Source organism: Faecalibacterium sp. DFI.5.82 (genome assembly GCF_029076575.1).
Lineage (GTDB): Bacteria > Bacillota > Clostridia > Oscillospirales > Ruminococcaceae > Faecalibacterium > Faecalibacterium duncaniae.
The window spans coordinates 1-54995 of the sequence record NZ_JARFIS010000013.1; the positions used below are offsets into that span (position 1 = coordinate 1).

A 54995-nucleotide genomic window follows, 5' to 3' on the forward strand; every position below is an offset into this window, starting at 1 on the left:
CCTTGACGGTGCGGACATGGGACTTGATGCTTCCTCGGCCTAGCCGGGTACTCCGTAACCAATCCTGACAGGCAGTTGCCGTGTCATTTTTCGAAAACTGTTTTACGGATACCCAGCAGTCGGGAACCACCCCTTTTTTGGTATCATACGGAACTGCGGTGAAAGTTCAGCGCAGATTCGCCTTCTGGATCAGGCTGCGGATATGGTGGACCAGCATCTCGATGGCGGGGCCGTTTTCACCGCCATTGGGGATGATGATATCGGCGTTGCGCTTACTGGGCTCCACAAAGGCTTCGTGCATGGGCTTGACAGTGGCGCGGTACTGGGCAATGACACTGTCCAGAGAGCGGCCCCGCTCCTTGACATCCCGCAGGATGCGGCGGAGGATCCGCTCGTCAGCGTCGGTGTCCACGTAGATCTTGTAATCGAACAGGCTGCACAGCTCCGGCTCAGCCAGGGGCAGAATGCCCTCTACGATGAGGACGGGGGCAGGCTCGATGTGCTGCACCTCGCTGCTGCGGTTGTGGTTGGCGTAATCGTACACGGGGCAGTCGATGGCGCGGCCCGCTTTCAGCTCCTTCAGGTGCTGGATGAGCAGGTCGTTGTCGAACGCGTCCGGGTGGTCATAATTCAGCTTGCAGCGCTCTGCAAAGGGCAGTTCATCGTGGCGCTTGTAGTAGCTGTCGTGGGAGATCAGACGCACCTCGTCCTCCCCGAACCGCTCCTTGAGCCGGTAAGCCAGCGTGGTCTTGCCGCTGCCCGAGCCGCCTGCGATGCCGATAATCAGATTGTTCATGTCCCAAAATCCTCCCGCCTGCCGATTCCGGTAGAAAAACCGGTCAGAATAAGCTATAATAGGTATATTGTTGGGGAACACCCCTGTTTCTCACTGCTTATGATATCACAAAACCACTGTTTTTGACAGAGTAAGAGGAAAATTGATGAAAAAGATCGTTCCGGCCCCGTATATCGACCAGACTGCCCGCTGGGTGAACGGCTGCGAGAGCATCAGCAGCGTGATGCTGCTGCAGGCTGTGGGCATCCCCATTGACCCGGATGTGTTCATTGAGCGCGACCTGCCCCACGCCCCCTACTGGGAACAGGAGGGCAGGCTCTACGGGCCTGACCCGATGTTCGTCTACCCCGGCGACCCCCACGACCACACCGGGTACGGCTGCTATGCCCCCTGCATCGTGCAGGCCTTGCAGAGCGCGCTGGAGCATGAAGGGGCGGCGGACCGGTTCGAGGTGCTGGACGTGAGCGGCGAGACCGCAGCGCAGCTGTGCCGGTTCATCGACGAGGAAATGCCGGTGGTGTTCTGGGCAACGCTGGATTTTACCCCGGTGCCCGAGGAGCGGGATCACTGGCTGCTGGCTGATGGCACCGACTTTGCCTGGAAGTGCCACGAGCACTGCCTGCTGCTGGTGGGCTACGATGAGGAAAACTACTGGTTCAATGACCCGTGGCATGACCACGGGGTCTGCGCCCAGCCCAAGGAGCTGGTGGAGCGCTGCCACGCGGCACAGGACTCCTATGCGGTGACCCTGCGGCGGAAATAAGAAAGGCGGAACATGAAAACAGAGAAACTGAAACAGAACGTCAAGGGCTATGTCCAGCAGTTTGAGGACGGCGGCCTGCGGCTGCTGAGAAAGGGGCAGAAGGGTGTGATCCACGCCATCTTCAGCCGCTTTGGCCTGGTGCTGATCCTCCTGCTGCTGCAGGTGGGGCTGCTGTTCAGCATCTTCCGGTGGTTCGGCAACCTGTGGCCCCATTACTTTGGCGGCAGCGTGGTCGTTACATCGGCCATGGTCATCTACCTGCTCAACAGCAAGATGGACAACAGCGCCAAGATCACCTGGATGGTGGTGGTTGCCATTGCGCCGGTGGTGGGCATTCCGATGTTCTTCTATGTCAAGAGCAATTTCGGGCACAACATCCTGCGCAAGCGGCTGCTGGAGCTGGAGGATCAGCTGCGCGGCTGGCTGCCGCAGAGCCAAAAGGCAATGGAACAGCTGAAAGCGCTTGAACCCGGCGCAGCCTCGCTGGCAAAGTACCTGTACGGGCGGGGCGGCGGCTTTCCGGTGTACCAGAACACCGCCATGACCTATTTTCCCGGCGGCGAGGCAAAGTTTGAGGAACTGCTGCGCCAGCTGGAAACGGCAGAAGAATATATCTTTGTGGAGTATTTCATCATCGATGAGGGCCTGATGTGGGGCAAGATCCTGGAAGTGCTGGCCCGCAAGGCGCTGCAGGGCGTGGATGTCCGGGTGATGTACGACGGCACCTGTGAGTTCTCCACCCTGCCCCGCAACTACCCCCGGCTGCTGGAGAAGCTGAACATCCAGTGCAAGGTGTTCAGCCCGGTGCAGCCGTTCGTCTCCACTCACTATAATTATCGCGACCACCGGAAAATTCTTGTCATTGACGGGCGGGTCGGTTTTACCGGCGGCGTGAATCTTGCCGATGAGTACATCAACCACATCCAGAAGCATGGCCGCTGGAAGGATGCCGCCGTGATGCTGGAGGGCGAGGCAGTCCGTTCGCTGACGGCTCAGTTTCTGCAGATGTGGGGCATCCTGAAGGAGCCGGAATATGAGCAGTTCCTGACCCGGCCCATTCCGGTGCCGGAAAATGCAAAGGGCGTGGCGGCTCCCTACGGGGACTGTCCGCTGGACGGCGAGCGGGTGGGCGAGATGGTCTATATCGACCTGCTCAACCGGGCCAGGGATTACATCCACATTATGACCCCCTACCTTATTCTGGACGGCGAACTGGAGACCGCCCTGAAATTTGCCGCTGAACGGGGCGTGGATGTCCACCTCATCCTGCCCGGAAAGCCGGACAAGCAGTTCCCCTACGCACTGGCAAAGAGCCACTATTCGGCCCTGCTGGATTCGGGCGTGAAGATCAGCGAGTGGAGCCCTGGTTTTGTCCATGCAAAGGTGTTCGTGGTGGATGGCAGGGAAGCGGTGGTGGGCACCATCAATCTGGACTACCGCAGCCTGTACCATCACTTTGAGGATGCCGTCTGGATGGTGGATGCCCCCTGCATCTGGGACATTGAGCAGGATTTCCAGCACACGCTGGAACAGTGCCGCACGGTGGAAAATACCTCGGCCAGCATCTGGCAGAAGCATTATCTGCTCCGTGCCACCGGAATGCTGCTCAAGGTCATTGCACCGCTGCTGTAACAGCTGAATTACAGAGCAACAGCCCCCTCAGGCTTATGGGCCGAGGGGGCTGTTGCTCTGTATGATCCTTATCTGGGGTAGCACAGCGCCAGCTTGGAATAAAAATCTTCCAGTGCAAAACGAACATCCAGATCGTGATAGACACGGATGGTTTTGCGGTCAGAAGCTTCAGCATAGGTCAGGCTGGGCAGGAGCACAGGGGCCGGACGGAGTGTCCAGTGCCCCCGGAATCCATTCTCCAGCAGGACGGCGGCGGTAGTGTTGTCGCCCAAAGTCCAATTGCCCCCGGTGCGCAGAGGAAAGCGGGGATCGTATTCGGAGGGGTACTCGTCCATCAGCTGCTGAAATAGATAGGCTCCCACTTCGCCGCAGGGCCGTACCCGAAGCGCCAATTCGGAAAGGGATACCTCGAATCTGGCGTAGACATCCTGTGGGATCTGCCAGACCGTGACAGCGCTGTCCAACAGGACACGGCAGGCGATGGGGTCTTGCTGAACATTGAATTCCGGTCGTCCGGCGGGATAGGGGCCGCCGCCGTTCCAGAGCACCGTCATGCGGGACGCGATCTCCGGGGCACGGTTCAGGGCGGCGGCAATGTTTGTCATAGCGCCCTGGGCCGCAATGTACAGGGGAGCCGGGTCATCCCGCAGAGCCTCCTGGATCAAAAACTCGACGGCTTCACAGTCGGGAGCATCCTCCGGGGAGGCGAGAGGGGCAGTACAACCATGAAAAACAGGAACATCGTCGATGTGTGCGGCGTTCAGCAGGCGGCATACTTCCTGATAGCTGCGTTCCAGGCTGTGGGGCGGCAGACCCCTTTGGGTGGTTTTGACCTCGAAATGGGTGGCACAGATACCACGCACATCAAATTGCGGAGTGAGCAGATGGTGCAGGATGGCAAAGTCATCATCGCCCTCGTTTTTTGCATCAGTGTCAATGATGACCCGCACCCGGCAGGCCTCCGGCGGTGCAAATCCAAGCCGCGCAAGAAGTTCAAAGCGTTCCATGTGATGTTCCCTCAGTTCAGCTTTGCCAGAGCTTCGTTCAGTGCGGCCAGCTTTTCTTCATCGAACATTTTGTTGCTGTAGAATTGCAGATCATTCACCGAAATGCCCCGGGAGCCGGGCTCCTGCTGCACATATTGGGCCAGCTCCGGCAGCAGCTGCTGGATCAGGGCAGCGGACTGAGGAGTGTCCAGCAGGGTGCCGATCTTCATATCAAGACAGAATTCCTTGACTTCCTCCGGGGCGGGCACCAGCACGTCGTGGTTGAAAATGTGGTTCAGGAAGCCGAGTGCCATGCCCTGCCACACTGCGGATTCCGGGTTTTCCGGGTTTTGGGGATTGGCGATGTGGCGGCTGCCGGTGGAGAAGCCGTGGTCGCCGTAAGCAAAGATATGCATCTCATAGGGGATCTTCCGCTCTGCCAGCAGGGTGGCAAACTGCAGGGACTGCGTGGCGGGCACCAGATGGTCGCCCTGGGTGGCAAAAAGGAAGGTAGGGGGAGTCTGGTCATCCACCTGCTGCAGCAGGTCCGGCAGCTCCATGCCCAACGCCTTGCCCGGGACGCTGAACACAGCGTAGCCCAGCAGCATGGCCGCGGGACGGACCCGGCCCATGGTGCCCACCGAGGCGGCAAGATGCCCGCCGGCAGAGAAGCCTACCACGGCGATCTGCTCCGGGTCGATGTGCAGGTCACCTGCGTTCTGATGCAGGTAGTCCATGGCCTCCTGCGCCTCGGCAAGGGCATTGGTATAGACCTCCTCCACCGGACAGTTCTGGGAGACACTGTACCGCAGCACAAAGGCATTGTAGCCTGCGTTCAGGAAGGCCAGCGCTACAGGATCGGCTTCCCGGTCTGAGCAGAAAGCATAGGCTCCGCCCGGAAAGATCAGGATCGCAGGGCAGCGGTCCAGAGCAGGCATTTCGGTGCAGGGATCCTGCAGGTAGCAGGTCAGCTGGGCATTGTGGGCCCCCATGGGGATCTGAGTGATTTTCATAGGTTGCTCCTTTTTCCTGTAATAAAACGGGCCTTCGTACAGATAACCCCAAAAGGCAGGGGGGTCCCTGTGCGAAAGCCCAAAACCGACTTTGTTATTCTGATATCAATATAGCAGATAGCAGAAACACTGTCAAGAAGATTTACTGGTATTCCTTTTCCATCGAGAAGCCCCGGCCGCTGACTTCGGTCACGCGGCTGACGATGAGGAAACAGGCGGGGTCGATGGAATGAACCAGTTTTTCCAGCCGGGGCAGCTCCCGGTTGGAGATGACGCTGAGCAGCACCTCGCTGGGCTCGCCGGTGTAGCCGCCCTCGCCGTGGAGCACGGTCACGCCGCGGTCGATCTCAGCCAGAATGGCGGTGCGGATCTCATCCGACCGGGTGCTGATGATCTTGACCTCGGTGCGGCTGTCGCCCAGCATCAGCATCTTGTCCATGACGATGGTGTGGGTGATGACCAGCACGATGCCATAGAGCACCTGCTCCGGCTGGCTGAACGCCGCCTGCACCAGCAGGATGGCGATATCAAAGAGCATCATGGTGATGGACACCGGCCAGCGGAACCATTTCTGCAGCACCAGCGGGGGGATATCCATGCCGCCGGTGGAAGCGCCCGCCCGGATGACCATGCCCAGCGCAACGCCGATGCCCAGACCCGAGAAGATGGTGCAGAGGAAGATGTCCTCAGTCAGCACCCGGCCGTCCAGCAACCGCTCAAACAGCCCCAGAAAGGCGGGGCTCAGCACGCTGCTGGCAAGGGTGTTCAGTGCGAACTTCTTGCCCAGCACCGCCCAGCCCCACACCAGCATGGTCATGTTGAAGAGAAAGAGGAAACCGGAGACGGAGAGCCCCGTCAGCCGCCCGAAGGCCAGCGCGATGCCGGTGGCACCGCCCGTGATGAGCCCGGCGGGCTCCAGAAACAGGGCCACCGCCAGCGAATACAGCGCGTTGCCCAGGATGATAGCCAGACTGTTCAGCAAAAGCTGCTGCCAGCGACGAGTAGATTTCATAGCAGTACCTCCCATACTATCCTTATAATACAGGAAAACTTCAAGAAAATCCACCCGATGCGGTTGCTTCCCATCAGAACAGCGGGATTGATGTGGCTGCCAAGGGCTCCCCCCTTTGGGGGAGCTGGCGCAAAGCGCCTGAGAGGGTGAGGCCGTTACTCCTCGTCCAGCAGCCGCAGACCCGCCGTATCGGTCACGGGCAGGGAGAACACGATGGCTCCCGCCTTGGGGCCTGCCCCCTGCATGATGGCCTGCATGATCTGGTTTTTCAGGGTGGTGCGGGACACGATGAGCACCAGTTCCTTCTCGTTGACCAGCTCCACCCCCATAAAGTGGGCGGCACCCTCCATGCCGGTGCCCTTTGCGTGGATGACGGTGCCGCCGCCAGCTCCGGCGGCGCGGGCCGCGTCCATGATGGAGCCGGTGTGGCCCTGATTGGCAATGACGAGCAGCAGCTCATAGCGGGTATCCTTCAAGGTGCTTTCCTCCTTCAGTGCAAAGGTCTGGTGTTCGGTCAGGAATTGCAGCGCCCGCTTGCCGCCGATGCTGCTGACCGGGATGATGAACGCGATGCCGGTGCCCGGCACATCGATGCGCATTTTGCGGCGCAGGTCTTTTTGCAGGCCGGGCCAGGTCTCGGCGGTGATCATGGCAAAGAGCACGGCCTTTTCGGTCTGCTCCAGCCCCAGGGTGGAAAGGGTCTCCCGCACCGCCGTGCCTGCACCCACCGTGCGCAGGCTGACCGTGATGCCGTGCTCCTCGTAAAGGGCCAGAAAGGCATCGGTGGAGTGGCGGTCGGTGATGGTGATGAGCCAGTATAAAGTATTCACAGCAGGACCTCCTTACAGCTCGATGATGGCATCATCCGGCAGGTCGGCAAAGGCCAGCGCGGCGGCGGGCACAGGCTGTGCCTGCCGGGCCCGGCGCTGCTTGAGCTGGGCCATCAGACCCATGAGCTGCACCGTGATGAGGGGGGTCATGGCGACCATGGCCACCACGCCGAAGGCATCGGTGACGATATTGCCGCCCACAGCCACACAGGCACCCTGCGCCAGCGGCAGCAGGAAGGTGGCCGTCATGGGGCCGGAAGCAACGCCGCCCGCGTCAAAGGCGATGGCGGTGTAGAGCTTGGGCACCACGAAGGAGATGCCGATGGCAAAGGCATAGCCCGGGATGAGGAACCATAGGATGGAGATGCCGGTGAGCACCCGCACCATGGCAAGACCCACCGAGAGGGAAACGCCTGCCGAGAGGGCTGCGCCCATGGTGCTGGCGGAGATGGCACCGTCGGTCACTTCCTCGACCTGCTTGTTCAGCACATAGACGGCGGGCTCGGCCTTGACGATGAAGTAGCCGATGAGCATCCCGATGGGCACCAGCAGCCAGCGGAAGCTCTGGCCTGCCAGCACCTGACCCAGATAATTACCGGCGGGCATAAAGCCAATGTTTGCGCCTGCGAGGAATAGCACAAGACCGATATAAGTATAGGCCAGGCCCACGCCGATGCGGCCCAGCGTCCGCCGGTCGAGTTTGAGGGCCGCCAGCTGGAACACGCCGAACATGGCGATGATGGGCAGCAGGGAGGTGGCAATCTCCTTGATGTGGGTGGGCAGGCCCTCGTGGAAGAGCTGCCACAGCTCCACGGAATCGCTGACGTTGGGCAGGATGGGCGGAACGTAGGTGCTGTCGCTGGCCTGGAACGCAATGCCCAGAATGAGCACCGCCAGAATGGGGCCGATGGAGCAGAGCGCCACCAGACCAAAGCTGTCGTCCGCGGCATGGCGGTCGGAACGGATGGCGGCCACGCCGACACCCAGCGCCATGATGAAGGGAACGGTGATGGGGCCGGTGGTCACGCCGCCGGAATCAAAGGCCACGGAAAGAAATTCCTTTGGCACAAAGGCGGCCAGCACAAAGATGAGCCCGTAGAACACCACCAGCAGCTTGGGCAGGGCAATGCCCAGCAGCATACGCAGGAAGGCGACCACGAGGAACAGCCCCACGCCTGCCGCTACCGAGAGGATGAGGGTCATGTTGGGGATGGAGGGCACCTGATTGGCCAATACCTGTAAGTCGGGCTCCGAGATGGTGATGAGGAAGCCCAGCAGAAAGCCGACACCGATGATGAGCGGCACGCTCCGGCTTTTGGTGAGCATTGCGCCCACCCGCTCGCCCATGGGGCTCATGCTCATCTCCGCGCCCAGCGTAAAGAACATGATGCCCACAATGATCATAGCCGCGCCCAGCAGGAAGCAGAGCAGGATGCTGGGGGAGACGGGAGCGATGGAGAAGCAGAGCACCAGCACGATGGCCACGATGGGCAGCACCGCCTGAAGCGCTTCCAATAATTTTTCCCGCAGTTTGGGGATGGATGCCTTGAGAATAATGTCCACCGACCTTTCGAGAAAATATTTCCGCAGTGTACAAAACACATGCAGATATATGAATAGTATACCGAAAAGCGGAAAAAGGGGTCAACTAAGAAACGGTAAAGATGGATAAATGGACACAAAATTTACAAATTGGAAATCAAATGGAAACCGATGAGAAATAAAACGCCCGGCGGGACAGACCAGCCGGGCGGGAAAAGCATTATTTGACTTCCTGTTTGCCCAGAACGTCTGAGGTGGGGGTCTGGAAGGTGGGGATGTTGGCGTAGGGATCGGGGGTCGTATCTGCAGGCAGGCTCTTCATGTACTTGTCCATGGATTCGGCCACCTGCTTGGCAATGGCCACGGCCTCGACCACGGTACGGGCACCCATAACGGCATCGCCGCCGGCAAACACGCCCTCGCGGGTGGTGCTGCCGTCCTCGCTGACGGTCAGCAGGCCCTTCTGGTTGGTCTCGATGCCGGTGGTGGTCTTGACGAGGTTGCTCTCCGAGCCCTGGCTCACCGAGACGATGACACCGGTGTGGGGGTAGAAGGTCTCGCTGCCCTCTACCTGCACGAACTTGCCCTCTTCGTTCTTGACCGTGTCGCGGCAGATCAGGCCGTTCTCCCGGATCTCCACCGGGGCCTTGCAGAAGCGGAAGCCCACGCCCTCGAGCTTGGCATAGCTGACCTCGTATTCAGAGGCGCTGATGCAACTCTCATCCCGGCGGGCATAGCAGGTGACATGGCGGGCACCGTTGCGGATGGCGGTGCGGGCGCAGTCCATGGCCGAGTTGCCCACGCCGATCACGGCGATGTCGTCCCCCAGCCGGAAGGCCTTGGAGTTGGCCAGATAGTCGATGCCGAAGGCCACGTTGCCCAGGGTCTCGCCCTTGATGTGCATGGCGTTGGCCTTCCACAGGCCGGCACCGATGAACACGCTCTTGTAGCCGTCGCGGAACAGGTCGTCGATGGTGATGGTCTTGCCGATGGTGGTGTTGGGCCGGACATGGATGCCCTTGAGCTCAAGGTGGCGGTACTGGAAATCGTCCAGCACGCTGTCGGGCAGGCGGTAGTTGGGGATGCCGTACCGCATCACGCCGCCGATCTTATCCCGGGCATCAAAAATGGTGATATCATAGCCCCAGCGCGCCAGCAGCACGGCAATGGTCAGGCCGGCAGGGCCTGCACCCACCACGGCGGCCTTCATACCGTTCTTGGGGGCGGGGCCCTTGGTCATCTTGTTGGCATAGGTGGTGGAGATATAGTCCTCGATGATGGAAAAGTGGACAGGATCGTGGCTGGGCATCCGGTTGCGGATGCAGTGGCCCTCGCACTGGTTCTCGTGGTTGCAGACCAGAGAGCAGACTGTGGTCAGGGGGTTGTTCTCAAACAGCATCCGGCCTGCGGCATCCAGCTCGTTTGCCTTGAGCAGACGGATGACCTCGGGGATGTTGGTGTGGATGGGACAGCCCTGCTGGCACATCGGCTTTTTGCAGCCGAGGCAGCGGTTGGCTTCGTCCAGAACGTGTAATGCCATGGAGTTCCTCCTCTTGTCCCACAGGCTGGGGACGCTTCGTTGTATCCAATACTATCATTATGATACACCGAACCGCTGCCGGGATACAAGTGTGGAAATGTAAAAATTTCAGGAGAAAATTTTGCTATTTCGTCAAAAAGATAATTTTTTGACGAAGTGCACCCCCCATCGGCTCCGGCTTTTTACGACACAGCGCGCCAAAATCACAGGCCCGCAGCTGAGCGTCCACCACCGCCTGGCAGGGGACGTTCTGTTCGGCAAGCCGCGCAAGGGAGTGGGACACCGGCAGTGCGGCAGCCTTCAGGAGGGGAAGGGCATCCTTCTGCGCCCCCAGCAGGTGGAGATAGGGCAGCAGGGCGGGGAAGGCATCGGCAGAATAGTCCAGAGCGGCATCCATGGCCAGGCGGCGCATCCGTGCCCGTGGATAGCGCACGGTGGTCAGGCTGTCCAGCAGCTCCGCATGGGTGGTGCTGGAACGCACAGCGGCTTCCAGCCGGTGCTCCAGACCTTCCGAAATGCCCCGCACCTGGGCAAACGGCGCGGTTCCTGCGCACCGGCTGCGCAGAAGCGCCAGCTGACAGCGCTGGGCGGCCGCAAGATCGGTGTACCGCCCGGCGGCATAGGCTTCCCGGTAGAGCGGCAGGACTTCCGCCGGAACATAGGGAGCAGCGGCATCCGCTCCGCCGTTCTGCCAGAGCGTGCGCAGGGCGCTGGCACTGGCAAACTGCCCCCCTGTTTCGGTCAGGGCCTGCCCATGACCGGCACCCTGCCGGGGCAGGGGAATCGGCACCAGAGAAGCCCCCAGCTCCAGAATAGCCTTGCAGTATTCCACGGCCAGATTGTTGTTGGGCTTGTCCAGCAGGGCGGCAAGGCCGGTGCCCGGGCAGACTGCTTCCACCGCTGCCTGCCGGGCTGCCGCAAAGCTGCGGGCCCCGGCAGCAAGCCGGGCCTTGAGGGCGGTGCGGTATTCCGCGCCGGAGAGTACCCGGGCGGCTTCCATCAGAAGAGCCGCATCCGGGGTCTCGGCTCCGAACACCAGAGCGTCGCACCCGGCGGCGGCCAGCAGCTGCACCCCGGCCCGGGCAAAGCATTCCGCCCCGGAACAGGCATAAGGGGCGGGCAGGGCGAACACGAGGTCGGCCCCGCAGGTCAGCGCGGCCTGCACCCGCACGCTTTCGGGCAGCAGGGGCAGCGCGCCCCGCTGGGTCAGCCCGCAGCTCATGGCCACCGCCACCCGCTGAGCACCCAGTGCCTTTGCCTGCTGCAACTGCCAGGCGTGGCCGTTGTGGAAGGGATCGTATTCGGCAATGATCCCGGTGAACTTGTACATTGTGAAATTTATATCGTTCATACAGAAATAACCTGCGTCTCTTTCCATTTGTGGGCAGGGTGTACAAAAAAGCATGGATACTTTGTGGAACCCTTTGCCCGGTTGCGGCTTGAAAACCCTTGGAACCTATTATATAATATTTCTAGGAATCTGTAAAATTCTGTCCGCATCTGCGAACCGAAAAGAATATGGAGGCACAAGAAGATGAAAGTTCTGGTTATTAACTGCGGCTCTTCTTCCCTGAAGTATCAGCTGATCGATATGGACGGCGAGAAGGTGCTGTGCAAGGGCCTGTGCGAGCGCATTGGCATGGAAAGCAGCATGATCACCCACGAGGCCAACGGCCACAAGGCCACCACCCCGGCGATCTTCCCCACCCACACCGAGGCTTTTGCTGAGGTCGTGAAGAAGATGACCACCGGCGAGGGCAAGTGCATCAACGATGTCAGCGAGATCAACGCCATCGGCCACCGCGTTGTCCACGGCGGCGAGAAGTTCAAGGCCAGCTGCCTGATCACCGATGAAGTCATCAATACCCTCCGGGAGCTGAGCCCCCTGGCCCCCCTGCACAACCCCGCAGGCATTCTGGGCATTGAGGCTGCACGCAAGGTGTTCGGCAACATCCCCATGGTCGCTGTGTTCGATACCGCTTTCCACAGCACCATGCCCCCGAAGGCTTATATGTACGCCATCCCCTACGAGTACTATGAGAAGTACGGTGTCCGCCGTTACGGCTTCCACGGCACCAGCCACAAGTATGTTGCACACAAGGCAGCTGAGTATCTGGAGGAGCCCATTGAGCGCCTGAAGCTGATCACCTGCCATCTGGGCAACGGTTCTTCCATTGCTGCTGTGGACCAGGGCAAGGTCGTGGATACCTCCATGGGTATGACCCCGCTGGCCGGCCTGATGATGGGCACCCGCTGCGGCGACCTGGACCCCTCTGTGGTCAACTACCTGAAGTACACCCTGAACATCACCGGCCACGAGCTGGACGAGATCCTGAACAAGAAGTCCGGCCTGCTGGGCATCTCCGGTGTCTCCAGCGACAAGCGCGATGTGGAGGAGGCAGCTGCTGCAGGCAACAAGCGCGCACAGCTGGCTTCTGACATGCTGAACTACCAGATCAAGAAGACCATCGGCAGCTACATTGCCGCCATGGGCGGCGTGGATGCCATCGTCTTTACCGGCGGCATCGGCGAGCATGATGCTGCTGCCCGTGCAAAGATCTGCCACCACATGGATTGGCTGGGGATCCGCATCGATACCGACAAGAACAAGCACATCCAGGGCGATGTCTGTGAGATCACTGCCTGGGGCGCAAAGGTCCGCACGCTGGTCATTGCTACCGATGAGGAGCTGATGATCGCCCGCGACACCAAGGAAGTTGTCGAGAAGTAAGCCGTTCGTATTTTACGCGGTTTTTACAATGCAATAAAAAGGGGAACGCGCTTCTGGATGGGGCGCGTTCCCTTTTGCTGTTTTCCGGAGCGCAAACCCTGTCTAATTGGGCCGAATGCACAAAAATGAAGCCGAAGGTTTGTTTTTTGGTTGACAAATCAAAAAAAGAACGGTACAATAGAGAAGTCCTCAACCAGAGGATGTTCTATCATTCAAGCCCCTGGTAGCTTACGATCAGCGCGATGGTCCCTAAAAACCAAAGGTATGGTTACAATCCTTCCGCGGGCAAGAACTAAACAAAGAGGAGATACTACTATGTTCGAAGACAAGACTTTAGTTTGCAAAGACTGCGGCAAGGAGTTTGTTTGGACTGCTGGTGAGCAGGAGTTCTACGCATCTCGCGGCTTTGAGAACCAGCCCCAGCGCTGCAAGCCCTGCCGTGACGCTCGCAAGAACGGCGGCGCACGCAGCAACAGCGGTGAGCGCCAGATGTTCGATGCTGTCTGCGCAGCTTGCGGCAAGGCTTGCAAGGTTCCCTTCCAGCCCCGTGAGGACCGTCCGGTCTACTGCTCCGACTGCTTCGCTCGCATGAAGCAGAACTAAGCGCTGATTTTAAAATCTGAAGCTTGGCCCCCGCTGTCGCAAGATGGCGGGGGCTTTTTGTGTGGAAAGAGGACGCAAAACCTCTCCGTCATTGCTTCGCAATGCCACCTCCCCTAACGAGGGGAGGCCTTGGCATTCCACGCAAAGTGTCCGGTTTCGCCAGAGGCTCCCCTACCAGGGGAGCTGGCGAGCGGCAGCTCGACTGAGAGGTTGTACAAAGATGAGGCTTAAAATTTGTAAGAGGTCTTGCAAAAATACCTAGTAATAGGGTATAGTATATACGAATGGTCTGTTTGACCACGAAAACACCCACAACAGAAAGGAATCCCATCATGTTTGATATTTTTAATATGCTCAAGAAGAACGAGGAAAACAAGACGATGCAGGTGACCCGCGAGACCATCATTGGCGATATTCTGGATATGGATCAGACCACCGCTCCCTATTTTATGGAGATCGGTATGCACTGCCTGGGCTGCCCCGCTTCCCGCGGCGAGACCATTGCCGAGGCCTGTGAGGTCCACGGTGTGGACTGCGACGAGCTGCTGGAGAAGCTGAACGCCCATCTGGCTTCCAAGAAGGCCTGAGTGCTCCCCACACTGGATGCGCGTCTGACCGCCGCCGCCGAGCTGGTGCTGCCGGGCAAGCCGGTGGCTGACATCGGCTGTGACCACGGCAAGCTGACGGCGGTGCTGGCGGCCTCGGGGAAATACCCCCGGGTCATCGGGGCCGATCTGCGCCCCGGCCCGCTGGCAAAGGCAGAACAGACGCTGGAACATGCAGGATGCAAAGACCGCGTTGAGCTTCGGCTCGGCGACGGTCTTTCTGTGTTGTCTGCGGGCGAGGTGGGTACCATTGTGCTGGCGGGCGTTTCGGCACAGACCACCTGGGAGATCATCGAACAGGCCCCGTGGGTGTCGCAGGTCGGCGGGCCCCGGCTGGTGATGGTGCCGGCCACCCGCCACAGCGAGCTGCGCCGCTGGCTGTGGGAACACGGCTTTGCGCTGGCGGCAGACCGTCCCGTGCAGGCGGCGGGCCGCTGGTACGCCGTGATGGCTGCCGAGTACACCGGCGAGGTGCGCACCCCCGCCTTTACCGAGTGCCTGTTCGGCAGAACGGCCGAATGGCCCGAGGGTGCAGGATATGCCGCCTGGCAGAAGGCCAAGCTCCCCCGTTTCCGGCTGGGCGTGTCGGATGGGACGGAGCTGGCGGAGGAGATCGATAAATTGTTAGATGGCTCGCCCTCTCAGACTCGCTGACGCTCGCCAGCTCCCCCAAAGGGGGAGCCCTTGGCAAAACCGGAAACTTTGTGGGGATTGTCAAAACCTCGCCCTTCGGGAGAGGTGGCATTGCGCAGCAATGACGGAGAGGGTGAGGCTGCTGAAATCGGAGGTACAGCTTTATGGCTACAACCAATGATATTTACGCTGAGATGCAGCGCTATGCGCCGCTGGAACTGGCAGAGAGCTGGGATAACCCCGGCCTGCTGGTGGACTGCGGCCGTGAGGTGTCCCGGGTGCTGGTAACGCTGGACATCACCCCCGAGGTGGTGGAGGAAGCTGCGGCCGGGGGCTGCGAGCTCATCGTGTCCCACCACCCGGTTATCTTCAGCCCGCTGAAAAAGCTGACCCCCCGGGATGTATCGTTCCAGCTGGTGCAAAAGGGCATCTCTGCCATCTGTATGCACACCAATCTGGATGCCGCCGAGGGCGGTGTGAACGAGGTACTGGCGGGCATCTTCGGGATGCGGGACTGGGAAGTGTTTGCCGATGGCTGCGGCCGGGTGGGTGAGGTTGACCCCATCACGGTGCCGGAGCTGGCCCGCAAGGCGCAGGCTGTGCTGGGCGGGCGGTGCAACCGGCCCCGGAGCGGCCCCGCGGTGCAGGTCAAGTTTGCAGATACCGGCAGGACCGTAAAGCGGCTGGCGGTCATCAGCGGCGCGGGTGGAAGCATGTTTGAGGATGCCCTTGCCGTGGGGGCGGACTGTCTGCTGACCGGCGAGGCCAACCACCACGCGGCCATAGATGCCGTGCGGCTGGGGCTGTCGCTGGTGGCGGCGGGGCACTACGCCACCGAATTCCCGGTGTGTGCCGCCATCGCTGACCGTTTGCGCGCTGCGTTCCCGGAGCTGGAGGTGCGGGTGAGCGGAGAGAACCACGACCCTTATACTTATTTATAAAAGAAGTTGCATAAATAGGATGAACAACCTCGCCCTCTCAGTCTCGCATGCGCTCGACAGCTCCCCCAAAGTGGGAGCCCTTGGCAAAACCGGAAACTTTGCCGTACTGCCAAAGCCTCTCACTTTGGGAGAGGTGGCATTGCGTAAGCAATGACGGAGAGGGCGAGCCCGCTAAAATATACATCTGCAATTTTTCGTAATAGCGAGGTAAACACTATGGCACTTGATGCCGCGACGCTGGCGCTGACGGCTGGGGAGCTGAAACAGACCCTGACCGATGCGAAGATCGCAAAAATATTTGAACCCACCCGCGATGAACTGGTGCTGACCCTGCGCACCCGCACCGAGACCTATGCACTGCTGCTCTCGGCACGCAGCGGCTCGGCCCGGGTCTGCCTGACCGAAGAGAGCTTCGAGAACCCCGAGACACCGCCCTCCTTCTGTATGCTGATGCGTAAGCATCTGACCGGCGGCAAGCTGCTGGATGTGCGGATGGAGCCGGGTGACCGCATCGTGTACTTTACCTTCCAGTGCACCAACGAGATGGGGGATCTGGTGCAGAATATCCTCTGCGCTGAGCTGATGGGCCGCTACTCCAATCTGGTGCTGGTGCAGAACGGCAAGATCATTGATGCCCTCAAGCGGGTGGATTTTGAGGACAGCGATGTCCGGCAGCTGCTGCCGGGTCTGCCCTACACCATTCCGCCCAAACCGGCCCGCCCCGACTTTTTGCAGGTGAGCGCCGCATCTATTGTGGCGGCGGCCTGTGAGCGGGATTTGCCTGTGGCCGATGCCCTGAACAAGACCGTGGCCGGTGTCGGCCCGGTGGTCTGCCGGGAAGCCGCCTGGCGCGCCTTCGACGGGGAACACCTGCTGGCCAACGAGCTGGACGATGCGCAGAAGCGGAAGCTGATGGCCGCCATCGACGAGCTGAAGGAGCTCCACCACAACGGCGGCTGTCCCTGCAGCGTGACTGCCCCGGACGGCAAGCCGGTGGAGTTCACCTTCTTCCGGCCCCTGCAGTACGGCGATACCTATATTATAAAAGAGTGGCCGTCCTTCAACGCCCTGCTCGAGGGCTACTATGCCGAGAAGGACCGCGCCGAGCGCCTGCGCACCAAGAGCAAGGAGCTGCACAAGGCCGTGCACAATATGTACGAGCGTGCGGTCCGCAAGCAGGCCGCACGGCAGGAGGAGCTGGCCGCCAGCGGCAAGAGCGAGAAGCTGCGGCTCTACGGGGAGCTGCTCTCGGCCAACCTCTATTTGGCCCAGAAGGGAATGAAGAGCATCACCGTGCCCAACTGGTACGATGAGGGCAAGGAAGTGACCATCCCGCTGGACCTGCGGTTCAGCCCCAGCCAGAACGCCCAGAACTTCTTCAAGAACTACAAGAAGAAGCAGACCGCCGCCCGGATGCTGGTAGATCTGCTGGCAGAGGGGGAAAAGGAGATCGCCTATCTGGAAACCGTACTCTATGAGGTGGAGACCGCCGCCGGTGAGGCGGCACTGAACGAGATCAGGGCCGAGCTCAAGAGTCAGGGCTACCTGAAATACTATAAGCAGCGCGACAAGCGCCAGAAGCCTGCCGACTTCCTGCGCTTTACCTCCAGCGACGGCTTTGAAATTCTTGTGGGCCGCAACAACGCCCAGAACGACAAGCTGACCCTCCACACCGCCCGGGGCAAGGACCTCTGGTTCCACGTCCAGAAGGCTCCCGGCAGCCACGTGGTCGTGATGAGCCGGGGGGAGGATATTCCGGACACCACCCGGCAGGAGGCCGCCGAGCTGGCCGTGATCTATTCCAGCGCCTACAAGGCCGGGACCGGTGCCAAGGTGGCCGTGGACACCACCGAGGTGAAGAACATCTGGAAAGCCAACGGCGCAAAGCCCGGCATGGTTCTGTATGAGGTGTACACCACCGTCTACATCACTCCCCGGGATGGGCTGGAAGAACAGCTGAAACAGAAAAAGTAAAGAATGACCCTCTCCGTCAAAGCCTGCGAGCCCTGACGGAGAGGACCTTTTTGTATAAAGCGCCCCATTCCGGTGCATCCTGAAAGGCGGGGGAGTTTTCCACGCGAAAACGTGGAACGCGGTATGCAAAATGCACAAAAAATGCGCCAAAAGACCGTGCGGAGAAAATAAAAAAGAAAAATACGATTTTTTTGAAAAAACACTTGCCAAATGCACGCAGATGTGATAAAATATCTCTCGGCTGCAAAGGGCTTGTGCGATACAAGTCGTGCAGGCCAGCGATATGCGTAGATGCGGGAGGTTGTCATCCGGCAATAGTCGTGATGGGTTATTTCCGCGGAGTATGTCCGATCTTAGAACCGGGCGAAAAAATTACTGACAGCGATGGAATACGTTCCCTCGGCGGGGTGACCTGCGAAACGGGCGGAACCAATGTTCGGATTTGATTTGCTAATATATCTCCGGGAGAACTGCCAAGCGGTTCACCGGTTTTTCTAGTGCCAAATCGAGGAACACCCGGAACTGTGTAGAGCAATTTATCGGCTCGCCTAGGGCAAAATCAATTTTTTCAGGAGGCGTAAGCAATGGCAGTCAAAGAGAAAATCAGAATCCGTCTGCAGAGCTATGATGCTCAGCTGATCGATGCCGCAGCAGAGAAGATCGTGGAGACCGCAAAGCACACTGGTGCCCGCGTGTCCGGCCCCATCCCCCTGCCCACCGATCGTGAGATCGTTACCGTTCTGCGCGCTACCCACAAGTACAAGGATAGCCGCGAGCAGTTCGAGAGCCGCACTCATAAGCGTCTGATCGACATTCTGAAGCCGTCCAACAAGACGGTCGAGGCTCTGATGAGCCTCCAGCTCCCCGCTGGCGTGGACATCGAGATCAAGCTGTAACAGCTGATCCAAGCGATGCTCCTCGTTTCCCGAGGGGTCATGTTGGCGGTGACGTGCGCCGCCAACCAATAACCTTTACAGGAGGAAAAGAAAATGGTTAAAGGCATTATCGGCAAGAAAGTCGGTATGACCCAGCTGTTCGATGAGAGCGGCAAGGTTATTCCCGTAACTGTCATCGAGGCTGGTCCCTGCACCGTGGTGCAGAAGAAGACCGTCGAGAGCGATGGTTACCAGGCTGTCCAGCTGGGCTTCGGCGAGGTTTCCGCCAAGAAGGTCAACAAGGCAGCTGCAGGTCACTTCAAGAAGGCAAACGTTGCCCCCAAGAAGACCCTGCGCGAGTTCCGTCTGGAAGATGTTTCCGCAATGAACGTTGGCGACGTGCTGAAGGCTGATGTCTTCGCAGCAGGCGACAAGGTTGACGTTGCAGGCGTTTCCAAGGGCAAGGGCTACCAGGGCGTTATCAAGCGCTTTGGCCAGCACCGTCTGCGTGAGAGCCACGGCACCGGCCCTGTTGCTCGTCATGCAGGTTCTATGGGCGCTATTTCCAACCCCTCTCGTGTGTTCCCCGGCAAGCGCCTGCCCGGTCACATGGGCTTTGTGCGGGTCACCGTGCAGAACCTGACCGTTGTCAAGGTTGACACCGAGAACAATCTGATCGCTGTCAAGGGTGCGGTTCCCGGCTCCAAGGGCACCATCGTCACTCTGGCCAACAGCGTGAAGGCGTAAGGAGGAAAGCTACAATGGCAAAGTTTAATGTAGTCGATATGAACGGTCAGCACGTTAGCGAGATCGAGCTTTCCGACGCCGTGTTCGGTATCACCCCGAACGAGAAGGCTGTCCACATTGCTGTGGTGAACTTCCTGGCCAACCAGCGTCAGGGCACCCAGAACACCAAGATCCGCATGGAAGTTTCCGGCGGCGGCAAGAAGCCCTGGCGTCAGAAGGGCACCGGCCACGCTCGTCAGGGCTCCATCCGTGCTCCCCAGTGGACTCACGGCGGCGTTGCTCTGGGCCCCAAGCCCCGCAGCTACAACTACCACATCAACAACAAGGTCAAGCGCCTGGCTCTGCTGAGCGTTCTGTCTGACAAGGCTGCCAATGGCAACATGGTCGTTGTTGATAAGTTCACCTGCGACGAGTACAAGACCAAGGCTGTGGTTGCAATGCTGAACGCTGTTGGCGCTGGCAAGAAGAACCTGCTGGTCAACGAGACCGTCGATGCAAAGTTCGTCAAGAGCGCTGGCAACATTGCCGGTGTCAAGACCACCTTTGCAGGCAGCGTGAACACCTACGATGTGCTGAACGCCGACAAGCTGATCATCAGCGTCGACGCAGCTAAGAAGCTCGAGGAGGTGCTTGGCTAATGAAAACCGCACATGATATCATCCTGAAGCCGGTCATTACCGAGAACTCCATGGCTGGCATCGCTGATAAGAAGTACACCTTCAAGGTTGCTACTGATGCCACCAAGGTCGAGATCGCTCAGGCTGTCGAGACCCTGTTCCCCGGCGCTAAGGTCGCTAAGGTCAACACCATTTCCGTGCGTGGCCGCTTCCGCCGCCAGGGCATGCATGCTGGTTACACTGCCGCTTCCAAGAAGGCAATCGTGACCCTGACCAAGGACTCCAAGGAGATCGAGTTCTTCAACAGCATGGTCTAAACCGAACCCGCCGAGGGTTCCTCTATGGGGATATGACCCCGATAATAATTCATAAGATAAACAAAGGAGAATAGCACAATGGCTATCAAGAAGTATGGCCCCACTACTCCGGGCCGCCGCGGCATGACCGTCACGGATTACAGCGTCCTGAGCAAGGTCGCTCCCGAGCGCAGCCTGCTGGAGCCCATGAAGAAGCACAGCGGCCGCAACAACACCGGTCGTATCACCGTCCGCCACCAGGGCGGCGGCAACCGCACCAAGTATCGTGTCATCGACTTCAAGCGTCAGAAGACCGATATCCCCGCTACCGTCAAGACTCTCGAGTATGATCCGAACCGCAGCGCATTCATCGCTCTGGTCGAGTACACCGATGGCGTCAAGAGCTACATCATTGCTCCCGATGGCCTGAAGGTGGGCGATGTGGTCATCAGCAGCAAGTCTGCCGACATCAAGCCCGGCAACTGCCTGCCCTTCGAGAACATCCCCGTTGGTACCATCATCCACAACATCGAGCTGTATCCCGGCCGCGGCGCTCAGCTGGTTCGTTCCGCTGGCAACATGGCTCAGCTGATGGCTAAGGAGAATGGCTACGCTCTGGTTCGTCTGCCCTCCGGTGAGATGCGCAACGTGGCCGTGAACTGCACCGCAGTTGTGGGCCAGGTTTCCAACATCGACCACGAGAACGTCAACCTGGGCAAGGCCGGCCGTAAGCGCCACATGGGCGTTCGTCCCGGCAGCCGTGGTACCGTTATGAACCCCTGCGACCACCCCCACGGCGGTGGCGAGGGCCGCGCACCTGTTGGTCACTCCGGTCCTATGACTCCCTGGGGCAAGCCCGCTCTGGGTCTCAAGACTCGCAAGCATCATAAGCGCTCCGATAAGCTCATCGTGAAGCGTGCAGGTAAGTAAGAGAGGAGTTTAAGACAATGGGTAGAAGCATTAAAAAAGGACCTTTCGTCCAGGCTGCTCTTCTGAAGCACGTTGAAGCAATGAACGCTTCCGGCAAGAAGCAGGTCATCAAGACCTGGAGCCGCGCCTCCACGATCTTCCCCGAATTCGTTGGTCACACCTTTGCCGTTCACGACGGCCGCAAGCATGTGCCTGTGTATGTGACTGAGGACATGGTTGGCCACAAGCTGGGTGAGTTCGTTCCCACCCGTACCTTCAAGGGCCACACCGGTAATTCTAAATAATAGAGGGAGGAACACAACATGGAAGCTCGGGCAATTCTTCGTTATGCCCGCATTAGTCCCCGTAAGGTGTCTATCGTTATGGACCTGATCCGTAACAAGCCCCTGGACGAAGCGCTGGCAATCCTGCAGTACACCCCGAAGGCCGCTTGTGAGCCCCTTCTGAAGCTGGTGAAGTCTGCAGCCGCTAATGCGGAAAACAACTTCAATATGGATAAGAACAATCTGTACGTTGCTGAGTGCTACGTGTGCCCCGGCCCCACGCTGAAGCGCATGATGCCTCGTGCACAGGGCCGCGGCTACCGCATCCTGAAGCGCACCAGCCACATGACCGTTGTTCTGAAAGAGAAAGAGTAAGGAGGGAAAACAATGGGCCAGAAAGTAAATCCGCACGGCATTCGTGTCGGCGTTATTAAAGACTGGGACAGCCGCTGGTTTGCCTCCAAGAAGGATTTCAGCGATAACCTCGTCGAGGATCACAAGATCCGCACTGAGCTGAAGGCTCAGCTGAAGGACGCTGGTGTCCCCAAGATCGAGATCGAGCGTACTGTGGATCCTTCCACTTCCGCTCCTCGCGTGACTGTTAACATCTACTGCGCTAAGCCGGGCATGGTCATCGGCAAGGGCGGTGAGGAGCGCGTTGCTCTGCAGAACAAGCTGACCAAGGAGTATGGCAAGACTGTGATCGTCAATGTCATCGAGGTCAAGAGCGCTTCCACCAACGCACAGCTGGTTGCTGAGGACATCGCTCGTCAGCTGGAGAACCGTGTGACCTTCCGCCGTGCCATGAAGCAGTGCATGCGCAATGCTATGAGCCCCCGCGATCGTTCCACCGTTCCCGCTAAGGGCATCAAGGCTATGTGCTCCGGCCGTCTGGGCGGCGCTGATATCGCTCGTACTGAGAGCTATCACGAGGGCACCATCCCCCTGCAGACCCTGCGTGCCGACATCGACTACGGCTTTGCTGAGGCTGCTACCACCTACGGCCGCATCGGCGTTAAGGTGTGGGTCTACAAGGGCGAGGTCCTGAAGAGCGCTAAGACCGCTCAGAAGAAGGAAGGAGGCAACAAGTAATGTTACTGCCTAAGCGTGTTAAGTACCGCCGCGTTCAGCGCGGCCGCATGACCGGCAAGGCTACCCGCGGCAACGTGGTGTGCCAGGGCCAGTACGGCCTTGTTGCTCTGGAGCCGGCATGGATCTCTTCCACCCAGATCGAGGCTGCTCGTGTTGCCATGACTCGTTACATCAAGCGTGGCGGCAAGGTGTGGATCAAGATCTTCCCCGATAAGCCCGTTACTGAGAAGCCCGCTGAGACCCGCATGGGTTCCGGTAAAGGCTCTCCCGAGTACTGGGTCGCTGTCGTTAAGCCCGGCCGCGTTCTGTTCGAGCTGGCAGATGTCGATGAGGCAACTGCTCGCGAGGCTCTGCGCCTGGCTATGCACAAGCTGCCCATCAAGTGCAAATTTGCAGTCCGTGAGGACTCCGTGAAGGAGGATGGCACCAATGAAGGCTAATGAACTCCGCGAAATGCAGACCGCAGAGCTGACCAGCAAGCTGGTCGACCTGAAGGCTGAGCTGTTTAACCTGCGCTTCCAGCATGCCATCAACCAGCTGGAGAACCCCGGCCGCATCGACGCAGTCAAGAAGGACATCGCCCGCGTGATGACCGTTCTGGCTGAGAAGCAGTAAGGAGGTTAAACGATGGAAGAACGTAATCTGAGAAAGACCCGCGTCGGCGTTGTCGTGTCCGACAAGATGGATAAGACCATCGTGGTTGCCGTTAAGGATAGCGTGCAGCACCCCCTGTACAAGAAGATCCTGAAGCGTACCGTGAAGTTCAAGGCTCGTGACGAGCAGAACGAGTGCGGTATCGGTGACCGTGTTGAGATCATGGAGTGCCGCCCCCTGAGCAAGGATGTGCGCTGGCGCCTGGTCCGTATCGTTGAGAAGGCAAAGTAATCTTTGCCCGCTGCTTTGAACAGTTTGAAAGGAGATATCTGAAATGGTTCAGATGCAAACTTATCTCAAAGTTGCCGACAACACCGGTGCCAAGGAGCTGATGTGCTTCCGTGTGCTGGGCGGCACCCGCAAGAGATACGCAAACATTGGTGACGTCGTGGTCTGCTCTGTCAAGAAGGCAGCCCCCGGCGGCTCCGTTAAGAAGGGCGACGTCGTCAAGGCTGTCATCGTGCGCAGCAAGCATGGCGTGCGCCGCGACGACGGTTCCTACATCCGTTTTGATGAGAACGCCGCCGTTATCGTTATGGCCGACAAGAACCCCAAGGGTACCCGTATCTTTGGACCCGTTGCTCGCGAGCTGCGTGATGCCGGCTACACCAAGATCCTGAGCCTGGCTCCGGAATCGCTGTAAGGAGGTTTTAAAAATGAATAATCTTCATGTTAAAACCGGCGACAACGTTATGATCATCAGCGGCAAGGACAAGGGCCACACTGGTAAGGTCCTGCAGGTCAGCCCCTCTGAGAACAAGGTCATCGTTGAGGGCCAGAACATGGTTACCAAGCACGTCAAGCCTCGTCGTCAGGGCGAGCAGGGCGGCATCGTGAAGGCTGAGGGTGCTATGTACGCATCCAAGGTCATGCCCATCTGCCCCAAGTGCGGCAAGGCCGTGCGCGTGGGCCACGTCGAGAAGGACGGTAAGATGGTCCGCGTCTGCAAGAAGTGCGGCGCTGAGCTGTAAGGAAAGGAGTAAGGAACAATGGCTCGTTTGAAAGAACAGTATGTCAATGAAATTGCTCCTGCTCTGAACTCTAAGTTCGGTTACAAGAGCGTTATGCAGATCCCCAAGCTGGACAAGGTCGTCATCAACGTTGCCTGCGGCGAAGCCAAGGACAACGAGAAGATCCTGGAAGCTGTTATGAAGGATCTGGGCCAGATCACTGGCCAGAAGGCAGTCGTCTGCCGTGCCAAGAAGAGCGTTGCTAACTTCAAGCTGCGCCAGGGCACTCCCATCGGCTGCAAGGTCACCCTGCGTGGTGAGCGTATGTACGAGTTTGTCGATCGTTTCTTCAACGTCGCTCTGCCCCGTGTCCGCGACTTCCGCGGCATCAACGGCAACGGCTTTGACGGCCGCGGCAACTTTGCATGCGGCATCAAGGAGCAGATCATCTTCCCCGAGATCGACTTTGATAAGGTCGATGCAGTCCGCGGCATGGATGTCTGCTTTGTTACCACCGCTAAGACCGACGAAGAGGGCAAGGAGCTGTTGAAGGCTCTGGGCGCTCCGTTCGCTACCGAGAATAACTAAGGAGGAGATTGGTACAATGGCTAAACTGTCTATGAAGCTGAAGCAGTCTCGTCCTGCTAAGTTCTCTACCCGTGCATACACCCGCTGCCGCATCTGCGGCCGCCCCCACTCCGTGCTGCGCAAGTACGGCGTGTGCCGTGTGTGCTTCCGTGAGCTGGCCTACAAGGGCGAGATCCCGGGCGTGAAGAAGGCTTCCTGGTAATCAAGCCAGAGGGCTGGATAGAATGTCGGATATCCGCCCCGGGGCAAGCATGTTTCGGGGCGGTATCATTATAAAACAAATGAGAGCTAATCTAAGGAGGTTAGTGGCACATGCAGATTACTGATCCTATCGCGGACCTGCTGACTCGCATCCGCAACGCTAGCACTGCCAAACACCCTTCTGTGGAGATCCCCGCTTCCAACATGAAGAAGGCTATCTGCCAGATTCTGGTTGACGAGGGCTACATCAAGGGCATGCAGGTGAAGAACGACACCGTTCAGGGCACCATCGTTGTCACCCTGAAGTACCAGGCTAACGGCGAGCCCGTTATCTCTGGCCTGCGCCGCGTGTCCAAGCCCGGCCTGCGCATCTACACCAACTGCGAGGATATGCCGAAGGTCATGAAGGGCCTGGGCACCGCAATCATTTCCACCTCTAAGGGCATCATGACCGATAAGGCTGCTCGTGCTGCGCACGTTGGCGGCGAGGTCCTGGCCTTTGTGTGGTAAGAAAGGGGTAAAAGACAATGTCGAGAATTGGAAGAAAACCCATCGTCATTCCTGCCGGCGTCACTGTTACTGTTGATGAAGCAGCACACACTGTCGCTGTCAAGGGCCCCAAGGGCAGCCTGAATTCCAACTTCCACCCCCTGATGACCGTTAAGGTCGAGGGCAATGAAGTTCTGGTTACCCGCCCCAATGACGATCCCAAGGCCCGCAGCCTGCACGGCCTGACCCGTACCAACATCGCTAACATGGTCAACGGTGTTGTGAACGGCTACGAGAAGAAGCTGGAGATCGTGGGCGTTGGCCTGCGCTGCCAGAAGCAGGGCTCCAACCTGGTTATGAACCTGGGCTTCTCCCACCAGGTGAATGTCCCCGATACCGAGGACTGCACCATTGTGTGGCAGGACCCCAACCACTTCTCTGTCACTGGTATTGACAAGCAGAAGGTGGGCCAGTACGCCGCCGAGATCCGCGCCAAGAAGCCGCCCGAACCCTACAAGGGCAAGGGCATCCGCTACGCAGGCGAGGTTGTCAAGCACAAAGAAGGCAAGGCCGGCAAGGGCAAGAAATAAGGTAAGGAGTGAAAGACAATGGTTAAGCAGATCGACAAGAACGAAGCTCGTCTTCGTCGTCATCGCCGCGTTCGTAACAAGATCAGCGGCACCGCAGCACGTCCCCGTCTGGATGTTTTCCGCTCCGCCAAGCACATTTACGCTCAGATCATCGATGATGAGCAGGGCGTGACCCTGGTGTCTGCATCCACTATGGACAAGGACTTCAATGGTTTCGGCGGCAACGTCGAGGCCGCAGCTGAGATCGGCAAGAAGGTCGCAGCAAAGGCTCTGGAGAAGGGCATCACCGAGGTCGTGTTCGACCGTGGTGGCTACGTTTATCATGGCCGTGTTAAGGCCCTGGCTGATGGCGCCCGTGAGGGCGGCCTGAAGCTGTAATGAGAGGAGGAAACACATTATGGCTATGAGAAACCGTGAAGACGACGGCATGATCACCAAGGTTGTCTCCATCAACCGCGTTTCCAAGACTGTCAAGGGCGGCCGCATCATGAAGTTTGCCGCTCTGGTTGTCGTGGGCGACGGCAAGGGCACCATCGGTTATGGCATCGGCAAGTCTGGCGAAGTGCCTGAGGCAATCCGCAAGGGCGAGGCTGCTGCAAAGAAGAACATGCACAAGGTTGCCCTGAAGGGCACCACCATCCCCCACGAGATCGTCGGCAAGTACGGCGCAGGTGCCGTTCTGCTCAAGCCGGCTGCACCCGGTACCGGCATGATCGCCGGCGGCCCTGTGCGTGCCGTCATTGAGGCTGCTGGCATCAAGGACGTCCGTGCGAAGTCTATGCGTTCCAACAACCCCATCAACGTTGTTTCTGCTACCTTCGCAGGTCTGTGCGGCCTGGTCAGCGCGGAGTCCGTCGCTGAGAAGCGCGGCAAGACCGTGAGTGAGATTCTGGGTTAAGGAGGTAACAAACCATGGCAGATAAGATGCTCAAGATCGAGCTGAAGAAGAGCCTGATCGGCCGCGGCGCTAAGCAGATCGCTACCGCTGAGGCCCTGGGCCTGAAGAAGCCGGGCGACGTTACCGTTCAGCCTGACAATGCCGCTACGCAGGGCAAGATCGCAAAGATCGGCTTTATGCTCAGCGTCACCGAAGCCTAATAGCAGGGGGTATACGCATAATGAAACTTCATGAACTGCACGCTATTCCCGGTGCAAACAAGGCTGTGACCCGCAAGGGCCGCGGCATTGGCTCCGGCAATGGCAAGACTGCCGGTTTCGGCAGCAAGGGCCAGAAGGCCCGTTCCGGCGTGAAGCACGCTGGTTTCGAGGGCGGCCAGATGCCTCTGGCACGCCGCCTGCCGAAGGTTGGCTTTAACAACATCTTTGCTACCCAGTACGCCATTGTTAACGTGGCTGACCTGGAAGCAGCTTTCAACGCTGGCGATGTCGTTGACACCGAGGCTCTGAAGGCAAAGGGTCTGGTCAAGAAGACTCTGGACGGTGTTAAGGTCCTGGGCAACGGCGAGCTGACCAAGGCTCTGACCGTCAAGGCCGCAGCCTATTCCGCTTCTGCCAAAGAGAAAATCGAGAAGGCAGGCGGAAAGGCTGAGGTGATGTAAGGTGTTCCAGACATTCCGTAACGCATGGAAGATTCCCGAGCTTAAAAATCGTCTCCTGTTCACGCTGGCGATCCTCGTGGTGTATCGTCTGGGCAGCGCCATCCCCGTTCCGTTCATCACCGGTTCTGCACTGAACCAGATGTTCTCCAACGGCAATATGCTCTCGTATCTCGATATGATGAGCGGTGGTGCCCTGTCTCGGTGCACACTCTTCGCGTTAGGTGTGACGCCTTATATCAACGCTTCCATCATTGTGCAGCTGCTCACCGTTGCAATCCCCGCCCTGGAAAACATGGCGAAGGAAGCCGACGGCCAGCAGAAGATGCAGCAGATCACCCGGTATGTCGGCGGTGTCATCGCTCTGGTGATGAGCCTCGGCTACTACTTCGTGATCCGCAATATGGGCGCACTGAAGTACACCAGCGGCACGGCCGGTATCTTTACCGCCGTTGTCATCATTGCCACCTTTACCGCAGGTGCGCAGCTGATCACCTGGTGTGGTGAGCAGATCGACGACAAGGGTATCGGCAACGGTATCTCTCTGTTGATCTTCTCCTCGATCGTTTCCAACTGGTCCAGCGTCTACACCACCGTCACGGGTCTGCTGACCCGCGCCGCTGCAGGCGAGACCCGGTTCTATATCCTGCTGCCCCTGCTGCTGGTGCTGGCACTGGTTGTGATCGTGTTCATCGTTGTTATGACCAACGCTGAGCGCCGCATCACCATCCAGTATGCCAAGCGTGTGGTGGGCCGCAAGCAGATGGGCGGGCAGAACAGCTACCTGCCCCTGAAGCTGAACATGAGCGGCGTGATGCCCATCATCTTCGCTTCCGCGATGGTTTCGATCCCCGGCACCATCGGCAGCTTCCTGCAGATCGATCAGGCAGCACATCCGTTCTGGTATGCTTTCTTCCATACCTTCAACTACACGTCGCTGCTCTACATCGTGATCTACCTGCTGCTGATCCTGGCCTTCAACTACTTCTATGTGGCCATCCAGTACAACCCCGTTGAGATCGCCAACAATCTGCGCCGCAACAACGGCTCGATCCCCGGCTTCCGTCCCGGCAAGCCGACCAGCGATTTCCTGACCCGCACCCTGAACAAGATCACCCTCATGGGTGCCATCTTCCTGGCTGCGGTGGCTGTACTGCCGATCATTCTGGGCAACCTGACCGGTATGAGCATCCAGCTGGGCGGTACCAGCCTACTGATCGTGGTTGGTGTGGCACTTGATACCACCCGCAGCCTCGACAGCTTTATGACGATGCGCAACCACAAGGGTTTCCTTGGCTGATCTAAAACAAAAGCACTGATGTGAGAAAGCACTGGAAAGGGGAGCATGCTCGTACTTTTCAGTGCTTTTTTGCTTTGAAGGGGCGTTAGTTCCTTCAAACATCAAAAAAAGGCTCCTTTGATAGAGGAAAGGAAGAATACCTATGAATCTGATTCTGTTAGGCGCACCCGGCGCGGGCAAAGGCACCCAGGCCGAGATCATCTGCGCAAAGCTGAACATCCCCTCCATCAGCACCGGCAACATCCTGCGCGCTGCTGTCAAGGAAGGCACCGAGATGGGCCTGAAGGCAAAGAGCTTCATGGACGCTGGCGCTCTGGTGCCCGATGAGGTCATCATCGGCATCCTGAAGGAACGCCTGGCACAGGACGACTGCGCCAACGGCTTCATCCTGGACGGCGTGCCCCGCACCATCGCTCAGGCCGAGGCCATCGAGACCATGGGCATCCGCATCGACAAGGTGCTGGAGCTGTCTGTGGCGGACGATGTCATCGTGGAGCGGATGAGCGGCCGCCGCGTCTGCGAGAAGTGCGGCGCAAGCTACCACATCATCAACAAGAAGAGCAAGGTCGAGGGCGTGTGCGACCTGTGCGGCGGCAAGACCGTCATCCGCAAGGACGACCAGCCCGCTACCGTTCTGGATCGCCTGAAGGCTTACCACGAGCAGACCGAGCCGCTGGTGGCGTTCTACCGTGAGCGCGGCAAGCTGGCCGTGATCCCCTTCTGCCCCTCCATCGAGGAGACGACCGCTGAAGTGATGAAGGCACTGGAGGCATAATCGTGATCCAAATCAAGAATGCGAAAGAACTGGACGGAATGCGCAGGGCCAATGCCCTGAGCGCAGCTGCCCTGAAGTACGGCGGCCAGCACATTGAGGCTGGCATGACCACCTGGGAACTGGATAAGCTGATCTACGATTTCATCGTAAAGCACGGCGGTACCCCCAACTTCAAGGGACTGTACGGTTTCCCGGGAACGGCCTGCATCAGCCTGAATGACACCATCATCCATGGCATCCCGTCGCATGATATCGTCATCCGCCCGGGCGACATCGTCAGCATCGACACCGGTGCAAAGGTCGATGGCTTCAATGGCGACAATGCCTGCACCTATGCGGTGGGCAAGGTCGACCTGGAAGCACAGCGCCTGCTGGATGTGACCAAGGCAGCCCTGTACAAGGGCATCGAGCAGGCAAAGGCCGGCAACCGCATCGGTGATATCGGCTATGCGGTGCAGAGCTACTGCGAGGACGCAGGCTTCTCCGTGGTCCGGGAGTTCGTGGGCCACGGCACCGGTCGTGAACTGCACGAGGACCCCGAGGTGCCCAACTACGGCCATCAGGGCCGCGGCCCCCGCCTTGTGCCCGGCATGACCATTGCCATTGAGCCTATGATCTGCCAGTACGACTGCAAGATCACCCAGGCCAAGGACGGCTGGACGGTCAAGACCAAGGACGGCGGTCTGGCAGCGCACTTCGAGCACTCGAACGCGATCCTGAAGGATCACACCGAGATCATGACCCGCTTCTGGGATGATCCCGATTTTGATCCCGAGACCTTCTGCCTGAAGTAAGCAAACCGGTACAGCATCCCCCAAGGCCTCCCGGAAACGGGAGGTCTTTTTGCATCCGGAGCACGTCCTTTGTGCAATTCTGACAAGTTTTGGTGAAAAATTTTCATCTTCCCGGTGGAGAAGCGCAAAACCGGGGCGGGGAAACGGCCGGTTTGAAAATACAAGAATTTTTTATCGGAAATACGGAAAAAACACTTGCAAATCTATTGCAAAAGGTGTATAATCTATAAATGGCCGTGACAGCCAGATGCTTTCTCGGTGGACAGGGATTTTCTGCCCACTTTGCGGATTTTGTGCCGCAGGAGAAGAAGTATGTGGCGGTTATCGCCGCCTGTCCGTCAATTCATGGCAAACTGAGCAGATCCAATGAGGAGGCAAATAGCTTGTCTAAAGAAGACGTTATCGAGATCGAAGGCATCGTGCGTGAAGCCATGCCCAACGCCATCTTTAAGGTGGAAATGTTGAGCGAGGATAAGAACACCGGGAAGCTCACTCCCAGCGGGCACATCCTCTTAGCGCACATCTCCGGCAAGCTGCGGACCAATTTCATCCGTATCCTGCCCGGGGACAAGGTTACCGTAGAAATGTCGCCCTATGACTTGTCAAAGGGCCGCATCACCTGGCGCTCCAAATAAGTGCCAGGGCATCAACCAAAAGGAGGTTCAACATCATGAAGGTCAAGCCTTCCGTGAAACCCATCTGCGAAAAGTGCAAGGTCATCCGCCGCAAAGGCCGCGTGATGGTCATCTGCCAGAACCCCAAGCATAAGCAGCGCCAGGGCTAATTCGGGCGCCTGGGGGTCAAGTGCGTAGAGTCCCGGCGCAGACCCCGACACTGACATGGGATGATTTTGGAGGATACTACTATGGCACGTATTGCCGGCGTTGACCTGCCCCGCGAGAAGCGCGTTCAGGTGGGTCTCACCTACGTTTACGGTATCGGTCAGACCACTGCTAACAAGATCCTGGAAGCAACTGGCATCAACCCCGATACCCGCGTCAAGGACCTGACTCTGGAAGAAGAGGCTAAGATCCGTGACTACATCGATCAGGCTAACATCATCGTTGAGGGCGACCTGCGCCGCAACGTTGCTCTGGACATCAAGCGCCTGGTTGAGATCCAGTCCTTCCGTGGCACCCGCCATCGCAAGAATCTGCCCTGCCGCGGCCAGCGCACCAAGACCAATGCACGTACCTGCAAGGGTCCCAAGCGCACTGTCGCTAACAAGAAGAAGTAAGGAGGATTTGAGAAATGGCAAGTGCAAATAACGCCAAGAAGGGCGCAAATGTCCGCATGAAGCGGAAAGAGCGCAAGAACATTGCTGCTGGTCAGGCTCATATCCAGTCTACCTTCAACAATACTGTCGTTACCATCACCGACCTGCAGGGTAATGCAGTGTCCTGGTGCTCCTCTGGCTCCCTGAACTTCCGTGGCAGCCGTAAGAGCACCCCGTTCGCAGCCCAGTCTGCTGCCGAGACCGCAGCTAAGGTTGCAATCGAGCATGGCATGAAGACTGTTGAAGTCTACGTCAAGGGCCCCGGCGCTGGCCGTGAGTCCGCTATCCGTGCGCTGCAGGCTACCGGCCTGGAAGTCACCCTGATCAAGGACGTGACTCCCATCCCCCACAACGGCTGCCGTCCCCCGAAGCGCCGTCGTGTCTGATCGAAGGAGGAAATTGAATTATGGCAAAGAATACGCAGCCTATCGCAAAGCGTTGCAAGGCCCTGGGCATTTCTCCTGCGGTCATGGGCTATGCAAAGAAGAATACCACCCGCAACTCCAACGGCAATGTCCGCAAGAAGCAGTCTGAGTACGCATCTCAGCTGAAGGAGAAGCAGAAGGTTAAGTTTATCTACGGCGTCCTGGAGAAGCAGTTCCACAATGCTTACCTGCGTGCTGAGGCTCGCCCCGGCAAGACCGGTGAGAACCTGCTCCAGATCATGGAGTGCCGTCTGGACAACGTCGTGTTCCGCCTGGGCTTTGCTCAGACCCGCCGCGACGCTCGTCAGCTGGTGAGCCACGCTCACTTCACCGTCAATGGCAAGAAGGTCAACATTCCTTCCTACCAGGTCAAGGCCGGTGACGTGATCGAAGTTCGTGAGTCCAGCCGTTCTTCTGCTAAGTTCGCAAAGCTCGTTGGCCCCGAGGCTCCCGTTGTGGCTCTGCCTTCCTGGCTGAACCGTGAGGCCGGCACCCTGAAGGGTGTTGTGACCAAGCTCCCCGAGCGCAGCGACATCGACTACGAAGTTGCAGAGCACCTCATCGTCGAGCTGTACTCCAAGTAATCCATTAAGAAGGGGAAGCCTTCCTTCTGGATGGCGACCTTTCGCATTCTTTTTAAAAGAATTTAATAATGGGCCGATGGCAACATCGGTTTGACAAGGAGGGCATAGATATGATGGAGATTGAACGTCCCAAAATCGAAACGGCAAGCCTGTCCCCGGACGGTCGCTACGGCAGATTCGTGGCGGAGCCTCTGGAGCGTGGCTTTGGCATCACACTGGGCAACAGCCTGCGTCGTGTGCTTCTTTCCTCTCTGCCCGGTGTCGCCGTGACCAGCGTCAAGATCGACGGCGTGGTTCACGAGTTCTCCACCATTGAGGGCGTCAAGGAAGACGTTACCGAAATTGTCCTGAACCTGAAGGGTATTGCTGCAAAGCTGTACACCGACGGGCCGAAGACAGTGCGTGTTGAGGCAGTCGGCCCTTGTGAGGTTACTGCGGACAACATCAAGCAGGGCGACGATATTGAGATCCTGAACCCTGAATGGCACATTGCAACCCTGGGCGAGGGCGGCAAGCTCGTCATGGAGCTCACCTTCGATAAGGGCCGCGGTTATGTGCCTGCAGAGCGCAACAAGCAGGCCATCGTCGAGAAGAACGATATCAACACTCTTCCCGTCGATAGCATTTACACCCCCGTGCTCAAGGTGAATTATAACGTTGAGAGCACCCGTGTTGGACAGGCCATCGATTACGACAAGCTGACCATCGAGGTTTGGACGGATGGCACGATCAATGCACAGGAAGCCGTTTCTCTGGCTGCCCGTGTGCTGACCGAGCACCTGAACCTCTTCGTCAACCTGTCCGATGAGGCTGCCGGTACGGAGATCATGGTGGAGAAGACCAACGACGATAAGGAAAAGGCTCTGGAGATGACCATCGAAGAGCTGGATCTGAGCGTCCGTTCCTTCAACTGCCTGAAGCGCGCCGGTATCAACACGGTGGAGGATCTGGTCAGCAAGAGCGAGGACGAGATGATGAAAGTCCGTAACCTCGGCCGCAAGAGCCTGGAAGAAGTCATGGCAAAGCTGGACTCCCTGGGCTTCAAGCTGAACACAGACGATGAGTAACTAAAATAATAAGGAGTGAAACGGGATGCCCGGTACCAGAAAGCTCGGTAGAACCAGCGACAGCCGCAACGCTATGATGCGCGCTATGGTCACCTACCTGTTAGAGAATGGCAAGATTGAGACCACTGTCACTCGCGCTAAGGACGTTCGTTCCATGGCCGAGAAGATGATCACCCTGGGTAAGGCCAGCGACCTGCACACCAAGCGTCAGGTCTACGCCTACATCACCAAGGAAGATGTTGCAAAGAAGCTGTTTGATGAGATCAGCCCCAAGTACGCTGACCGCAACGGCGGCTACACCCGCATCATCAAGATCGGCGCTCGCCGCGGCGACGCTGCTGAGATGGCAGTTCTGGAGCTCGTCTGATCGACTCTGACTGTTCAAACAGTGTAACAAAGGCTCTTTCCCTTCGGGGAAAGGGCCTTTTTTGCATCGTGTGGACTGGGCAGCGCGGCATTCCCACGCAAGTGAAACGGGCCATTCCATCGCCCGCCCTACTGCCTGCGGCAGCAGGGTTCCACCCCAGCGGACACTTGCTTTGGGAACACCCCGCTGCCCGGTTGGGCGTTAGCAGCTGGGGCTTGTGATGGCGGGGCAAGAATGCTATAATTATACTGTATTTCTGCACGACTTTGCGAATTTTCCACAGAAGGGAGGGGCGGCGGTTGAAAAGACGACGGTTTCTGGTGCTGAGTGCAGGCTGCATGATGGGCCTGCTCTCGGCGTGCGGCCTTCCGATGTCGGAAAATGTGCAGGTGGAGGAGCTGCTGCGTGCCCCGCGCCTTCCGGGCGACTACGGTGCACTGCAAAATGCCCTGAACGAATGGCTGGGGGAGAGCGCCCAGCTGAAATACCCGATGCAGGGGGAGCTGCTCTCGCCGTTCCTTTTGCAGGATCTGGATGGTGACGGCCAGCAGGATGCCGCTGTTCTCTACACCACGGCCCAGAGCTCCAACGTCTGCATTGCATTTTTGCAGAAGGATGCCGCAGGCGTGTGGCAGGTCCGCCAGAGCATCGAGGGTCTGGCGGATACAGTGGACAATGTCCGGCTGGCACAGCTGCAGGATGGTGCCGCCACCCAGCTGGTAGTGGGGTACCTCGCCGCGCAGGGCGACAGCTATCTGGCGGTGTACTCCTACGAGAACGGCACGGTCAATGCCATTCTGGAACAGTCCTATGAGCAGTATCTGGTGGAGGATATCACCGGCGGCGGCAACGAGGATCTGATCCTGATGTCCACGCTGGAGGACGGCGGGGTGCAGATCGAGCTGCTGACCGTTGACCGGGACGGGATGTTCCAGCAGGTGGCTGTCATGGGCCTTTCGGCAGATAAGTTCTCGGGCTGTGCCGCTGTGGCGGCGGGCCTGGGAGCGGACGGAAAGCGCTATCTGGTGCTGGACGGCTGGACCGGCCTCTCGGGCAACAATCTGGCCACGGTGCTGCTCTACTTCGATGAGGAAAGCCAGCAGATGCTGCCCGCGGAGCAGATCAGCACCAGTGAGCTGTACAATGCGTCCCTGCGCAATGTCTCCACGCTGGTCAGCCGGGATCTGGACGGCGACGGCATCGTGGAGATCCCCACCCAGCCCGACGAAGCGGGCCTGCTGAACCTGAGCCAGAGCCGACGAATGGATTTTATCGTCTGGATGGACTATACCAGCCCGGAGCCGGAAAAGAGCTTCGGCCTGCTGGACGAGGAGAGCAGCTGCTACATTGAGCTGCCTGCCGAGTGGGAGGGCAACCTGATGCTCACCGACAGCGCTGAGGGAGAGGAAGCCGTGGAGCTGCGCACCGTGGACGAGGGGAAACTGGTGCTGACCATGCGCCTGGTTCCTTCCAGCGAGAGCGCGGCGGGCTGGACCCGCCTGGGCGTGGTGGCATCCCGCCAGATGCAGGCCAAGTTCGGGCCGGACGTGGTGCTGAAGGATCAGAGCTATCGACTGTCCCGGTCGTTGTACCGGTTGAATTGATGATGCCGCTCAGTTTTGCAGAAGTTTACCGGATGCAGGCTGGGTGTTCTGAGGTGAAATGCTTCTCCGTGTGCTCTTGGGCAGAGGGAGAAGGCAGAAAAATATGGAGGTCTTAGATGGTCAAGGTACTTGTGGTAGAGGATGAAGCCAGCATCCGCGAGATGATCGCGCTGAACCTGCGGCTGGCGGGGATGGAGGCGGTGGAGGCCGACAGCGCCGAAGCCGCCCTGCCTCTGCTGGAGCAGAAGCCCGGCTGTGATGCTGCCATTCTGGATGTGATGCTGCCCGGCATGAATGGGTTCTCGCTCTGCGAGACCATCCGCCGCACCGACCAGAAGATCGGCATCATCATCCTGAGTGCCAAGGGGCAGGAGCAGGACAAGATCCGCGGCCTGTCCATCGGCGCGGATGACTATATGACCAAGCCTTTCAGCGTCAGTGAGCTGCTGGCCCGTGTGGAGGCCCTCTGCCGCCGGGTGGGCCGCTCGGGCGGCGGCTCCGCTGCAGACGAAAATGCCCCCACCACGCTGGTCAGCGGGGAATTTGTGCTGGATGAGAACCGCCGTGTTCTCCTCAAGGCCGGGCGGCAGATCGAGCTGACCCAGGTGGAGTTCCAGATCATGGAGCTGTTCTTCCACAACCCCGGCATCGCGCTGGTGCGGGAAAAGATCCTGAAGGGCGTGTGGGGCGAGAACTACTTCGGCGATGTGAAGATCGTGGATGTGAACATCCGCCGTCTGCGGATGAAGGTGGAAGATGAGCCCAGCCACCCCACCCACATTATGACAGTGTGGGGCTACGGCTACCGGTGGGAGGAGTAAAGAAAAAACTCTCAGTTGCGCTGTGCTCGACAGCTCTCCCAATAGGAGAGCCAGGATTACTAACAGAAAGGAGGAAAAGCAATGCGCAGTGGGATTACCAACCGCTGGCTGCGGGGAAGCCTGTTCCTGACCGTGCTGCTGGTGCTGCTGGTGGAGAGCATGTTCGTGTACAACTTCGGCCGCAGCTACTACAACAGCGTCCAGCAGACCATGATGCGGCGTTTTTCCTCCATCAACGGTCAGCTGAAAATGTACACCGGCGACACGGCTCAGAAGACCGCGGCCAACCGCAGTGTGGCCCTGCGCCGGATGGTGGAGCAGTTTGCGGATAAAGACAAATATGAGTTCATGCTGCTGGACGGTTACGGCGGCGTGATCGCCTCGTCCAGCGGCACAGGTGCGGACGGCATCGTGGTGCAGGACGATTTTAACAAGGCGCAGGATGCACCGGACGGCGTGGGTGTGGCCATCTACCGCACCGCCAGCGGGGAAACGGTCATGGCCGTATGCAGTCTGGTGCCCTATGCGGCCGAGGACGTGGCTGCCATGCGCCTTGTCACCAGTCTGACGCTGGTGCAGGCGCAGCTGAAGAGCGTTTTCATCGTCAGCCTGATCGTGGTGGCTGCCATTCTGGGCTTTACAGTGGCCTCTGGTCTGTACTTCGTGCGGGGCATCGTGGTGCCGCTGGGGCAGGTGGAGCGGATCGCCGCCAGCATCGCCCGGGGAGAACTGGATGTCCGCCTGCCTGTGACCGGTGACGAGCGGGACGAGGTGGACCGCCTGCGCGGCACCATCAATCAGATGGCCGAGGGGCTGGAAGAGACGGAGAAGATGAAGAATGAATTCATCAGCTCGGTCTCCCATGAGCTGCGCACGCCGCTCACCTCCATCCGGGGCTGGGTGGAGACCCTGCGCACCCTGGATGATCCCACCGATGAGAACTACCGCAAGGGGTTGGAGATCATCAACAACGAGACCGCCCGCCTGTACAACATGGTGGAGGAGCTGCTGGATTTCAGCCGCCTGCAGAATGGCCGCCTGAAAATGGAGTGCCGCCCCCTGGATCTTGTGGCCGAGCTGACGGACGCTGTCCTTTTCTGTGAAGCGCGCATCCAGCGGGAGGGGCTTCTGCTGGCCTATGCGGAGCCGGAGGAGATGATCCCGGTCTACGCCGACCCCGACCGCCTGCGGCAGGTGTTCATCAACATTCTGGACAATGCCATCAAGTATTCGGCCCCCGGCGGACGCATCACGGTCAAGATCTGGCAGGGCGAGTACAAAGCCTTCATCGAGATCATCGATCAGGGCCGCGGCATCCCGCCGGAGGATCTGGAAAACGTCAAGACCAAGTTTTACAAGGGCAGCAACTCGGTGCGGGGCAGCGGCATCGGCCTTGCGCTGGTGGATTCCATTATGACCGCGCTGGACGGCACCATGGACCTCAAGAGCACGCTGGGCCGGGGCACGGTGGTCACCCTGGGCCTGCCGATCTATAAACGATAAGAGATTGTCCATATTTATCTGGTAAGATAGAGGGGCAGTTTTTACGATAGAGAGGGGCCGCAGCGCCCCATAGGAGAGCCAATGAATCAACCGAACAAGGAACGCTTCAAGACGAGTGTGGGCGGGCAGGCCCTGATGGAGGGCATTATGATGCGGGGCCCGAAAAACATCTGCTGTGCCGTCCGCAAGCCCGATGGCACCATTGAGACCAAGGTCGAGCCCACCCCCACCCACGGCGTGTGGACGAAGATCCCGCTGGTACGGGGAGCCATCTCGATGATCGAAAGCCTGATCATGGGATACAAGTACATGATGTACTCGGCACAGGTGAGCATGGGGGACGACTACGACCCCGCCGAAGAGGAGACCGCCTTTGAAAAATGGGTGGGCGACCATCTGGGCAAAAAGGCCGAAGATATCATGCTGGCGGCAGCTGCCGTGATCGGCGGGTTGTTTGCCATCCTGCTCTTCACCGTTCTGCCCACGGTGCTGGTGGGCGGCCTGAACCATCTGGTGTCGCTGGGCCGCTGGGCCAAGGTGGTGCTGGAGGCGGTGCTCAAGGTCGCCATCTTCCTGACCTACATGGCCGCCATCTCCCGGATGAAGGAGATCCACCGGGTGTTCGAGTACCACGGAGCCGAGCACAAGACCATTGCCTGCTACGAGGCCGGAGACCCCCTCACGGTGGAAAATGTCCGCAAATATACCCGCTTCCACCCCCGGTGCGGCACCAGCTTTTTGATCCTGGTGGTCATCGTCAGCGTGTTCCTGTACAGCGTGCTGCCCTGGTCCAGCACCAGCCTGCGGGTGGTGTTCAAGCTGCTGCTCCTGCCGCTGGTCATGGGCATCAGCTACGAGCTGCTCAAGTGGTGCGGCCGGTCGGACAACATCGCCACCCGCATCATCCGGCAGCCCGGCATCTGGGTGCAGCATTTGACCGTGTTTGAGCCGGACGACAGCATGATCGAGGTGGCCATTGCCGCCGTCACGCCGGTCCTGCCCGAGGACCCGGAGGACGGCAGATGGTAACCGCAGGGATGCTGCCCCGGGCGGCAGTCCGGGAGGTGGAGGCACGCCTGCGCGCCGCAGGCTGCCCCGACTCAGATTTTGACGCGGCCGAGCTCTTCCGGCTGGCAGTGGGCGGGGATGCCCGCCTTGCCGATGCTCCGCTGGGCGCAGAGCAGGCAGAGCGGCTGGAAGCCCTGACGGCCCGCCGCGCATCCCGGGAGCCTTTGCAGTACCTCTGCGGCAGCTGGCCCTTCCTTGACTTTGAGCTGGCTGTCGGCCCCGGCGTGCTCTGCCCCCGGGCCGATACTGAGGTGGTGGCCGAAGCCGCCGCCGGAATGCTGGCTGGGGTGGAGGCACCCCAGGTGCTCGACCTCTGCGCCGGCACGGGCTGTTTGGGGCTGGGCGTGAAGCGCTTCTACCCGGCGGCACAGGTCACCAGTCTGGAGAAGAGCCCTGCGGCATACCGCTATCTGGAGCAGAACGCCCATCTCTCCCCGGTACTGACCATCACCCCGGTGCAGGGAGATTTGTTCACCTACTGGCAGACCCTGCCGGAGGGGCAGCTCGACCTCATTGTGTCGAACCCGCCTTACCTGACCGCTGCCGAGATGGGCGCGCTGCAGCCCGAGGTGGCGCAGGAGCCTGCCATGGCGCTGGAAGCGGGGGAGGATGGGCTGGTATTTTACCGCGCCATTGCGGAACACTACCAGAAAGTTCTGCGCCCCGGCGGTGCCCTTGCCCTGGAGATCGGCTGGCAGCAGCGGGAAGCTGTAACGGCTCTGCTTGCCGCCAACGGGTGGACGGAGATCGCGTGCAGAAAAGACTTTGGCGGCAATGACCGCTGTGTGATGGCGAGAAAACAATAAAAATATCTACAACTTCCTGTTGTAATATCTGTAAAATGTGTTATACTAGTACCGAAAGAATTGGAATGCCCGCGCCTGCGTTTGGCCGCACCGCGCCGGGAACAGATGACAAAGGAGCATGACACTATGGCAAAAAATCAGAACAACAACGTTGCCCCGGCGACCCAGAAGATCGATCCCGGTGCCAAGAAGGATGCGCTGGCCACGGCACTGGCCCAGATCGAGAAGCAGTTCGGCAAGGGCGCTGTGATGAAGCTGGGCGACAACGCCGCCATGCAGGTGGATGCCATCTCGACCGGCAGCATCGGCCTAGATCTGGCACTGGGCGTGGGCGGCGTGCCCCGGGGCCGCATCATTGAGGTGTACGGCCCCGAATCCAGTGGTAAGACCACGCTGGCCCTGCATGTTCTGGCCGAAGCCCAGAAGAAGGGCGGCGATGTTGCCTTCATCGACGTGGAGCACGCGCTGGACCCTGTGTATGCCGAGGCGCTGGGTGTGGATATCAACAACCTGCTGGTCAGCCAGCCCGATACCGGTGAGCAGGCCATGGAAATCTGCGAGGCGCTGGTGCGCTCCGGTGCCATTGATGCCATCGTTGTGGACTCTGTTGCCGCCATGGTGCCCCGCGCCGAGATCGAGGGCGAGATGGGCGACAGCCATGTGGGCCTGCAGGCCCGCCTGATGAGCCAGGCCATGCGCAAGCTGACCAGCGTCATCGGCAAGACCAACACCGTCTGCATCTTCATCAACCAGCTGCGTGAAAAGGTCGGCGTGGTCTACGGCAACCCCGAGGTCACCACCGGCGGCCGCGCCCTGAAGTATTATTCCTCTGTCCGCATCGATATCCGCCGCGTGGAGGGCCTGAAGGATTCTTCTGGCCAGTTCATCGGCAACCACACCCGCGCCAAGATCGTCAAGAACAAGGTGGCTCCTCCGTTCCGTGAGGCGGAGTTCGACATCATGTTCGGCGAGGGCATCTCCAAGATGAGTGAGCTCATCGATCTGGGTGTCAAGCTGGGCATCGTTCAGAAGAGTGGTGCATGGTTCAACTACGGCGATATCCGCCTGGGTCAGGGCCGCGACAATGCCAAGCAGTTCCTGCGCGATAATCCCGAGATCGCCAACGATATCGAGGGTCAGGTGCGCGCCAATGCCGACAAGCTCTATGCCACCCGCCGCCCGGGGGGCAAGGCTGCCGCTGCCCCTGCAGAGGGGGAACCGGCCGCTCCTGCCACAGCAAAGGAGCCGGTGGTCAAGGCTCCCGCCCGCAGCAGCGAGAGTGAGCTGGATATCATGGTGGAAGAGTAAATGGCCTTTTACAGCCGTGGCCGCCGCCCGCTGGCCGAAGAGGAAAAATCTACCGATGCCGCCAAGGCCCGCACCCGGGCCATGGAGCTGCTGGCCGGGCAGGAGCTTTCCTCGGGCCAGCTGTATGAGCGGCTGAACCGCCGCTATACCCAGCAGATCAGTGCCGCCGTGGTGGCAGAGATGGTGCAGCGGGAGTATATCAACGATGCCCGCTATGCCGAGACCCGTGCCCACGCCCTGCTGGCGGCAAAAAAGAGCCGCCGCGCCGCTGCCCAGAATCTGCGGCAGAAGGGCCTGGCCGCAGGCGAGATCCAGCAGGCGCTGGATGCTGTTTACACCCCCGATGTTTCCGGCGAGGACCCGGAGCTGGAAGCCGCCGCCGCTCTGGTGGAGGGGCATTACCGCAAAAAGCTGGAAGCGGGCCGCAGGGATCTGGTCATTGCGGCCCTGCAGCGGCGGGGATTTTCGTATTCCGTCATTAAGGAAGCCATTCGGCGAATCGAAGAGGAATAAGTGATCCGTTGTATAACCTCTCAGTCTCGCATCCGCTCGACAGCTCCCCTAGTAGGGGAGCCCTTGGCAAAACGGGAAACTTCTCCCTTACTGCCAAGGCCTCTCCTACTAGGAGAGGTGGCATTGCGAAGCAATGACGGAGAGGTTATACAACGGAGATTTGACAAACAGGAAAGAGAGTATCCCTTTTTATGAAAATTGCATGTATTTCCCTTGGCTGCCCCAAGAACCAGGTCGATCTGGACGTGATGGTGCACATCCTGCTTTCGGCCGGTCACGAGACGGTGGCCGACCTGGGCGAAGCCGATGTTATTCTGGTCAACACCTGCGGTTTTATCGAGAGCGCCAAGACCGAGGCCATTGAGAACATTCTGGAGGCCTGCGCCTACAAGCAGCAGAACCCGGAGCTGAAGGTCATCGTCACCGGCTGCCTGGCCGAGCGTTACCGCAGCCAGATCGAGGAGGAGATCCCCGAGGTGGATGCTGTGGTGGGCTGTGCCTCCAACAAGGCCATTGACACCATCGTGGCCCGCCTGTTCCACGGTGAGAACCATCTGGAAAGCTACGGTGCCAAAAAGGACTTCCCGCTGGGCGGCAAGCGTGTCATCGGCACGCCTGCCCACTATGCGTACTTAAAGATCGCAGAGGGCTGCAACAACCGCTGCCACTACTGCGCCATCCCCGGCATCCGCGGCCCGCTGCACAGCCGCGATCTGGCCGACTGCGTGGCCGAGGCCCGCTGGCTGGCCGGTGAGGGCGTGAAGGAGCTGATCGTGGTGGCCCAGGACCCCACCGCCTATGGCGAGGACTGGGGCAAGCCCGGCAGCATCTGTGAGCTGCTGGACAAGCTGAACAAGGTGCCGGGCCTTGAGTGGATCCGCATCATGTACGCCTACCCCGAGCGCATCACCGATGACTTTATTGCTGCCATGAAGCGCAACGAGAAGGTGGTGCCCTACCTCGACCTGCCCATCCAGCACTGCAACGATACCATCCTCAAGAACATGAACCGCCGCTCCACCCGTGCGGAGCTGCTGGAGGTCATCGGCAAGCTGCGCCGGGAGATCCCCGGCATCACTCTGCGCACCACCCTGATCGCAGGCTTCCCCGGGGAGACCGAGGAGCAGTTCGAGGACCTGTGCAACTTTGTCAAGGAGGTCAGATTTGACCGTCTGGGCTGCTTTGCCTATTCTGCCGAGGAGAACACCGTGGCCGCAAAGATGGACGGCCAGATCGATCAGGAGACCAAGGACCGGCGCGCAGAGCTGGTGATGCAGATCCAGACCGGCATCATGGCCCAGAAACAGGCCGAAAAGGTGGGCCAGACCGTCCGTGTGCTCTGTGACGGCATCGACGAGGAGAGCGGCCTGTACCTCTGCCGCACCACCGGCGATGCCCCCGAGGTGGACGGCAATGTCTGCGTTTCCAGCGAGGAGACGCTCTACCCCGGCCAGTTCTATGATGTGCTGGTGGAGGACAGTGACCTTTACGATCTGTACGGAACGGTTGCAAAATAACAAATTGGAGGAATCTGTATGAATCTGCCCAATAAACTTACCCTGACCCGCATCATTCTGGTGCCGGTGTTCATGGTCTTCGTTTCCCTGACCCAGATCGGCACGGAAGATTTCAATCCCACCTGGTATCTGGTGGCGGGCATCATCTTTGCCGCGGCCAGCTTTACCGATTTTCTGGACGGCCATCTGGCCCGCAAGTGGAACATGGTCACCGACTTTGGCAAGTTTGCCGACCCGCTGGCCGACAAGCTGCTGACCACCGTGGCCTTCATTTACATGCTGCGGGACGGTGTGTGCAGCCCGGTGGTGCTCTGCATCATCCTGGCCCGTGAGTTTGCCGTGTCCGGTCTGCGGATGGTGGCCGCCGGTGCCAAGGACGGCAAGGTGATCGCCGCCAACATGTGGGGCAAGGTCAAGACTGTGCTGCAGATGCTGACCATCATCTTCTACTACTTCGGCATCGCATTGACCTGGGGCAATTCCGTTATGATAGGCGCTGACTGTGTGTTCCTCTCTTACTGGCTGTGCTGGCTGGTGGCCATTGCCACTGCCATCTCCGGCATCAAGTACCTGTGGGACAACCGCAGCTTCATCAATACCGCAAAATGATCAAGAAGATCGCCATTCTCTGTTCCATTTTCCTGAACCTCTGCATCGTGCGGTGGGAGCCGGTGGCCATCCGGATGACCTGGGAAGCGGTGGGCAGCCAGACCTTCACCTTTTACACCGAGAACTCCAATGTCTTTGCGTTCTTCGTCTGCCTGCTGGTGGCGGTGTGTCAGGTGATCTGCCTGTTCACGGGGCGGCAACTGCCCCGCTGGGTCAAGATGCTCAAGTTCGTTGCCACCTGCTGCCTGACCATGACCTTCCTGACCGTGGTGTTCGTGCTGGGGCCCTACTGTGCCGACCAGGGCGGCGTGGTGTTTTTGCTGACCGAGAGCTCCATGCTCTACCACCATCTGCTCAACCCGCTGTGTGCCTTTGTCTCCTTTGTCCTGCTGGAACGGGAGCCAAAGCTGCCTGCGCGGTGCGTTCCGCTGGCGCTGGTTCCCACGATGCTCTATGGCTCTGTGGCCCTCTGGGCCAATTACCAGCGGCTCATCACCGGGCCTTACCCGTTCCTGCTGGTCTATCAGCAGACCCCCCGGCAGACGGTGCTGTGGTGTGCGGCCATCCTGGCCATGAACCTGCTCTATGCCTGGCTTGTCTGGCGGCTGGGCGGGAACTGCCGCAAAAAGAGAAATGTGGGCTTGCTTTTCAGGAGCTGAGATGCAAAAAAGGCTCTCTGCCGGTTTTGGCAGAGAGCCTTTTCTCGTATTTTGCTTACAGCAGGGGGATCCCGGCCTTTGCGCAGGCCGCACGGGTGGCTTCGTCCCAGACGCTTGCCTGTACTTCGCCGATGTGGGCGCTGCCCAGCAGCAGCATGCACAGACGACTCTGGCCGATGCCGCCGCCGATGGTGTAGGGCAGCTCACCGTTCAGCACTGCCTTGTGGAAGGGCAGGGTGCGGCGGTCGTCACAGCCTGCCATGGTCAGCTGCCGGTCCATGCTCTCGGGGCTGACGCGGATACCCATGCTGCTCAACTCGTAGCTGCACTGCAGGGGCTCGTTCCAGAACAGCAGGTCACCGTTCAGGTCCCAGTCGTCGTAGTCGGGGGCGCGGCCGTCGTGGGGCTTGCCGCTCTTCAGGGGAGCACCGATCTTCATCAGGAAGGTGGTGCCGTTTTCCTTTACAAAGGCGTTCTCGCGCTCCTTCGGGGTCAGGTCAGGGTACTTGTCCTCCAGCTCCTGGGTGGTGATAAAGGTCACGTTGGGGGTGTGCAGGGGCAGATCCTGCAGCTGGGGGAACATGGCGTGCAGGTTCATCTCGGTGGCGCAGACGGCCGACACGATGGAGCGCACCACGTTCTTCAGGTAGGCCTCGCTGCGGTCCTCCTTGCGGATGACTTTCTCCCAGTCCCACTGGTCCACATAGACGGAGTGGAGGTTGTCCAGCTCCTCGTCCCGGCGGATGGCGTTCATGTCGCAGTACAGGCCCTTGCCCACGCGGAAGCCGTAGTCCTTCAGGGCCTTGCGCTTCCACTTTGCCAGCGACTGCACCACCTGTGCCTCAATGCCGCTGTCCCGGATGTCAAAGGTGACCTTGCGTTCCACGCCATTCAGGTCGTCGTTCAGGCCGGTGGAAGCCTCCAGAAACAGCGGAGCCGACACGCGGTAGAGGTTCAGCGTGGCACACAGGGTGTCGGCAAACAGCCGCTTCACGGTGCCGATGGCACGCTGGGTGTCGTACAGGTTCAGCGCGGGTGTGTAGTTCTGCGGGATCATCGTTTTGCTCATAACAGTTTACCCCTCTCTTTCCGTTCTCCGCCGCCGAGTTGCGGCACCGGAACGGCTTTCCCTTTAATACAGTAAATTATGGCACAATTTCAGAGCGTTGTAAAGGGGAGAACGCAAAGCCGGTGCGATTCGGGAGCTTACGCCTCTGCCACGGCCTCGATCTCGCACAGGACACCCTTGGGCAGATCCTTGACGGCAACGCAGCTGCGGGCGGGCTTGGAGGTAAAATACTTTGCGTAGACCTCGTTGAAGGCGGCAAAGTCGGCGATATCGGCCAGGAAGCAGGTGGTCTTGATGACCTTGTCGTAGCCGGAACCGGCGGCTTCCAGGATCGCACCCACGTTCTTGCAGCTCTGCTCGGTCTGGGCGGCGATGCCTTCGGGCACAGTGCCGTCTGCGGGGTTCACAGGGATCTGGCCGGAGGTGTAGACAAAACCGCCTGCGATGAAGCCCTGGGAGTAGGGGCCGATCGCGCCGGGAGCCTTTTCAGTAGCGATGACTTTCATGGAAAATACCTTCTTTCTGTGTGTTTGATGGAGCTTCTCTCCTCGGGGAGAAAAATTCTGCTGCTTGAAGTCTACACCATGCGGCGGGATGTGTCAATCCGGGAGGGACTTTTTGCCCATGCGGCCTTTACAAGCGGGCAAAAAGGCGGTATCCTTAATCTATTGATACACCACCCTTCAGGAGGAACCCATGGATATCCGCCAGCTGCACTATTTTCTGGTTTTGTGCGAAGAAATGAACTACACCCGCGCGTCACAGCGGCTGTTTCTGTCGCGGCAGGCCCTGAGGCAGAGCATCACGGCGCTGGAAGCCGAGCTCTGCGGCCCGCTGTTCGTCAGCGCCCACCACAAGCTCTCGCTCACCGAGCGGGGGCTGAGTTTGCAGCGCCATGCGGCCCCGGTGGTGGAGCAGTTCCAGCAGATGCAGGCGGCCCTCCATGCGGAGATCCAGTCGGCCCAGCCGGTGCGCATCGGCATCAGTGTCTCGCTGGTGCCGGACTACCTGCCCGGGCTGGAAACCCAGCTGGACAAGTTCCGCCAGCAGTACCCCCACATTGAGATGCGGTTCCGCCTGCTGGAAAACGATGCCGTGGCCGATGGTGTGGAGCAGGGCGAGCTGGACGCGGGCCTTGTGATGGATCTGGGCACGGCGGCTCCGGTGCTGGCCCGCACCACCCTGCGGGCCGACCCGGCCTGCCTGCTGGTGCCGCGCGGCCATCCCTTCTGGGAGAAGGAGCGGGTGCCGCTTTCGGCCCTGCGGGGCCAGCGGGTGCTGCTGCCCAGCCTGCGGCAGGATCTGTTCAGCCCCCTGTGGGATGCCTGCGCCCGGGAGGGGTTTGCACCCAACGCGGAGATCGGCCCCAGCTTCTATCAGGCGTACTATCTGGTCCAGGAGCAGCTCTGTACCTGCCTGACCCGCTACGAGCCGGGGGCACGGCGGGAGCTGGACCGGGTACGGGACGTGCTGCTGGAAGATCTGCCGCCCCTCTGCGTCTCAATGGTGCAGCGGCGGGACCACAACTCGGCCTATCTTGACCTGCTGCGGGGCTACCTGATGGAGGTCATCGGGGGAGCGGCATCCCTGCCGCCCCGGCGGGGCCGCCCGGCAAAGCCCTTCTACAACTTCCCGGTGCTGTCCAGCGCCGCCCCCAAGGCGGCACCGCAGCACCCGGCTCCGGGCACCCAGCTACCCTTTGCGGGCGGAAACAACTTCCGGGAGCTGGGCGGCTACGAGGCCGATGAGGGCAAGCATGTCAAGTGGGGGCAGATCTACCGCGGCATTCCCACCGGGCTGCTGACCGGGGCGGCTGACCGTAAGCTGCTGGACAGCCTGGGCCTGCGGCTCATCCTTGACCTGCGCAGCGAGTCCGAGGCAGTGAAGCAGCCTGACTATGTGCCCGATGGCGCGCGGCTGGTGCGCATCTGCGGGCTTTGCCACCCGGACGGAAGCGAGATCTCCTTCTCTCCCGGGGACATTGAAAAGCTGCTCAAAGGCAAGAAGGATGAGGAGCATAACCTCGCCGATGCCATGTATGAGCAGATGCTCTTCCGCAATAAGGCCTACAAGGAGCTGTTCCGGGCGCTGGAGGCGGGCGAAACGCCGATCCTGTTCCACTGCTCCGGCGGGAAAGACCGCACCGGCGTGGCGGCCATGCTCATTCTGCTGGCGCTGGGCGCTTCCGATGAAACGATCTGTCAGGATTTTGTACGGACCAATGTCTGCCGCCGCCCGGAGCTGGAAAAGATCTGGGCCGCCCATGCCGAGGAGATCGAGGCACATCCCGAACAGAAGCAGTTCTATCAGGGCATTGCCGGTGTCCACCCGGAGTCTGCCCCCTTTGTGTTGGACACCATCCGCAAAGAGTACGGCACCACCGATGCCTATCTTGAAGCCGAATACGGCCTGACCCCCGCCCGTCTGATGCGGCTGCGGCGGATGTATCTGGAATAATGGCTGTTTTTTTAGAAAATTCCTTTCACTTTACTTGACATTGTACCAAATGTTTCGTAATATAAGAAGTAGTATGGAATCCATGACGCTGCGTGCAGGGATCTTCCGCAACCAAAGTTCAATGGGGCTTCATCTGCCCGTTTTTATATGAAAACCTTGTAGATAAAAAAGCTGCATCAGGCCGCAGGGGCAAACATGCCCTTTTTGTGCGGTGCTGTTGTCTGTTTTGTTGTTGAGAGCTTGATTTTGTATTGTTGACCCACGCCTTGCGCGGCAGCGTCTCCAGATTTTAGTTGTTTTTGAACTTTAATTGTAAGGAGAGTGAACACGATGTCCCCGATCATTCTGTTGATCGTGGTCGTGGTTGCTGCTGTTGCTGCCGGTGCGGGTTATTTTATTGGTTACAACAACCGTAAAAAGACCGCCGAGGCACAGATCGGCAGCGCAGAAGCCGAGGCTACCCGCCTGGTGAACGAAGCAATCAAGACCGCTGACCAAAAACGAAAAGAAGCTGTTCTGGAAGCCAAGGACGAGGCTTTCCGCCTGAAAGCCGAGGTGGATGCCCAGAAGGCAGAGGCCGACAAGGAGATCAAGCAGCGCCGTGCTGAGATCAGCCGCCAGGAGAACCGCATTGACCAGAAGGAAAATGCGCTGGACCGCAAGACCGAAGCCCTGGAAAAGAAGGAAGAAGAGCTCAAGAAAAAGCACGAGGAGGCCGACAGCCGTCTGGCTGAGGTGGATGCCATCCGTGCCAAGGAGATGGAGCGCCTGGAGACCCTGGCGGGCCTGAGCCAGGAGGATGCCCGCGAAGTGCTGCTGCACAAGGTGGACGAGGAGCTCACCCACGAGAAGGCTGTCCGTGTGGCTGCCTACGAGACCGATCTGAAGGAAAACTGCGATAACATCGCCCGCAACATGATCGGTCAGGCCATCAGCCGCTGCGCCGCTGACCACTGCAGCGAGACCACCGTCAGCGTGGTGCCCCTGCCCAGCGACGAGATGAAGGGCCGTATCATCGGCCGTGAGGGCCGCAACATCCGCGCGCTGGAAACTGCCACCGGCGTGGATCTTATCATCGACGATACCCCGGAGGCCATCACCCTGTCCTCCTTTGACCAGACCCGCCGCGAGGTTGCCCGCATGACGCTGGAGCGCCTGATCGGTGATGGCCGCATCCACCCCGCCCGCATTGAGGAGACGGTGGAGAAGTGCCGCCACGACCTTGAGCTGCAGATGAAGCGGGAGGGCGAGCGCGCCGTGATGGAACTTGGCATCCACGGCCTGCACCCCGACCTCATCAAGCTCATCGGCCGCCTGAAGTACCGCACCAGCTTTGGCCAGAACGCGCTGACCCACAGCATGGAGGTGGCCTGGCTGGCCGGTCTGCTGGCAGGCGAGATGGGCGTGAACGTCACGCTGGCTCGCCGTGCCGGTCTGCTGCATGATATCGGCAAGGCCCTTGACCACGAGATCGAGGGCAGCCATGTCCAGATCGGTGTGGATATCTGCCGCAAGTACAAGGAAAACACCCAGATCATCCATGCCATTGAGGCCCACCACGGCGATGTGGAGCCCAAGACCCCGCTGGCCTTTATCATCCAGGCCTGCGATGCCATCAGCGCCGCACGTCCCGGTGCCCGCCGCGAGAACGTGGAGAGCTATGTCAAGCGTCTGGAAAATCTGGAGGAGATCTCTTCCAGCTTTGAGGGCGTGGAGCAGGCCTTTGCCGTTCAGGCCGGCCGCGAAGTCCGCATCATGGTCAAGCCTGATGTCATCAGCGATGATCAGGTCATCCTGCTGGCCCGCCAGATCGCCAAGAAGATCGAGGATACCCTCGATTATCCCGGCCAGATCAAGGTCAACGTCATCCGCGAGAGCCGCGCCATCGAGTACGCGAAGTAAGATCAGGACCAAGAGGAGCCCGTTGTGTTCGTACAGCGGGCTCCTTTTTTGTCTGTGAGTCTCTCGGGCGCGTCGTGTCAGATCTCCGGGCAGGGGTGCAGGTTTATGAGACCGCCTATCCTGCTTTTCCTGCTGGGAGAGGTGTTATTGCGAAGCAATGACAAAGAGGACTGCTATGGACTGAAGCAATTTCAACTCTTAATAAAATGAAGTGAACGAAGTTGAATGTACTCCATAGAAATACAATCAACGACTTTAATGCAAGAACTGTCTTTGCATAAAATACAGTACAGGAGAAAAACTATACAAAAATTAGTTTCCATTTTCAGCGGGATGTTGGACAAAGGGGAGAAATGGGCCTTTTTGGAGGACAAATTCCCGAAAACCCCTTTTCAACGGCGGGGAACAGCGGTATAATGCGACCATGGCACAAGGGTGTGCAGAAGCTCCAGAGGGGGAGCAGAGCCCCTTGTGCATTTTCAGAAATTGATGCTTTATCAGTGTAGAGCATTAAAGAGAGGGGAAAACATATATGAAATTCGATCGTCGTATTTCGCGCCGCAGCTTCCTGGCAGCTGCCGGTGTCACCTCTGCCGCGCTGGCTCTGACAGCCTGCGGCGGCTCTTCCAGCTCCACGGCTGCATCTTCTGCAGCCAGCGGCGCTTCCTCTGCTGCGGCTGGCACCGCACAGGGCGGCACCCTGAACATCATGCTGGAGACCGAGGTCCAGTCTCTGGACCCGCAGGTAGCCACCGACGGCACCTCCTTTGAGGTCATCGCGGATTACACCGATGGCCTGATGCAGATGGATGCTGACGGTGCAGCAGTTCCCGCCATGGCGGAGACTTATGACATCAGCGAGGACGGCAAGACCTACACCTTCCACCTGCGCGATGCAAAGTGGTCCAACGGTGAGGCCGTGACCGCCGCTGACTTTGTGTTCGGCTGGCAGCGCGCCGTAGACCCCGCCACCGCTTCCGAGTATTCCTACATGCTGTCCGACATTGGTCAGGTGGTCAACGCCGCTGAGATCATTGCCGGTGAAAAGCCCGTTACCGACCTGGGCGTGACCGCAGTGGATGACAAGACCCTGGAGGTGCAGCTGAACGTTCCTGTCAGCTACTTCCTGAGCCTGATGTACTTCCCCACCTTCTACCCGGTGAACGAGGCCTTCTACAACACCTGCGCTGACACCTTTGGCACCAGCCCCGAAACGGTGCTGTCCAACGGCGCGTTCGTGCTGACCGATTATCAGCCCGCCGCCACCGCCTTTGCGATGGAAAAGAACCCCGATTACTATGATGCGGATAAGATCGCTCTGGATGGTCTGGCCTATCAGGTCATCAAGGACAGCCAGCAGGCTTTGATGAGCTATCAGACCGGCACGCTGGATATCACCCTGCTGAACGGTGAGCAGGTCGATCAGGTCAAGGATGATCCCGAGTTTACCAGCGTGGGTGCCGGTTATCTGTGGTACATCAGCCCCAACATCGACGCTGTGCCTGATCTGGCAAACCTGAACCTGCGCAAGGCCATGACCTTTGCGCTGGATCGTGATGCCATTACCGGCGATGTGCTGAAGGATGGCTCCACCCCCGCATACACCGCTGTTCCCGCACAGTTTGCAACCGGCCCCGACGGCAGCGATTTCAGCGCCGACCAGACCAAGTTTGCAGATGACTGCGCTTATGACCCCGAGAAGGCCAAGGAGTTCTTTGAGACCGCCAAGGCTGAGCTGGGTAAGGATACCTTCACCTTTGATATGGTGGTGGATGCTGACGATGCACCCCAGAAGGTGGCTCAGGTCGTCAAGGAGCAGCTGGAGACCACGCTGGAGGGCCTGACCATCAACCTGACCGTGGAGCCCAAGAAGCAGCGCGTGCAGGATATGCAGGACGGCACCTTTGAGCTGGGCCTGACCCGCTGGGGCCCCGACTACGCCGACCCCATGACCTATTTGGGCATGTGGGTGACCGGCAACTCCAACAACTACGGTCTGTGGAGCGATGCCGACTACGATGCCGTCATTGACGAGTGCACCACCGGTGATCTGTGCACCGACCCCGAGGGCCGCTGGGCTGCCCTGTACGAGGCAGAGCAGATCGTTCTGGAGCAGGCGGTCATCTTCCCCCTGTACGGCCAGTGCAACGCCGAGATGATCTCCTCTGCCGTCAAGGGTGTCGAGCATCACCCCTGCGCTCTGAACCGTGTGTACAAGAACACCACCAAGAGCGAGTAAACAACTGAATCGCTGAACAAGGCCGCACAGTGGCCCGCAAAGAGCCACTGTGCGCCTTTTTGGCATTGTGCCTGTCCGCGGCAGACGAACGACTGACCGCGAGATCCCGGAAGGAAAAAGGGGGTCCACCCGACGTGAAAAAATATACGCTCAAGCGAATCCTGACCTCGCTGTTCACACTGCTGGCAATTTTGCTGGTGCTGTTTATCCTGATGCAGCTGATGCCCGGTTCGCCCTTCAATGATGAAAAGCTGACGCCCGATATGCGGGCTGCCCTGTACGCAAAGTACGGCCTGGATCAGCCCATCTACATCCAGTTCTTCCGCTATGTGGGCAATATGCTCCGGGGAGATCTTGGCGTGAGCTATAACATCTCCAAAAATACACCCATCTCCCAGCTCATCCAGAGCCGCCTGCCCATCTCCATTCAGGTGGGCGGCATGGCTGTGACGCTGGGTGCCGCTGTGGGCCTGGTGCTGGGCATCATTGCCGCACTCAAGCGGGATACCATTTTTGATACCATCGCCACCATCATCTCGGTCATCGGCGTGTCGGTGCCTTCCTATGTGTTCGCACTGGCCCTGAGCTATGCCTTTGGCTTCAAGCTCCGCTGGTTCCCAATGTTGTTCTCCGCCAAGGATGTCTTTGGCTCCAGCGTCCTGCCCAGCATCTCGCTTTCCATGTTCACCATGGCCTCCATTGCCCGCTTTACCCGCAGTGAGATGATCGAAGTCCTTGATTCCGATTACATGCTGCTGGCCGAGAGCAAGGGCATCTCCGGCCCGGCGCTGATCTTCCGCCATGCCCTGCGCAATGCCCTCATCCCCATCATCACGGTGCTGGCACCCCTGATCGTGGATCTGATGACCGGTTCGCTGGTGGTGGAAAAGATCTTTGCCATTCCCGGCGTGGGCAGCCTGCTGGTCACGGCCATCCAGTCCAACGATTACAACGTGGTCATTGGCCTGAGCTTTATTTACAGCGCCATGTACATTGGCATCATGCTGGTCGTTGACCTGCTCTACGGCATCATCGATCCGCGCATTCGTCTGGCAAAGGGGGATGACTGATATGGCAGAAAAAGCGATCCGCCTGGGTGGCGAATCCACAGCGGATGCCATCGTCAGCGCGGTGGATTCCCTGTATCCCGAGCACACCTTTGAGGACAAGGAGTTTGCCCTCAAGCACAACGACGATGAGATCAGCGTAGATACCAACTTTGCGGCCCAGAGCTTCTGGAAGGATGCCATCCTCCGCTTCTTCGGCAAGAGGAGCGCCGTGCTGGGCCTGATCCTGATCGTCGTCATCGTGCTGCTGGCCGTTTTTGGCCCGGGCATGAACAGCTATACCTACTCCGGCCAGGATCTGAGCCAGAAGAACTTTGCTCCCCGTGTGCCGGGCATCGAGCGCCTCGGCATCCTGGACGGCAGCGAGAAGATGAGCACCACCACCGGCAGCAAGAGCGTCAACGCCTATGTGGAAAAGGGCAAGGACGATGTCTACTACTGGTTCGGCAGTGACCTGTACGGCCGCGACATCTGGACCCGCACCTGGGAGGGTGCCCGTGTCTCCCTGATCATCGCGGTGGCCGCTGCTGTCATCGATATGGTCATCGGCATGAGCTATGGCCTGATTTCCGGCTACTTTGGCGGCAGGGTGGATATGGTGATGCAGCGCTTCCTTGAGGTGGCCAACGGCATTCCCCGTCTGGTCATCGTTACGCTGCTGCTGCTGGTGCTGCAGCCCGGCATGGTCACCATCATCTTTGCCCTGATGCTGACCGAGTGGGTGGGCATGAGCCGCATCGCCCGCGCCGAGATGCTCAAGCTGAAGGATCAGGAATTCGTGCTGGCCTCCCGCACGCTGGGTGCAGGCAGCTTCTTCATCATCTTCAAGGAAGTGCTGCCCAACATCATCGGACCCATCATCACGCAGGTCATGTTCAGCATCCCCACCGCCATCTTTACCGAAGCATTCCTGTCCTTTGTGGGTCTGGGCATCCCGGTGCCCCAGTGTTCGCTGGGTTCTTTGATCAGTGAGCTGTACAACAGCTTCACCACCCACCCCTATCAGATCATTCCGCCCATTGTGGTGATGAGCCTGCTGATGCTCAGCTTCAATCTGGTGGCCGATGGTCTGCGCGAGGCCCTGGACCCCAAGATGAAGAGTATGTAAGGAGGAACACCCCATGCCTGAGAACAAAAAAGAACAGGTCTTGTCGGTGCGAGACCTTGATATCACTTTTAAGACCACCGCAGGCCCGGTGCACGCCATCCGGGGCGTGAACATCGACCTGTACAAGGGCGAGACCGTTGCGCTGGTGGGCGAGTCCGGCTCCGGCAAGTCCGTGACCATGAAGGCCGCCATGGGCATTCTGGCCAAGAACGCCACCGTGAACAGCGGCTCCATCCAGTTCAGCTACCACCATGCAGACGGCTCTCCCGAGACGGTGGACCTGCTGCAGAAGGACAAAAAGTGGATCCGCCGCCACATCAATGGAAAGCGCATCGCCATGGTGTTCCAGGACCCCATGACCAGCCTTGACCCCACCATGACCATTGGCAAGCAGATCATGGAGGGAATGCTCTGGCACTTCAAGATGCCCAAGGCCGAGGCCTACAAAAAGGCACTGGAGCTGCTGGAAGAGGTGGGCATCACCGATGCGGAAAAGCGGATGAAGAATTACCCCCATCAGCTGTCCGGCGGTATGCGCCAGCGCGTGGTCATTGCCATTGCCCTGTCCTGCGACCCCGACCTGCTCATCTGCGATGAGCCCACCACGGCACTGGACGTGACGATCCAGGCCAAGATCCTGGAGCTGATCCGCAGCATCCAGAAGGAGCGCGGCATCTCGGTCATCTACATCACCCACGACCTGGGCGT

Annotated in this window: 65 protein-coding genes (1 of these 65 running past the window's edge); 55 read left to right on the plus strand and 10 right to left on the minus strand. The window is 59.2% G+C overall.

Annotated features, from left to right (window positions below; all coding sequences use genetic code 11):
- Positions 1 to 166 precede the first annotated feature (166 nt).
- A complete protein-coding gene (gene udk, locus P0G09_RS13710; protein ID WP_275252937.1) occupies positions 167 to 796 on the minus strand; it encodes a uridine kinase in 630 nt (209 codons plus the stop codon).
- A 145-nt stretch (positions 797 to 941) separates the two neighbouring features.
- Here udk and P0G09_RS13715 point away from each other — a divergent pair, with 145 nt between their 5' ends.
- Together P0G09_RS13715 and P0G09_RS13720 are read left to right on the plus strand one after the other, a co-directional pair.
- The gene (locus P0G09_RS13715; protein ID WP_275252938.1) at positions 942 to 1559 is read left to right on the plus strand and encodes a C39 family peptidase; all 618 of its coding nucleotides are present in this window, start codon (positions 942 to 944) and stop codon (positions 1557 to 1559) included.
- 12 nt (positions 1560 to 1571) lie between these two features.
- On the plus strand, positions 1572 to 3191 hold the full coding sequence (locus P0G09_RS13720; protein ID WP_275252939.1) for a phospholipase D-like domain-containing protein: 1620 nt from the start codon (positions 1572 to 1574) through the stop codon (positions 3189 to 3191).
- Between the two features lie 68 nt (positions 3192 to 3259).
- On the opposite strand, the gene P0G09_RS13725 is transcribed toward P0G09_RS13720, so the two are convergent.
- From P0G09_RS13725 to P0G09_RS13755, 7 genes are all read right to left on the minus strand, one after another.
- Positions 3260 to 4198: a nucleoside hydrolase gene (locus tag P0G09_RS13725; protein WP_275252940.1), complete on the minus strand. Its 939-nt coding sequence runs from the start codon at positions 4196 to 4198 to the stop codon at positions 3260 to 3262.
- 11 nt (positions 4199 to 4209) lie between these two features.
- A complete protein-coding gene (locus tag P0G09_RS13730) occupies positions 4210 to 5190 on the minus strand; it encodes an alpha/beta hydrolase (RefSeq protein ID WP_275252941.1) in 981 nt (326 codons plus the stop codon).
- A 142-nt stretch (positions 5191 to 5332) separates the two neighbouring features.
- The gene (locus tag P0G09_RS13735) at positions 5333 to 6202 is read right to left on the minus strand and encodes a YitT family protein (RefSeq protein ID WP_275252942.1); all 870 of its coding nucleotides are present in this window, start codon (positions 6200 to 6202) and stop codon (positions 5333 to 5335) included.
- Positions 6203 to 6357: 155 nt separating this feature from the next.
- Positions 6358 to 7032: a transcriptional regulator gene (locus P0G09_RS13740; RefSeq protein WP_097773241.1), complete on the minus strand. Its 675-nt coding sequence runs from the start codon at positions 7030 to 7032 to the stop codon at positions 6358 to 6360.
- A gap of 12 nt (positions 7033 to 7044) precedes the next feature.
- Positions 7045 to 8595 (minus strand): DUF1538 domain-containing protein, encoded by a 1551-nt coding sequence (locus tag P0G09_RS13745; protein WP_275252943.1) that lies wholly within the window; start codon positions 8593 to 8595, stop codon positions 7045 to 7047.
- Positions 8596 to 8794: 199 nt separating this feature from the next.
- Positions 8795 to 10114 (minus strand): NAD(P)-dependent oxidoreductase, encoded by a 1320-nt coding sequence (locus tag P0G09_RS13750; protein WP_275252944.1) that lies wholly within the window; start codon positions 10112 to 10114, stop codon positions 8795 to 8797.
- A gap of 124 nt (positions 10115 to 10238) precedes the next feature.
- Complete coding sequence (locus P0G09_RS13755) at positions 10239 to 11465, minus strand: nucleotidyltransferase family protein (RefSeq protein ID WP_275252945.1); 1227 nt, start codon at positions 11463 to 11465, stop codon at positions 10239 to 10241.
- A 183-nt stretch (positions 11466 to 11648) separates the two neighbouring features.
- On the opposite strand from P0G09_RS13755, the gene P0G09_RS13760 reads away from it, so the two are divergent.
- The 47 genes from P0G09_RS13760 to P0G09_RS13990 all read left to right on the plus strand — a co-directional run bounded on the left by P0G09_RS13760 (position 11649) and on the right by P0G09_RS13990 (position 44445).
- Positions 11649 to 12845, plus strand: a complete 1197-nt coding sequence (locus P0G09_RS13760; protein WP_154277443.1) for an acetate kinase — start codon at positions 11649 to 11651, stop codon at positions 12843 to 12845.
- A 315-nt stretch (positions 12846 to 13160) separates the two neighbouring features.
- Positions 13161 to 13448, plus strand: coding sequence for a zinc-ribbon domain containing protein (locus P0G09_RS13765; RefSeq protein ID WP_005921120.1), 288 nt, complete (start codon positions 13161 to 13163; stop codon positions 13446 to 13448).
- Between the two features lie 332 nt (positions 13449 to 13780).
- On the plus strand, positions 13781 to 14035 hold the full coding sequence (locus P0G09_RS13770; RefSeq protein ID WP_005934504.1) for a DUF1858 domain-containing protein: 255 nt from the start codon (positions 13781 to 13783) through the stop codon (positions 14033 to 14035).
- Positions 14036 to 14707 carry a class I SAM-dependent methyltransferase gene (locus tag P0G09_RS13775; protein ID WP_275252946.1) on the plus strand — a complete coding sequence of 224 codons (672 nt, stop codon included), beginning with the start codon at positions 14036 to 14038 and terminating at the stop codon, positions 14705 to 14707. It begins immediately after the preceding gene.
- Between the two features lie 143 nt (positions 14708 to 14850).
- On the plus strand, positions 14851 to 15627 hold the full coding sequence (locus P0G09_RS13780; RefSeq protein ID WP_275252947.1) for a Nif3-like dinuclear metal center hexameric protein: 777 nt from the start codon (positions 14851 to 14853) through the stop codon (positions 15625 to 15627).
- Between the two features lie 216 nt (positions 15628 to 15843).
- Positions 15844 to 17601 carry an NFACT RNA binding domain-containing protein gene (locus tag P0G09_RS13785; RefSeq protein ID WP_156062212.1) on the plus strand — a complete coding sequence of 586 codons (1758 nt, stop codon included), beginning with the start codon at positions 15844 to 15846 and terminating at the stop codon, positions 17599 to 17601.
- A 584-nt stretch (positions 17602 to 18185) separates the two neighbouring features.
- The gene (rpsJ, locus tag P0G09_RS13790; protein ID WP_005934923.1) at positions 18186 to 18497 is read left to right on the plus strand and encodes a 30S ribosomal protein S10; all 312 of its coding nucleotides are present in this window, start codon (positions 18186 to 18188) and stop codon (positions 18495 to 18497) included.
- Between the two features lie 93 nt (positions 18498 to 18590).
- Positions 18591 to 19223, plus strand: coding sequence for a 50S ribosomal protein L3 (gene rplC, locus P0G09_RS13795; protein WP_005934921.1), 633 nt, complete (start codon positions 18591 to 18593; stop codon positions 19221 to 19223).
- Positions 19224 to 19237: 14 nt separating this feature from the next.
- Positions 19238 to 19861, plus strand: coding sequence for a 50S ribosomal protein L4 (gene rplD, locus P0G09_RS13800; RefSeq protein WP_005934920.1), 624 nt, complete (start codon positions 19238 to 19240; stop codon positions 19859 to 19861).
- A complete protein-coding gene (gene rplW, locus P0G09_RS13805; RefSeq protein WP_005934919.1) occupies positions 19861 to 20157 on the plus strand; it encodes a 50S ribosomal protein L23 in 297 nt (98 codons plus the stop codon). The genes rplD and rplW overlap by 1 nt, the downstream gene beginning before the upstream one ends.
- A 78-nt stretch (positions 20158 to 20235) precedes the next feature.
- A complete protein-coding gene (gene rplB / locus P0G09_RS13810) occupies positions 20236 to 21066 on the plus strand; it encodes a 50S ribosomal protein L2 (protein WP_005934917.1) in 831 nt (276 codons plus the stop codon).
- Between the two features lie 17 nt (positions 21067 to 21083).
- A complete protein-coding gene (rpsS, locus tag P0G09_RS13815) occupies positions 21084 to 21350 on the plus strand; it encodes a 30S ribosomal protein S19 (RefSeq protein WP_005934915.1) in 267 nt (88 codons plus the stop codon).
- 18 nt (positions 21351 to 21368) lie between these two features.
- The gene (gene rplV / locus P0G09_RS13820) at positions 21369 to 21704 is read left to right on the plus strand and encodes a 50S ribosomal protein L22 (protein ID WP_005921882.1); all 336 of its coding nucleotides are present in this window, start codon (positions 21369 to 21371) and stop codon (positions 21702 to 21704) included.
- Between the two features lie 12 nt (positions 21705 to 21716).
- A complete protein-coding gene (rpsC, locus tag P0G09_RS13825) occupies positions 21717 to 22421 on the plus strand; it encodes a 30S ribosomal protein S3 (RefSeq protein ID WP_005934914.1) in 705 nt (234 codons plus the stop codon).
- Positions 22421 to 22861: a 50S ribosomal protein L16 gene (gene rplP, locus P0G09_RS13830; protein WP_005934913.1), complete on the plus strand. Its 441-nt coding sequence runs from the start codon at positions 22421 to 22423 to the stop codon at positions 22859 to 22861. The genes rpsC and rplP overlap by 1 nt, the downstream gene beginning before the upstream one ends.
- A complete protein-coding gene (rpmC, locus tag P0G09_RS13835) occupies positions 22851 to 23036 on the plus strand; it encodes a 50S ribosomal protein L29 (protein ID WP_005934912.1) in 186 nt (61 codons plus the stop codon). Before rplP ends, rpmC begins: the two co-directional genes overlap by 11 nt.
- 12 nt (positions 23037 to 23048) lie before the next feature.
- Entirely contained in the window at positions 23049 to 23306 is a 258-nt protein-coding gene (gene rpsQ, locus P0G09_RS13840; protein ID WP_005921877.1) for a 30S ribosomal protein S17, read from the plus strand.
- Between the two features lie 43 nt (positions 23307 to 23349).
- Complete coding sequence (gene rplN, locus P0G09_RS13845) at positions 23350 to 23718, plus strand: 50S ribosomal protein L14 (RefSeq protein ID WP_005921875.1); 369 nt, start codon at positions 23350 to 23352, stop codon at positions 23716 to 23718.
- 13 nt (positions 23719 to 23731) lie between these two features.
- A complete protein-coding gene (gene rplX / locus P0G09_RS13850; RefSeq protein ID WP_005934911.1) occupies positions 23732 to 24046 on the plus strand; it encodes a 50S ribosomal protein L24 in 315 nt (104 codons plus the stop codon).
- An 18-nt stretch (positions 24047 to 24064) separates the two neighbouring features.
- On the plus strand, positions 24065 to 24613 hold the full coding sequence (gene rplE / locus P0G09_RS13855; protein ID WP_005934909.1) for a 50S ribosomal protein L5: 549 nt from the start codon (positions 24065 to 24067) through the stop codon (positions 24611 to 24613).
- A 16-nt stretch (positions 24614 to 24629) separates the two neighbouring features.
- Positions 24630 to 24815 carry a type Z 30S ribosomal protein S14 gene (locus P0G09_RS13860; RefSeq protein WP_005921866.1) on the plus strand — a complete coding sequence of 62 codons (186 nt, stop codon included), beginning with the start codon at positions 24630 to 24632 and terminating at the stop codon, positions 24813 to 24815.
- 110 nt (positions 24816 to 24925) lie between these two features.
- The gene (gene rpsH / locus P0G09_RS13865; RefSeq protein WP_097773249.1) at positions 24926 to 25324 is read left to right on the plus strand and encodes a 30S ribosomal protein S8; all 399 of its coding nucleotides are present in this window, start codon (positions 24926 to 24928) and stop codon (positions 25322 to 25324) included.
- A gap of 17 nt (positions 25325 to 25341) precedes the next feature.
- Entirely contained in the window at positions 25342 to 25893 is a 552-nt protein-coding gene (rplF, locus tag P0G09_RS13870; RefSeq protein WP_097771301.1) for a 50S ribosomal protein L6, read from the plus strand.
- An 18-nt stretch (positions 25894 to 25911) separates the two neighbouring features.
- Entirely contained in the window at positions 25912 to 26271 is a 360-nt protein-coding gene (rplR, locus tag P0G09_RS13875) for a 50S ribosomal protein L18 (protein WP_005934906.1), read from the plus strand.
- A gap of 19 nt (positions 26272 to 26290) precedes the next feature.
- A complete protein-coding gene (gene rpsE / locus P0G09_RS13880) occupies positions 26291 to 26791 on the plus strand; it encodes a 30S ribosomal protein S5 (protein ID WP_005934905.1) in 501 nt (166 codons plus the stop codon).
- Positions 26792 to 26805: 14 nt separating this feature from the next.
- Positions 26806 to 26991, plus strand: coding sequence for a 50S ribosomal protein L30 (gene rpmD / locus P0G09_RS13885; RefSeq protein ID WP_005934904.1), 186 nt, complete (start codon positions 26806 to 26808; stop codon positions 26989 to 26991).
- A gap of 20 nt (positions 26992 to 27011) precedes the next feature.
- The gene (gene rplO / locus P0G09_RS13890; protein ID WP_005934902.1) at positions 27012 to 27452 is read left to right on the plus strand and encodes a 50S ribosomal protein L15; all 441 of its coding nucleotides are present in this window, start codon (positions 27012 to 27014) and stop codon (positions 27450 to 27452) included.
- A 1-nt stretch (position 27453) separates the two neighbouring features.
- Entirely contained in the window at positions 27454 to 28749 is a 1296-nt protein-coding gene (secY, locus tag P0G09_RS13895) for a preprotein translocase subunit SecY (protein WP_275252949.1), read from the plus strand.
- A 142-nt stretch (positions 28750 to 28891) separates the two neighbouring features.
- Entirely contained in the window at positions 28892 to 29524 is a 633-nt protein-coding gene (locus tag P0G09_RS13900; RefSeq protein WP_005934900.1) for an adenylate kinase, read from the plus strand.
- A gap of 2 nt (positions 29525 to 29526) precedes the next feature.
- Positions 29527 to 30318 carry a type I methionyl aminopeptidase gene (gene map, locus P0G09_RS13905; RefSeq protein WP_097773250.1) on the plus strand — a complete coding sequence of 264 codons (792 nt, stop codon included), beginning with the start codon at positions 29527 to 29529 and terminating at the stop codon, positions 30316 to 30318.
- Positions 30319 to 30701: 383 nt separating this feature from the next.
- On the plus strand, positions 30702 to 30953 hold the full coding sequence (gene infA / locus P0G09_RS13910; RefSeq protein ID WP_005937979.1) for a translation initiation factor IF-1: 252 nt from the start codon (positions 30702 to 30704) through the stop codon (positions 30951 to 30953).
- Positions 30954 to 30988: 35 nt separating this feature from the next.
- Positions 30989 to 31102, plus strand: a complete 114-nt coding sequence (gene rpmJ / locus P0G09_RS13915) for a 50S ribosomal protein L36 (RefSeq protein WP_005921832.1) — start codon at positions 30989 to 30991, stop codon at positions 31100 to 31102.
- Between the two features lie 81 nt (positions 31103 to 31183).
- Positions 31184 to 31555 (plus strand): 30S ribosomal protein S13, encoded by a 372-nt coding sequence (gene rpsM / locus P0G09_RS13920; protein ID WP_005937976.1) that lies wholly within the window; start codon positions 31184 to 31186, stop codon positions 31553 to 31555.
- Between the two features lie 14 nt (positions 31556 to 31569).
- On the plus strand, positions 31570 to 31980 hold the full coding sequence (gene rpsK / locus P0G09_RS13925; RefSeq protein WP_005934894.1) for a 30S ribosomal protein S11: 411 nt from the start codon (positions 31570 to 31572) through the stop codon (positions 31978 to 31980).
- Positions 31981 to 32000: 20 nt separating this feature from the next.
- Positions 32001 to 32603, plus strand: a complete 603-nt coding sequence (gene rpsD, locus P0G09_RS13930) for a 30S ribosomal protein S4 (RefSeq protein WP_005934893.1) — start codon at positions 32001 to 32003, stop codon at positions 32601 to 32603.
- Positions 32604 to 32713: 110 nt separating this feature from the next.
- Positions 32714 to 33670, plus strand: coding sequence for a DNA-directed RNA polymerase subunit alpha (locus P0G09_RS13935; protein ID WP_035394747.1), 957 nt, complete (start codon positions 32714 to 32716; stop codon positions 33668 to 33670).
- Between the two features lie 25 nt (positions 33671 to 33695).
- Complete coding sequence (rplQ, locus tag P0G09_RS13940) at positions 33696 to 34037, plus strand: 50S ribosomal protein L17 (protein ID WP_005934891.1); 342 nt, start codon at positions 33696 to 33698, stop codon at positions 34035 to 34037.
- Between the two features lie 299 nt (positions 34038 to 34336).
- Positions 34337 to 35641 carry a hypothetical protein gene (locus P0G09_RS13945; protein ID WP_275252951.1) on the plus strand — a complete coding sequence of 435 codons (1305 nt, stop codon included), beginning with the start codon at positions 34337 to 34339 and terminating at the stop codon, positions 35639 to 35641.
- A 116-nt stretch (positions 35642 to 35757) separates the two neighbouring features.
- Positions 35758 to 36462, plus strand: a complete 705-nt coding sequence (locus tag P0G09_RS13950; protein WP_005934889.1) for a response regulator transcription factor — start codon at positions 35758 to 35760, stop codon at positions 36460 to 36462.
- Between the two features lie 81 nt (positions 36463 to 36543).
- Positions 36544 to 37965, plus strand: a complete 1422-nt coding sequence (locus tag P0G09_RS13955; protein WP_098924248.1) for a HAMP domain-containing sensor histidine kinase — start codon at positions 36544 to 36546, stop codon at positions 37963 to 37965.
- Between the two features lie 81 nt (positions 37966 to 38046).
- Complete coding sequence (locus tag P0G09_RS13960) at positions 38047 to 38994, plus strand: DUF1385 domain-containing protein (protein WP_275252952.1); 948 nt, start codon at positions 38047 to 38049, stop codon at positions 38992 to 38994.
- Positions 38988 to 39839: a peptide chain release factor N(5)-glutamine methyltransferase gene (prmC, locus tag P0G09_RS13965; protein WP_275252953.1), complete on the plus strand. Its 852-nt coding sequence runs from the start codon at positions 38988 to 38990 to the stop codon at positions 39837 to 39839. Before P0G09_RS13960 ends, prmC begins: the two co-directional genes overlap by 7 nt.
- A gap of 126 nt (positions 39840 to 39965) precedes the next feature.
- Complete coding sequence (gene recA, locus P0G09_RS13970) at positions 39966 to 41147, plus strand: recombinase RecA (protein WP_275252954.1); 1182 nt, start codon at positions 39966 to 39968, stop codon at positions 41145 to 41147.
- Positions 41148 to 41660, plus strand: coding sequence for a RecX family transcriptional regulator (locus P0G09_RS13975; RefSeq protein ID WP_275252955.1), 513 nt, complete (start codon positions 41148 to 41150; stop codon positions 41658 to 41660).
- 191 nt (positions 41661 to 41851) lie between these two features.
- Entirely contained in the window at positions 41852 to 43177 is a 1326-nt protein-coding gene (rimO, locus tag P0G09_RS13980; RefSeq protein WP_275252957.1) for a 30S ribosomal protein S12 methylthiotransferase RimO, read from the plus strand.
- Between the two features lie 18 nt (positions 43178 to 43195).
- Positions 43196 to 43786: a CDP-diacylglycerol--glycerol-3-phosphate 3-phosphatidyltransferase gene (pgsA, locus tag P0G09_RS13985; protein WP_275252958.1), complete on the plus strand. Its 591-nt coding sequence runs from the start codon at positions 43196 to 43198 to the stop codon at positions 43784 to 43786.
- Positions 43783 to 44445: a hypothetical protein gene (locus tag P0G09_RS13990; RefSeq protein WP_275252959.1), complete on the plus strand. Its 663-nt coding sequence runs from the start codon at positions 43783 to 43785 to the stop codon at positions 44443 to 44445. The genes pgsA and P0G09_RS13990 overlap by 4 nt, the downstream gene beginning before the upstream one ends.
- Before the next feature lie 55 nt (positions 44446 to 44500).
- Here P0G09_RS13990 and asnA read toward each other — a convergent pair whose 3' ends face one another.
- Both asnA and P0G09_RS14000 read right to left on the minus strand, forming a co-directional pair.
- Positions 44501 to 45514 carry an aspartate--ammonia ligase gene (gene asnA / locus P0G09_RS13995; protein ID WP_156066138.1) on the minus strand — a complete coding sequence of 338 codons (1014 nt, stop codon included), beginning with the start codon at positions 45512 to 45514 and terminating at the stop codon, positions 44501 to 44503.
- 137 nt (positions 45515 to 45651) lie between these two features.
- Entirely contained in the window at positions 45652 to 46020 is a 369-nt protein-coding gene (locus P0G09_RS14000; protein WP_097773256.1) for a RidA family protein, read from the minus strand.
- Positions 46021 to 46210: 190 nt separating this feature from the next.
- On the opposite strand from P0G09_RS14000, the gene P0G09_RS14005 reads away from it, so the two are divergent.
- The 6 genes from P0G09_RS14005 to P0G09_RS14030 form a co-directional block, all read left to right on the plus strand.
- Entirely contained in the window at positions 46211 to 47971 is a 1761-nt protein-coding gene (locus P0G09_RS14005) for a tyrosine-protein phosphatase (protein WP_275252960.1), read from the plus strand.
- A 330-nt stretch (positions 47972 to 48301) separates the two neighbouring features.
- Positions 48302 to 49873, plus strand: coding sequence for a ribonuclease Y (gene rny, locus P0G09_RS14010; protein WP_005934875.1), 1572 nt, complete (start codon positions 48302 to 48304; stop codon positions 49871 to 49873).
- A gap of 532 nt (positions 49874 to 50405) precedes the next feature.
- The gene (locus P0G09_RS14015; RefSeq protein ID WP_215665946.1) at positions 50406 to 52112 is read left to right on the plus strand and encodes an ABC transporter substrate-binding protein; all 1707 of its coding nucleotides are present in this window, start codon (positions 50406 to 50408) and stop codon (positions 52110 to 52112) included.
- A 134-nt stretch (positions 52113 to 52246) separates the two neighbouring features.
- A complete protein-coding gene (locus P0G09_RS14020; protein WP_097771287.1) occupies positions 52247 to 53182 on the plus strand; it encodes an ABC transporter permease in 936 nt (311 codons plus the stop codon).
- 1 nt (position 53183) lies between these two features.
- Positions 53184 to 54287 (plus strand): ABC transporter permease, encoded by a 1104-nt coding sequence (locus P0G09_RS14025; protein ID WP_275252961.1) that lies wholly within the window; start codon positions 53184 to 53186, stop codon positions 54285 to 54287.
- A gap of 13 nt (positions 54288 to 54300) precedes the next feature.
- Positions 54301 to 54995, plus strand: partial view of an ABC transporter ATP-binding protein gene (locus P0G09_RS14030; protein WP_097771285.1) — the 5' portion only. 403 nt of this gene lie beyond the right edge of the window; the window shows 695 of its 1098 coding nt (coding positions 1–695); the start codon lies at positions 54301 to 54303; the stop codon falls past the right edge of the window.

Bases quoted from the DNA above. Each gene is read 5' to 3' on its own strand.
- rplF (WP_097771301.1), top strand. From the start codon at position 25,342: ATGTCGAGAATTGGAAGAAAACCCATCGTCATTCCTGCCGGCGTCACT.
- P0G09_RS13785 (WP_156062212.1), top strand. From the start codon at position 15,844: ATGGCACTTGATGCCGCGACGCTGGCGCTGACGGCTGGGGAGCTGAAA.
- P0G09_RS13715 (WP_275252938.1), top strand. From the start codon at position 942: ATGAAAAAGATCGTTCCGGCCCCGTATATCGACCAGACTGCCCGCTGG.
- P0G09_RS13750 (WP_275252944.1), bottom strand. From the start codon at position 10,114: ATGGCATTACACGTTCTGGACGAAGCCAACCGCTGCCTCGGCTGCAAA.
- rny (WP_005934875.1), top strand. From the start codon at position 48,302: ATGTCCCCGATCATTCTGTTGATCGTGGTCGTGGTTGCTGCTGTTGCT.
- P0G09_RS13760 (WP_154277443.1), top strand. From the start codon at position 11,649: ATGAAAGTTCTGGTTATTAACTGCGGCTCTTCTTCCCTGAAGTATCAG.
- rpmJ (WP_005921832.1), top strand. From the start codon at position 30,989: ATGAAGGTCAAGCCTTCCGTGAAACCCATCTGCGAAAAGTGCAAGGTC.
- rpmD (WP_005934904.1), top strand. From the start codon at position 26,806: ATGGCAGATAAGATGCTCAAGATCGAGCTGAAGAAGAGCCTGATCGGC.
- P0G09_RS14025 (WP_275252961.1), top strand. From the start codon at position 53,184: ATGGCAGAAAAAGCGATCCGCCTGGGTGGCGAATCCACAGCGGATGCC.
- rpsK (WP_005934894.1), top strand. From the start codon at position 31,570: ATGGCAAGTGCAAATAACGCCAAGAAGGGCGCAAATGTCCGCATGAAG.
- rpsH (WP_097773249.1), top strand. From the start codon at position 24,926: ATGCAGATTACTGATCCTATCGCGGACCTGCTGACTCGCATCCGCAAC.
- rpsE (WP_005934905.1), top strand. From the start codon at position 26,291: ATGGCTATGAGAAACCGTGAAGACGACGGCATGATCACCAAGGTTGTC.
- rplN (WP_005921875.1), top strand. From the start codon at position 23,350: ATGGTTCAGATGCAAACTTATCTCAAAGTTGCCGACAACACCGGTGCC.
- rpsS (WP_005934915.1), top strand. From the start codon at position 21,084: ATGGGTAGAAGCATTAAAAAAGGACCTTTCGTCCAGGCTGCTCTTCTG.
- rplV (WP_005921882.1), top strand. From the start codon at position 21,369: ATGGAAGCTCGGGCAATTCTTCGTTATGCCCGCATTAGTCCCCGTAAG.
- P0G09_RS13730 (WP_275252941.1), bottom strand. From the start codon at position 5,190: ATGAAAATCACTCAGATCCCCATGGGGGCCCACAATGCCCAGCTGACC.
- P0G09_RS13720 (WP_275252939.1), top strand. From the start codon at position 1,572: ATGAAAACAGAGAAACTGAAACAGAACGTCAAGGGCTATGTCCAGCAG.
- rpsM (WP_005937976.1), top strand. From the start codon at position 31,184: ATGGCACGTATTGCCGGCGTTGACCTGCCCCGCGAGAAGCGCGTTCAG.
- rplE (WP_005934909.1), top strand. From the start codon at position 24,065: ATGGCTCGTTTGAAAGAACAGTATGTCAATGAAATTGCTCCTGCTCTG.
- P0G09_RS13755 (WP_275252945.1), bottom strand. From the start codon at position 11,465: ATGAACGATATAAATTTCACAATGTACAAGTTCACCGGGATCATTGCC.
- P0G09_RS13955 (WP_098924248.1), top strand. From the start codon at position 36,544: ATGCGCAGTGGGATTACCAACCGCTGGCTGCGGGGAAGCCTGTTCCTG.
- rplW (WP_005934919.1), top strand. From the start codon at position 19,861: ATGAAAACCGCACATGATATCATCCTGAAGCCGGTCATTACCGAGAAC.
- rplD (WP_005934920.1), top strand. From the start codon at position 19,238: ATGGCAAAGTTTAATGTAGTCGATATGAACGGTCAGCACGTTAGCGAG.
- P0G09_RS13770 (WP_005934504.1), top strand. From the start codon at position 13,781: ATGTTTGATATTTTTAATATGCTCAAGAAGAACGAGGAAAACAAGACG.
- P0G09_RS13950 (WP_005934889.1), top strand. From the start codon at position 35,758: ATGGTCAAGGTACTTGTGGTAGAGGATGAAGCCAGCATCCGCGAGATG.
- P0G09_RS13735 (WP_275252942.1), bottom strand. From the start codon at position 6,202: ATGAAATCTACTCGTCGCTGGCAGCAGCTTTTGCTGAACAGTCTGGCT.
- P0G09_RS14000 (WP_097773256.1), bottom strand. From the start codon at position 46,020: ATGAAAGTCATCGCTACTGAAAAGGCTCCCGGCGCGATCGGCCCCTAC.
- P0G09_RS13780 (WP_275252947.1), top strand. From the start codon at position 14,851: ATGGCTACAACCAATGATATTTACGCTGAGATGCAGCGCTATGCGCCG.
- prmC (WP_275252953.1), top strand. From the start codon at position 38,988: ATGGTAACCGCAGGGATGCTGCCCCGGGCGGCAGTCCGGGAGGTGGAG.
- P0G09_RS13975 (WP_275252955.1), top strand. From the start codon at position 41,148: ATGGCCTTTTACAGCCGTGGCCGCCGCCCGCTGGCCGAAGAGGAAAAA.
- rplR (WP_005934906.1), top strand. From the start codon at position 25,912: ATGGTTAAGCAGATCGACAAGAACGAAGCTCGTCTTCGTCGTCATCGC.
- pgsA (WP_275252958.1), top strand. From the start codon at position 43,196: ATGAATCTGCCCAATAAACTTACCCTGACCCGCATCATTCTGGTGCCG.
- rpmC (WP_005934912.1), top strand. From the start codon at position 22,851: ATGAAGGCTAATGAACTCCGCGAAATGCAGACCGCAGAGCTGACCAGC.
- rplX (WP_005934911.1), top strand. From the start codon at position 23,732: ATGAATAATCTTCATGTTAAAACCGGCGACAACGTTATGATCATCAGC.
- P0G09_RS13990 (WP_275252959.1), top strand. From the start codon at position 43,783: ATGATCAAGAAGATCGCCATTCTCTGTTCCATTTTCCTGAACCTCTGC.
- P0G09_RS13725 (WP_275252940.1), bottom strand. From the start codon at position 4,198: ATGGAACGCTTTGAACTTCTTGCGCGGCTTGGATTTGCACCGCCGGAG.
- P0G09_RS13765 (WP_005921120.1), top strand. From the start codon at position 13,161: ATGTTCGAAGACAAGACTTTAGTTTGCAAAGACTGCGGCAAGGAGTTT.
- P0G09_RS13960 (WP_275252952.1), top strand. From the start codon at position 38,047: ATGAATCAACCGAACAAGGAACGCTTCAAGACGAGTGTGGGCGGGCAG.
- rplO (WP_005934902.1), top strand. From the start codon at position 27,012: ATGAAACTTCATGAACTGCACGCTATTCCCGGTGCAAACAAGGCTGTG.
- recA (WP_275252954.1), top strand. From the start codon at position 39,966: ATGGCAAAAAATCAGAACAACAACGTTGCCCCGGCGACCCAGAAGATC.
- rplB (WP_005934917.1), top strand. From the start codon at position 20,236: ATGGCTATCAAGAAGTATGGCCCCACTACTCCGGGCCGCCGCGGCATG.
- rpsQ (WP_005921877.1), top strand. From the start codon at position 23,049: ATGGAAGAACGTAATCTGAGAAAGACCCGCGTCGGCGTTGTCGTGTCC.
- rplQ (WP_005934891.1), top strand. From the start codon at position 33,696: ATGCCCGGTACCAGAAAGCTCGGTAGAACCAGCGACAGCCGCAACGCT.
- asnA (WP_156066138.1), bottom strand. From the start codon at position 45,514: ATGAGCAAAACGATGATCCCGCAGAACTACACACCCGCGCTGAACCTG.
- rpsD (WP_005934893.1), top strand. From the start codon at position 32,001: ATGGCAAAGAATACGCAGCCTATCGCAAAGCGTTGCAAGGCCCTGGGC.
- rimO (WP_275252957.1), top strand. From the start codon at position 41,852: ATGAAAATTGCATGTATTTCCCTTGGCTGCCCCAAGAACCAGGTCGAT.
- rpsJ (WP_005934923.1), top strand. From the start codon at position 18,186: ATGGCAGTCAAAGAGAAAATCAGAATCCGTCTGCAGAGCTATGATGCT.
- udk (WP_275252937.1), bottom strand. From the start codon at position 796: ATGAACAATCTGATTATCGGCATCGCAGGCGGCTCGGGCAGCGGCAAG.
- P0G09_RS13935 (WP_035394747.1), top strand. From the start codon at position 32,714: ATGATGGAGATTGAACGTCCCAAAATCGAAACGGCAAGCCTGTCCCCG.
- P0G09_RS14005 (WP_275252960.1), top strand. From the start codon at position 46,211: ATGGATATCCGCCAGCTGCACTATTTTCTGGTTTTGTGCGAAGAAATG.
- rplC (WP_005934921.1), top strand. From the start codon at position 18,591: ATGGTTAAAGGCATTATCGGCAAGAAAGTCGGTATGACCCAGCTGTTC.
- rplP (WP_005934913.1), top strand. From the start codon at position 22,421: ATGTTACTGCCTAAGCGTGTTAAGTACCGCCGCGTTCAGCGCGGCCGC.
- P0G09_RS13900 (WP_005934900.1), top strand. From the start codon at position 28,892: ATGAATCTGATTCTGTTAGGCGCACCCGGCGCGGGCAAAGGCACCCAG.
- P0G09_RS13860 (WP_005921866.1), top strand. From the start codon at position 24,630: ATGGCTAAACTGTCTATGAAGCTGAAGCAGTCTCGTCCTGCTAAGTTC.
- P0G09_RS14015 (WP_215665946.1), top strand. From the start codon at position 50,406: ATGAAATTCGATCGTCGTATTTCGCGCCGCAGCTTCCTGGCAGCTGCC.
- rpsC (WP_005934914.1), top strand. From the start codon at position 21,717: ATGGGCCAGAAAGTAAATCCGCACGGCATTCGTGTCGGCGTTATTAAA.